Here is a 57,671-nt window from a genome sequence, read left to right as displayed (position 1 = left end):
ATCAACAGTTAAATCTTCACCATCTTTTAACTCACTGTAAAGAACGATATTTAATTCTTTACCATTATTAATAGATTTAACTTCTTCTATTGAATAGTCTCCATCATTAACTTCAAAAGCATCTTTTAATTCTTCATTTTTTTCAGCAACTACTGGCTCAGTTAATTTAAGTTTTATAGTTTTTATACCAACAACATCTACTGATTCAACTTCTGGCATATTAAAATCTTTAACTTCAAAATCTTTTGTTGTTTCTGTACCAGTAACATTTTCGTCAACTTTTAATTTATATTTAGCTTGGTTTTCATAATCTCCATCATCATCGCCAACTTTACTGTGATCTACTGTTAAAATCACTGTTTTACCATCTTCTTCAAGATCAGCTGATTTTATTAAATCATCTATTTCATCTTCATCAGCATCTTCTACTGTATAGTTTTCTTCATCTGTTGCTTCGTCTTTAGCATCTCCAGTTAAAACTTTGTTGAAAGTAACTTTGATTTGAGCAGCATTTAAAGCTTCTACTTCTTTAACTACTAAATCACCAGTTTCAGTTTCTTGACCTTCTTCGTTGTATGCAACTTCTCCGTCTTTAACAACAGCTTTTTTAACTGTTGGAACTTCTACAACTCCAGCATCTTCTGATTCTGTAAATGCGTTCATATCGAATGCACCTTCAGCGTTCATGAATGCATCTGAAACTGAAGCAAAGCTTACATATCCATTTTTATCATCGTGGTATGAATGAACTCCTTTTCCTTCAGCTAATTTAGCTGAGAAATCTTCATATAATGGAGCTTCTAATCCTTCGCTGTTGTCTAAGAAAGATTGTACTAATTCTGATTTACTATATTCGTATACATTTTCACCAACTTTTACTGTGTAAGCATCTACTGCTGCGAAAGCTTGAGATGTTAACATTGCTGATGCAACCATTCCTGCTAATGCTGCCTTTGAAAGAACATTAACAACTTTTCTTTGTTTTGCCATAATAGTGTTACCTCCTCATACTTTTATGTTAAAATATTTTATTTTTTATTTAAAATGTAAAGTCGCTCTTGGCTAATTTACTTATTTTACAGTGAATGTGTAATTGTTAGCATCTTTTAATGCTTCTTCATCAGTTGAATAGATTACAGCTTTAAATGTTTTGCTGTTTTCATAATATTTTAATTTTGTTCCATCATTATATTCAACTTCGAATTTTTCTCCATCTACTCCAGTTACTTTAACCATTCTGCTCATTGCATCTAATCCAGCTGCAACTTCTACAGTAGCTTCTGGTGTTTCAACCTTTGTGCAAACTACTTTGTAGCTTTCAGCATTCTTTAATGCTTCTTCATCAGTTGAGTAGATTACAGCTTTGAATGTTTTGCTTGATGAATAGTATTTTAATTCTGTTCCATCACTATAAGTTACTTTATAGTTTTCAGCATCATCAACATTTAATGTTACTTTAACCATTCTGCTCATTGCATCTAATCCAGCTGCAACTTCTACAGTTGGTGTAACTTCTCCAGTTCCTTCAGTTACTGTTACAACTTTAAGAACCCAACCATCATATTTGTTTTGACTATCAGCTTTTTTACCCCATACATCTACAAGGTAAGTTCCTGGTTTTTCAAAAGTATATGAAGTAGCTTCTGCTGTTTCATAATCTTCATCTATCATCCATCCTTCTTTTCTTGTTGCTGCTGATGGATTAAATATGTGTAATTTATATTCATCTGATCCAGTTATAGCTATTTTTTCTCCTGCTTTGTAAGTATCTTTAAGTCCAAGTTCATCCATGTTTGCTCTTTCAGCAAAATATCCATCTTTTTGAACTTTGAAGTTTTTCACAGCATAGCTGTCATATTTAGCTTCTGAACCAGCTTTTTTAATCCAGATTGAAGCTTTATATGCTCCTTCTTCTAAATTCTTAACTGCTGTTGGAATAAATGGTTCTGTACCTTTTACAGCATCTGAATAACCATCAGTTATTTCAAACCATTTTCCTGTTTTAATGTTTTGAGCCCATACTCTGTATTGAACTTCTTCTTCTGTGTTTGCTTGAAGTACAAATGAGAAATTGTCACCTGCTTCAACCATTGTATGATTTGGTGCTATATAAGTTACTGCTGGTACTTTTGCTGTGTTAACTTCAGCAAATGCTGGTTTAACCATTCCTACTCCTGAAGCTACTAGCACAGCTGCTAAAAGCATGCTTATCTTCTTTTTAACCACTTTTGTTCCCTCCCATTTTGTTTGTATTTTATTATTTTTTAAATTATTAACTTTGGGTTGAATAATTTATGTAAGTTAGGGAAACATAATACTATAAAAATTATATCTCCTTACAATTACCATACTTAAACTTTTTACGTATTAACTCAATATTCTACATAAATTTAATAAATCCTTCTTTTCATAGAAGTATTACATGTTTTAATCGGTAATTCATGCTGATGAAGTAATAAACTTAATTGCCAAGTTTTATTACAATATTAATTATATAGGTTTTTGTCCCACTTATCAACAACAATTAAACAAATTATGCGTGGTAATTTCAAAACATTGATGATATATTTACCATCATTTCATTAAGATTCTATAAATTTTAAAAAAGTTTTTATAACTTATTTCTATCTTTAACACATATCACCACATAGTTACTCAATTCTTACATAAAATTACCTTATCGAATTGATTTTATAATATTTTACCATAAAATGCAATAGAAGATGGTATATTTTTTATAAACTCCATAATATATATTTCGAAATCACACTAAATATTCTTTACTGTTTTATTTTGGTAATTTTTTTTCATAATATTATTACATATAGAACTACGTAGACTTTTTTCTAAAAGTTATACCTTTTTATTATTTTTTATATTGAATTTGCATATTAACCATACAATTAACATAATATACTTTTAACTATAAAAAGTTACCCATTTTTCAACTATTAACTATTAATTATTAACTATTAACTATTAATTGAAGTTTATGGGGGAATAAAATTGAAAAAACAAAATAAATATCTTCTTCTTAGATTGATATATAAAACAAAAGAAGATGATATTTTTGCTTTAGGTTCTCAACTTGCTTACAGCTTATTGTTATCTTTTTTTCCTTTTTTGATATTTTTAATGACTATGATTGGATTTAGTTCTGTTACGAGCAACGATGTTTTATTAAGTTTAAGAAGAATTATGCCTTCCAATGCATTTGAATTGATTTATGCTACCGTAATAGAAATTTTTGATTCCAGAAAAAGTGACTTACTTTCTTTCAGTTTGATCATAACAATTTTTATAGCTTCTAACGGTTTTACTGCCGTTATAAACGCTTTAAACAAAGCCTACGATATGAACGAAAATCGTTCATTTTGGGAAGTATATCTTACTGCTATTTTATGTACTTTTATACTTGCATTTATGATTATGTTTTCACTTTTTTTACTTGTATTAGGTAATCTAATAGGTATAACTATAAGCACCACCTTCAATCTACCTTCAACCTTTGATTTTGTATGGGATTTATTAAGATATTTCATTACATTAATGTCAATGATATTTATTTTTGCTATCATATATAAGCTTACTCCAGCTAGAAAACTTAAATTTGTAGAAGTCCTCCCTGGCTCAATTTTTGCAACCATAGGTTGGTTAATAGCCTCTATGTGCTTTGCCTTTTATGTAGATAACTTTAATAATTATTCAAAACTCTACGGAGGAATAGGCGCAGTTATAGTATTGTTGATATGGTTGTTTTTGACTTCAGTAATTATATTAATAGGAGGAGAAATTAATTCATTGCTCATTGAAAGTTGACGTTCTGTGTTAGCAAGCTAACAGGCGAAGTTGACATGAAATGTCTACTTAAAGACATTTTAGTTGACATGCGGTATCAGCAAGCTGATACTAGCAGTTGAGAGTTGAAAAACAGACAAAGATTGGTATGCTGTGTCAGCTAGCTGACAAACGCAATAAAATCGAGTATAGATTATCCATACTCGATTTTTTAATTAGTATTTGTTTGATAGTTTATTTTTTGTTTTGTAGTTTTTACTATAGAGTTTAACATTCTAATTATTTCATGTAAATCATTTATTAATGATTTACCTTTAAATTGGGTTAAAAATTTAGTTTCTACCAAAAGTTCTATCCAATAATCTGTTTCAACAGCTTCTTTTAGTGCTATGTTAAATTTAGAAAGAAAATCTTTATCACTTTGTGCATCTAACCCTTCTCTTATATTTGCACCAATACTAGTTCCTGAACGTACAATTTGCTTAGATAATATATATTCTTTTTTTTCAGCACATAAATATTTATATAATTCAATCATTCTAATTGAAAAATTAAATGCATTTTTATATACTATACTATTATTTAAGTTTCTCATTGATAACACTCCTTAAATTTATTGTAAATAAGTATTATCAATTATCACCTTGGTAAGAAAAAATATTCATATTAATCTAAAAGATTTTTCTTCTTCAACTCTCAACTGTACCTGTTAGCTTGCTAACACAACATGTCAACTAAAATGGCAGTTTTATGGCATTTTCACGTCAACTTCGCCTATCAGCTTGCTGATACAGAACGTCAGCTGCTTTTTAGACTTCCATAAACGCGACCCCAACAAGTCCTGGTCCACTGTGCACTCCTGAAACGGGACTTATTTGTCCTCCTATTTGTACTGATTCAACTTCATCTATTTCCTTGATTTTTTCATAAACATCTATTGATTCTTCATAAGCATTTCCATTCATAATATAAGCTCTAATTTTTTTACCTTGAAATTCCTTCTTTAAAATATTGACTAATCTACTTAAAGATTGTTTTCTTCCTCTTACTTTATCGTATGTAAAATATTTTCCTTCCAAATCTATACTTATTATAGGTTTAATATTTAAAAGACTACCTATTGCACCTGAAATTTTTCCTATTCTTCCACCTCTTTTAAGGTATTCTAATGTCTTAACTACGAAAAACACTTTAACCTTTTTCATTAATAATGGAATTTTATTTACTATTTCTTCAAAGTTCTTACCAGCTTTAATCATTTTACCACATTCTTCTACTAATATACCTTCACCTAAAGAAATTGATTTAGAATCACATACATAAGTTATTATATTTTTGTAATTTTCAGCAACTAGTTTTAAAGCATTTGTGATTCCTGATAATCCTGACGATAGAGTTACAGCTATAACGTGCGTATAACCTTCTTCTTCTAATCTTTTAAATAAATTCTCCATATCCTTCATAGAAGGTAATGATGAAGTTGGAACTTCTTTATCCAAATTATTATAAACTTCCTCTGGTGTAATATCTATTTTATCCTTATATTCCTTATCCTTATATATAATTCTAAAAGGTAAAACATTTATATTATATTTTTTTATTATTTCATCTGTTAAGTCTGCTGTAGTATCTGTTATCAAAGCAATTTTGTTCATTGATACTATTCCTCCTTATAACATATCATTTTAAACTTTTGTTTATAGGTTTATTTTGCTTCTTTTTTTATGAAATATTATGCCTCTGAAAAAAATAACAATTCAAAGCTACAACGGATATTTTTTTGAATATATCTTAACTTCAAATTAATATTTTATGAATTTTTTATTAACATTACTTTAATTTTATTATTTAACAGCTATGTTGTAAAGAATTTTCTACATTTTTATGGTAATAAATGAATTTTTGTCGTTATATGCTATTAAAAAGTGTAAAGCACTTTTTTAAATTAAGAATTAAAGTTTTGTTTTTAATTCCTTAACACTTTTGTCATCAAACTGTAACAAAAGAGGAATAATATATACTTAGAGTTAATCGATACACAAAAACAAGGAGGAATCCATATGAGAAAATTAGGACACAGCAATAATACTTTTGAAGATCAACCTTTTATTGATGGAGAAATTATTCAGGATAGTTATATAAAATCCGATTCTACCAAAAAAAATAATAAAAACAAAGGTTCGGGTAAAAAAATTATTTCTTACATTATAATAGGTTTAGTTTGCGCATCACTTGGAGGAGGTATATCTTCTTTTGCTACTATTAAATATTATAATAACTTAGCTGCTGAACAAAAAATCGAAAATAATATACCTAATAATAACAATAACATAGTTAAAACAACAAATAATACCGTACCATTATCTGTTGCTAATATTGCAAGGCAAGTAGGTCCTGCTGTAGTAGGTGTTGCTACAAAGAGCATGACTTCATATGATGTATTTGGATTTCCAGAACAACAGGAAGGTATGGGTTCTGGTATTATCTTCAACGAAGATGGATATATTCTTACAAATTATCATGTAGTAAAAGGAGCAAGACAAATAAATGTCATTCTTAACGAAGGTAAAGGAAAACCTGGAAAAGAAATTCCTGCAAAATTAATTAATTACGATGCTACTTTAGATGTAGCTGTTATAAAGCTAACAGAAAAAGTTCAACTTCCTGGTGTAGCTGAATTTGGAGATTCAGATAATATTGAAATTGGAGAACCTGCTGTTGCTATTGGAAACCCACTTGGAAAAGAATTTTTAGGTACAGTAACTGCTGGTGTTGTAAGTGCTGTTGATAGAGAAATACAAATAGAAGGTGAAAAACATAAATACATCCAAACTGATGCTGCAATTAACCCTGGTAACAGTGGAGGAGCTCTTGTGAATGTATATGGACAAATAATAGGCATTAATAGTGCTAAAATAGGTGGTAGTCAGGTAGAGGGTATTGGTTTTGCTATTCCTATTAATGAAATAAAACCTAAAATAGAACATTTATTAAAACCGATTTTAAAAATTGGTATTGTAGCAAGCGACATTGATTCAGCTCGTTCTAAACGATATAATGTCCCAGTTGGAATATATATTCACCAAATTGAAGAATTCAGCCCTGCAGAAAAAAGTGGCTTATTAGCAGGAGATGTTATTGTTAAATTTGACGGTAAAAAAGTTAAACAAGTAACTGAATTAAATAAGCTAAAACAATCTCATAATGTAGGAGATGTTGTTAAAGTAGAGCTCGTAAGAAACGGGAAAACTAAGACCCTCGATTTAAAATTAACAAATTAATTAAATAGCTAATTATCATTAATTTAATATAGTAGTTATAATTTCCCCCTAAAAAATTATAACTAAAAAAGTAGTATAGATTAATTCTCATCTATACTACTTTTGCTTTTCATAAAATATCTACCATATCCCTAGTATCTATAAATAAACTTTGTCAATTTTTCTTCATAGAAAAATAAAATTTAACTCCAATTTTGGTATTTTCTGCTCCATATTCGCTGTGGTGAAGTTCTAAAATATTTTTTACTATAGCAAGTCCTAGCCCTGTTCCACCAAGCATTCTATTTCTTGATTTATCTATTCTATAAAACTTATCCCATATTTTTTCTATTTGACCTTCCGGTATATTATTTCCTTCATTCTCTACTTCAACCCAAACCTTATCCTGTTTAATGAATGCTCTCACTATAATTTTACCTTGATTTTTTGTATGTCTTATAGCATTTGTTAGAAAATTGGTTATAGCTTCTTCGATTTTATTTTCATCACCTAAAACTTTTAAATTATCTTGTACATCCATTATTATTTCTATATTATTTTCTTCATCATTTTGATAATTTAAATTCTTTAGTCTTTTTATAGTTTTTATTATTGTTTCATCTAAAATAAATTCATTCATGTTCATTTTAAAAGTACCAGATTCCATTCTTGATAGCTCAAGCATATCTGCAACAAGTCTACCCATCTTTTGGGCTTCATCAATTATTACATCTAAATAGTATTCTCTTTCTTCTCCTTGAACTATATTATCTTTTACTCCTTCAGCATATCCTTCAATTAAACTGATAGGAGTCTTTAATTCATGAGAAACCGATGCTACAAATTCCTTTCTCATTTTTTCTAATTTCTTTTCCTTTTCAATATCCTTTTTTAATTTTTTATTGGAACTCCTAAGGGAATTTAAAGCTTTATTCAAATTCTCCGATAAAAAATTCAATGTTGCTGCAAGATTTCCAATTTCATCTTCTCTATTCGCATCACATTTTTCTGTGAAATCAAACTTAGACATTTTTGTAGCTTTCTTGTTTAGATTAACAAGTGGTCTTGATATCATTTCAGAATAAACAAATGATAATATCAGTATTAAAACTACTGCGGCTATATATATGTATATATAATATTCTTTTATTACATCTGCAGCTTCATTTACTGGCTGAAGAGAAGAAACTGCAAAAATCACTTTAACAGGGATATTGTTGATAACTACTGGAGACACACAAACGATATTCTTAATATTATAAAATTTACTATCAAATATATATGTAATAGCTTCTCCTTTGTTTTGCAAATCAATAAACGCTTTTGGATCAGATGTCCACTCTTGTATTATCCCTTTTATTACATTAACTCTAGTGGAATCCTTAAGTTCATCCTCATAATTAGTTATATAATTAAGTAATCCATTACTTTCTAAAATAACTATCTTTGCATTATTGCTTTGTTCAAATTTTTCAATGATTCTTATGGTTTGTGTGCTCCTTTTTAAATTTTTAATATAATCCTTTTGAAAGCTTTCTAATTCTATTTTAAGCTTATTAGTTTTTTTATTTATATAAAATTTTTCAAAAAATAATGATTGAAAAATAAGCTGAATACTTATGAATGATATAAAAAACACTGTTGTTACAATAAACAATTTAAAAGTTATACTTTTTTTATTTATTCTCTTCAAATTTATACCCACACCCTCTTACAGTAACTATGTATTTAGCTTTATTCTTTAGTTTTTCTCTAAGCCTTTTTATATTTGTGTCTACTGTTCTAGCTCCTCCATAATAATCAAATCCCCATACCTTATCTAAAATTTTATCTCTTGTTAAAACTATACCTTTGTTTTTAACAAATAATAATAACAAGTCATATTCTTTAGGTGACAACAAAATATCTTCCTCATCTATTTTCACTTCATGAGACAACTCATTTATTTCTAGTCCATTAAAATTCATAACTCCTTTTTTATTTTTAGAATTAATTCTCTTTAACAATGCTTTTCCTTTTGCCACTAGAACCTTAGGACTAAAGGGCTTGGTAACATAGTCATCTGCTCCAAACTCATACCCTAAGAGCTTGTCATCTTCCTCTGACTTTGCCGTCAAAATAACTATAGGCACATCTGAATTTCTTCTTATATTCTTACAAACTGTATATCCATCCATATAAGGCATCATTATGTCTAGTATGATTAAATCTACTTTATTAGCATTAAATATTTCTAATGCTTTTATACCATTTTCAGCTTCCAAAATATTAAATCCACTACTCACAAAATAATCTCTTATAAGTTTCCTCATTCTATCTTCATCTTCTACTATTAAAATAGTAGTATCCATTTTTAATCACCACCCTTAATATAATTCACGGTTAAAAGTATTAATGCAATTAAGAATTAACAATGAACAAAATTAGTTTTTTTGCATATATATAAAATTGTTCTTAAATTTATTTTAACACAAATATTAAAACATCTAACAAGAGCAAATTATATAATTAATTCTTAAATTTTAATTCTTAATTGTTATTTAAAAAAGTTTCCATTGAATTTCCTTTTATTTCCTGTTATAATTTTTCATGTAACTATTTTTAATAATCATAAAAAGTATACACTTTTTCATAAATATGCTGTACTTTTTCATGGTTTTTATTAATATGTGTGATAGTATATGATATAATATCTTTGTTATTAACATATTATGCACATTAACATATTATTTATATAAATAGGATTTGAAAGTGCAACACACTTTTCTTATAAACTGTTTAAAAGGAGGAGACCACATGACCTTTTGTGACGAAAATAATATAGAACTGATAAAAAGCGAGCTTCGTTATTTAAAGCTTCTTGCTAACCAATATCCTAATATATCTGCTGCAAGTACAGAGATTATTAATTTACAAGCTATTTTAAATTTACCTAAGAGTACTGAACATTTCATCAGTGATATCCACGGAGAATATGAATCATTTACACATATGTTAAAAAACGCTTCTGGAGTTATAAAGCGTAAAATAGATGATGTTTTTGGAACTTCACTAAGAGAAAACGAAAAAACAAGTTTAGCTACATTAGTTTATTACCCTGAACAAAAATTAGAATTAATTAAGCACTCTGAAAGAGATTTAGAGGATTGGTATAGGATAACACTTTACAGAATTATTGAATTATGCAAGGCAGTTTCTTCAAAATATACTCGTTCCAAGGTTAGAAAAGCTCTTCCTCAAGATTTCTCATATATAATTGAAGAAATGCTTCATGAACAGGGAGAAAAAATAAATAAACATGAATACTATAATGGAATAATCAAAACTATAATAGATATTGACCGTGCTTGCGAATTTATTATTGCAATTGCCAATGTTATTCAAAAGCTTGTTGTAGATAGACTTCATATTATTGGAGATATTTACGATAGAGGTCCTGGTGCTGAAATTATAATGGAAGCTTTAATGAATCATCATTCAGTGGATATTCAATGGGGAAATCATGATATTTTGTGGATGGCTGCTGCTGCCGGATGTGAAGCTTGCATATGTAATGTTCTTAGAATTTCACTAAGGTATGCCAACTTAAATACTATAGAGGATGGTTACGGAATAAACTTACTTCCACTTGCTACTTTTGCTATGGATATTTACGAAGATGATCCATGCAGCAACTTTATACCAAAAACAATAAATAAAGAATTAAGTGAAAAGGAACTTAGATTAATTTCTAAGATGCATAAAGCTATTTCAATTATCCAATTTAAGCTTGAAGGACAAATCATAGAACAGCATGCTGAATTTTCAATGGATGATAGATTGCTTTTAGATAAAATTGATTACCCTAACGGTACAATTCAACTTGAAGAAAAAATTTATGAACTAAGTGATACGTGTTTTCCAACAATAGCTCCTAATGATCCTTATAAACTTACTGATAGAGAAGAAGCTTTAATTGCAAAATTAAGACGTTCCTTTGTGAAAAGTGAAAAACTTCAAAGACATATTCGTTTTATGTATACCAAAGGAAGCATGTACTTAAGATGCAACTCCAATTTACTATATCACGGCTGTATCCCATTAAATGAGGACGGTTCATTCAAAGAATTAATAATAAATGATAAAAAATATAAAGGTAAAGCTGTTTTAGATAAATTTGATACTCTAGCAAGAGAAGCTTATTTCTTTAAAGATGGAACACCACAAAAAAAATATGCACTTGATATGATATGGTATTTGTGGTGTGGTTCTGATTCACCTGAATTTGGTAAATTAAAAATGACTACATTTGAACGCTACTTTATTAATGATAGTGACACTCATCATGAAGAACGAAATAACTATTATAAATATAGAGATAATGAAGATGTATGCTGCAATATTCTTAAAGAATTTAACTTACCTCCAAATTGTTCTCATATAATCAATGGGCATATTCCTGTGAAAACCAAAGAAGGTGAAAGTCCGATTAAAGCAAACGGCAAACTACTTGTAATAGATGGTGGTTTCTGCAAAGCTTACCAACCTCAAACAGGAATTGCTGGCTATACTCTAATATATAATTCTTATGGGCTTTTATTAACTTCTCACGAACCTTTTGGTTCTATCAAAAAGGCTATTGAAGAGGAAAGAGATATTTTGTCTTCTACTATTATTTTAGAACATGCTGTAACTAGAAAAAGAGTAGCTGACACCGACATTGGTGAAGATCTTAGAAAACAAATTAGAGAACTGGAAATGCTTCTTATTGCATATAGAAAAGGTCTTATTAAGGAAGCTTAAAAACAGTTGACGTTCTGTGTTAGCAATCTAATACAGAACGTCAACTGTTTTTATATCATTATTTTTATCTTATTGTGTACTAAGTATGACTCATATTCAAATTCATACCATCTATTAACTTTTACTTTATCACCTAAAAATTCGAATTTTGGTGAAAAATCTTTTGTAAAGTCTACATCATTAAGTGTATTGAATAAGAAAATACCTTTAGCACCAGCTTCATAAGCTTGGTGAGCTCTGATTAAATATTCTTCTACTGTTAAATATTGATTATCAGGTATATATAACCCTTTTTTCAACAATGCTTCTGTTTCTGGAGTTAAATCTTTTCCTTTTAGATTAGCAGTAATTCCAACATATAATTCTACTTTTGTTCCTTTTACCATTTCTACATATTTGTTTATATCATAAAAATCTTCATGAGTTATAGATGATGGTATCAATCTATTGATTAAACCTTCTTGTACCCATGTTTCTATGTCAAAACCATAAGAATCTGGATTTAAATATGGAACTCTTACAGATATTTTTATGTATGAAGGAATTTTTTTTCTAACTTCTCTCATGAATCTATTCATAATATCAATTTTTCGTTTATCTGAAACTTCATTTCCCATAACCTTTGGATATCTACAAAAATCAAGAGTTATAGCATCAACATTATCTACTTGTGAAACTTCTTTAAGTACATTCATTATATAGTTTCTATATCTTGAATAATAATAACTTAAAAAGAAACTGTCATTCTGCATATTTTGCTTATATTTATCATATATAGTTCCATTTAAAAAATATCTTGCCTTATCATTATAAAATGTATTCATACGCATAGATACATTAACTCTTAATCCCTGCTCTTTCGCTCTTTTTGCTACAATTTCCAAAGGAGATTTTCCTGATTCTAATATATTACGGATTTGAGTTCTTGCTAATTTATCTCCCTCTCTTGTATAAGCATCATACTTTTCTGAGCCTTCAAAAGATTTACCTGCATAATAACTGTCATAATTCAACCATCCTGTTGTTCCTATTTCCCAATTTATTTCTCCTGCGTCTACACTTTTAAGAGAATCAACAGCCACTTTTTTTAATTCTTCTGTGCTTGGACACTTTCCCCAGAAGAAATCAGAAAAACCATCATTATCATAAACCACTCTTTTATATTTTATATATTCATTATAGCTGTTGTGTAGTTTTACCTGTTTTTCATTTAACCCAACTACTTTTATATAAGTAAGTTTAGCTTTTTTATCCTTTAGAGGTTCTATAATTATATTATTATTATCAAAATTCTCTATAAAAGCAAAAGCTTCTTCAACATATTGATTTCTTCCTTTTAGCCTTGTATTATTAAAAATGTTTATTACCTCTTCTTTTTCTTTTCCTTTAACCTTAAATCCTTCAGTACCTGTGGCATAACCTATGTATACAGCAAACCATCCTTTAAGCTGGAATGGCAATTTCAATTTAGAAGCATTTTCTTTGTTTTCAATTACTGCTCCACCGCCATCTAAATATTGATATTTATATGCAAACAAATCCCAGTTTGCTTCTTTTAAATCTCTATCTTCTATATCTTTAACCTTATCTAATCTGTTCAATAGATATTCTTTTCCTGGCTCTGAGATTATAATATCTCCCTCTTTTATTTTTTGCATAGATGCATATGTATCTACTTTTTCTATTTTAAATTTTATCTCTTCTGTTTTTGATAATTTATTATTATGTAAAGAATAAATGTTTTTATCTACATTTAAAGTATAGGTTTCTCCCATGTTATAATGTTTTATTGGCGGTTTTACTATAATAGATTTTGAATCACGCCCCAATTCAACTGTTGTATAAATTTTATTCCCAGCTTCATCTAATACACTAACAGCTTTTTTAGTATCTTCATCAAACTTTATCTTTTGATTAAATTTAATAGTCCAAACCTTATCTTTAGAAACAGTTTGAACATTTTCCATACTAGCTTGTACACAGCCTGGAATACACCCAATCAACATTATCATAATGATTAATGCACCCACAACTCTTTTGTAAATTATTTTACACACCATCAGTCTCCCCCTATTGCTCTAGCAAACTTTAATCCCTAAACATTATAACCTTATTTAAATAAAAAAACTACCTACATGAAATTGATTTTCATTTTTTTACTTATTTTCCACTCCAATAATTGTAACGTTTCTAAAATTCCAATCTTGTGTTAAATTATACGTTTTTTCAGTTTCAATAATCTTTACTGTAGGACGCATTGAACATTCTTCATTATTTTCTACAACAATAGCAGTTTGTCCATTACTTAATTTTACTATCGTACCTAGTGGATAAGGGGCAATTTTTCTTAAAAACAATCTTACTAATTTAGGATCGAAAGTAGTTCCATTATGTGCCATTATATATTCTATCGCCTCAGATGGAATACTTGCCTTTTTGTTAGGCTTTTCAGAAATCAAATTATCATAAGCATCACAAATAGATATTATTCTTCCAAAAAGAGATATGTTTTCTCCTACCTTTTTATCTGGATATCCTTTCCCATCATATCTCTCATGATGCTGCAAAATCCCTACATAAGATGTAACAGCTATATTGTAATACTGTTTTATGTACTTATACCCTTTTTCAGGATGAGTTTTTATGATTTTTTGTTCTTTTTCTGATAGTTCTTCAGTTTTATTAATGATATTTTTAGGAATAAAAACCTTTCCTATATCATGTAATAAAGCTGAGGTAATTAATTTTTCCAATTTAATCTCATCTAAATTCAAACCTATTCCTAGCACCGCTGCTAATACACCAACATTTACTGAATGGCTGTACACATAATCATCAAAGGTTTTTATGTCAATCATATTTACCATTATGCTTTTATTATGTAATATTTGATCCATAACATTTTTAGCTATAATTTCTACAGTATCTAAAGATTTTACTATGCTTTTAGGATTATTATAAATCTGTTTGATTGTCTTAACTGCGCCCACTCTTAATTCTTCTGATATTATATTTTCAACTCTTATATCTTTTGAAAGATCATCATCAACATAAACTCCATTAATAACTAAGTTCTTAAGGCTCTCTATATATTCTTTAGTTAGTGAAACCTCTTTTGCAAGTAACACAGTTCCACCTGGTGAATATACATTTCTACCTAATTTCATTCCTTCATTTAAACAATTAACTGGTACATACCTCATTAAAACACCCCACTCTTTAAGTTAACAATTATCATCTGATACGTTCAACTGTCTCTATTGTATTATCGTATAAAACCCTACTATATGTAGTATTTCACTATAGAAACATTTACCAATTACCAGATGATCCGCCGCCTCCAGTGTCTCCCCCACCAAATCCACCGAATCCTCCTCCTGAAGGTCCACCTCTACCACCACGACCTCCTCCAAAGAAAGAATTCCAAAACAGCATTTTAAGAATAAACTTTATAATTCTTCCTCTATTAAATATTAAATCCAAAAATACTAATCCTAATACAAAATAAATAGGAATAGGATTTCTTTTTGTATCTGTAGTTCCTTTATAATCAAAATATATATTTTCACTTTTATTTAAAGTTACATTATATTCTTCAGCTATGTGATCTACAAAAATAGAATAAGCATTTTTTAATCCTTTTCCATAATTATCAGTTTTAAACTTAGGAACAGCTATATCTTTCATTACTCTATTACTTAAAATATCCGGAATTACTCCTTCAAGTCCTCTTCCAACTTCCACTGACCACGTTCTCTCTTTCATGGAAAGTAAAATCAAAAGACCATTGTTATCTTCTTTTTGCCCAATTTTCCATTCTCTAAAAAGCTTATATCCATAATCTCTAATTTCTATTCCTTCTAATGAATTTATTATAACGACTACAGCCTGTGCCCCTGTTTTATCCTCTAACTCTTTTCCAACTGACACTATATACTCTTTTGTTTCATTATCTAATATTCCAATATAATCATTTACATATTTTAAATTTGTAGGCTCAGGATATGATTCTTTTGCATTTACCTGTTTAAAAGGAACTAATATTAACAATAGTATAAATAACCCTGTTAAAAATCTATTTAAACTTGATTTTTTCATTTATTATCACCTACTAAACTCAACCTTTGGAACTTCTTTTACACCTTCAGCAGCTTTGTAATACTCCTTGTCTTCAAATCTAAAAATCCCTGCAATTATAAAATTAGGGAATTTTTTTATTGTAGCATTATAAGTATCTACAGTTCTATTATAATCCTGTCTTGCAATATTGATTCTATTTTCTGTTCCTTCTAGTGCCACAGTCAAGTCTCTAAAATTAGCACTTGATTTTAAATCTGGATATCTTTCCACCACTACTAAAAGTCTAGATAATGCTGTTGACAATTCATTATCTGCATTAGCTTTTTCACCAACAGTTTTTGCTCCTCCAATCTTAGCTCTAGCATTAGCAATTTCTATAAATATATCTTTTTCTTGGGCTGCATACCCTTTTACCGTATTTACAAGATTAGGAATCAAATCGTTTCTTCTTTGAAGTTGAGTATCTATATCTGATTGAGCTCTTTTCACTTTTTGATCTAAACTAACCATTTTATTATAAGTTCCTATAAATAGCACTGATATCAACAATAAAAATGCTACTCCTATTAATATTGATTTTAGAGTTTTATTCATTTTTTTACCTCCGCACCAATTTTATCTTTATATTAATATATTATTTTCTCTATACTATAATTAATACCCCTTTTTCAAAAAATTTAATCGCAGCAAAAAAACAGTTGAAAATTGACAGAGGACAATTCTCAACTGTTTTTTAAACGTAGTTTACCTTAACGGTTTTACCTAATTTTTTCATAACATCACACAGCTCGTCTATTAAATTTAACTTTATATTTAGATCCATAGGGAAATCTGGATTTTGATGTGCTAAATTTACTGTCTTCCCAACCCATAAATTCAAATGAGTGCAATCTTCTACAAGCATTCTACTGAGCAACGATGCACCATCATTTCCATCTAAGTTATATATATTATCATTTTTCAAATAAGCCTGAGTACATTTTTTTAATTTATCCAGCGCCTTACTTAATGTTAAAACACCTTCTGTTATTAAATCTATTCCTATCATAGTTGATGTAGGCGGAACATCTTTATAAAGAATATCCATATTTACTTTAACTTTTCTTCTTAATTCTCTTGATGCAATATTAGCAGCAGTTCCTCCACAAATAATTTTTTTTCCTTTCCCCTGCATAAGCTGTTTGATAACAAAGGTATCATTTCCCTTATTTACTGGTGGCCCTGTAAATAAATCAATATACTCCGGACCTCTGATTTTCACACTCACAACCGTAGTGTCATCACCAGGTTTTTTACCATATAAATCCCAGCAAATTCCTATTAAATCCGTTGAAACATTTTTAGCTGATTTTTTAGTATTACAGCTTCTTTCTAAATAATCTCTTACATTGTCCCATGTCCAACCTAAATTAAGTATTTCTCCTATTCCTGCATGAATAACTCCATCACTAACTGCTGTAAGCACATCCCCTTTTCTTGTTGTGAATTCACTTACATAAACCTTTTTGCCATTTATATCAAGCTCTTTTTTGGATATATCTATATGTTTATTGTCTCTTATTATAAAAAGAGGCGGATTATCATATTCAGCAGCATAAACTCTTCCATCATTATATATCTTAAGAATGGTAAAAGTAGAATAAGCTATATTTCTCACCTTGCATACTGGTAAGGTGTTTACTATTGTATCTACCGTTTCGTAAATATCTTCTCCTTCTCTTAACATTGTAGCTGCAATTTTAGTGGTAAGGGTTGATAAAATATTTGCTTTTACTCCACTTCCAAGACCATCTGCCATAACTATGATAGTGCTATCTTCAAGCTTAACTATTTCAACATTATCACCACAAAGCTCTTCTTCATGCTTTATCAAGCTATTATAAGCAATATCTATAAACAGATTCAATTAATATCACCCTCTTCCCCTGCAATCACCTTTCTTAATTTATTTAATATTACTTTTGTTTCTGCAGTAGTTTCACCTAAAACTCCTGCTATTTCTTGCGCAACTCTCATTTGTCTTTCTATTACCTTTTGAGCAGCATCTAAAGTATTCTCTTTAACTCTCATTAATTCTTTTTTATTTTTTTCTTCTTCCATAATATCAGTCATAGCAACCAAAACAAGGTTTTGCTTTGGTAAGTATATTATATTCACCATAAACATAACATTATACTGAGGATAATATACCTTCTTACCAATTATGTTTTCTTCCGTTTCTTTTACTCTACGAAAATCTTCATCATCTATTAACATTCCTACTGGTTTTCCTAAAATTTTTTCACGATTTACTGTGAAAACTCTTTGCGCCGCCGGGTTGATTTCTACAATATTCATGTCTCCATCTACCATAATAAGACTATTAGCTGTATTTTCACAAATTACATTACTCAACCGCTCTGCTCTACTTCTCATAAAGTGAAGACACATTTCTGGTTCAGCCATTTTTTCAAATATAGCTTGTGCTTTTTCTCTACATGTGTCATATCCACAAACACCACAATTAAGCTTGTCTTCTTTTGTGTATTTACCCATGTGCTTCATAATTTTCTGTATTTCCTTTTCATTTGCAATAGGTTTTTTAAAGCTTTTATTTTCATACTTTGTGAAAAAATTTATATTATTCAAATCAAGTTCTCTATACTTATGCTTATCTTCCTTTTCTCGTTCTTCTTTTCTTTTTAAATATTTTTTTGTTTTTTGCAGTCTCTTATAATATTCTTTTTTATTTTTCATCATGTTGTGTCCGCCAATGCATCCACCTCTGCAAATATTAAGTTCTGCAAAAATTCCTTTAACAGCTCCTACTTGAATACTGTCCAATATATCAATACAATCTTGTGTACCACTTACATTCATATGGTGTAACAATTTATTATCTATAGTATCTTGTATAGATTTAAGCACATCATCTTTTGACAAAAAGCTTCCTCCATTTTTTAATACCTTTTTATCAAATTCTTTACTTTCAAGTTCTTCTAAATTAATTCCTGAACTGTATATCCATTTATTAACCTCATTAAAATTTAAAACTGCATCAACAACTTTTTCCTCTTTAAATTCATCAGCTTCAATTTTTTTTGCAATACAAGGGTCCATAAATACTATAAAGCTATCCTGTCCATAAATACTTTTTAAAATTTTCGCCTTAGCAATCATTGGTGAAACCACTGGAATCATATATTTGATTAAATCTGGGTAATATTTTTCTATTAATTGGTTTGATGAAGGACAAAAAGTGGTTATATAATTTTCCATATTATTTGTCTTCATATATTGTTCATAATAATATGATAAAACCTTCATTCCCAAATCATTTTCTTCAACAAAAGAAAATCCAATTTTTTTAAGTGCTGCTACCAACTTACCTTCATCCATTTTAAAATAACCTGCAAAAGAAGGAGATATACTTATAATAACTTTTCTATTAGAATCTATTGCATTTTTAACTTTATCTAACTCACTGACAACCTTTGTTGCATTTTGAGGACAAATTTCTAAGCATTGTCCACACGCTATGCATCTCTCTTGAACAATTTTTGCTTGTCCGTCTTTAAATTTTATAGCTTTAACATGGCATGCACGGAGACATTTATAACAATTTTTACAACTAGCCTTTGAAAAATTTATATAGTTCACTGCTTTCCCCTCTCCCTAAGTTCTCAACTTTTTCAAAATTTCTTCTTCAAAAAATGTTTTTATGTTGCTTTCGTTAACGGACAAAACAGAACCATCATTTACTTTAATGGAAACTGGTTTACCACAATTTCCAAGACAGCAAGCTCCTTTTACTACAACTTCATTTTCAAGATTGTTATCTTCAACCATTTTTATTAATTGATTTATTATATTGTAGGAACCCTTAAGATAGCATGTACTTCCTACACAAACTGTAATGCTTATCACTCTAATCACCTACTTCTAAAACTTTCATATTATACTACATTTTATATTATAAATTAAGTTGAGTAGATTTTCACTCAATTATGATAATTTTTTTTAATATTAGAGTTTATTTCAAATTTTTCTATATTTTTATTACTCTCCTGCAACAACTTTTCTGAGCTTATTTAATATAACTTTTGTTTCAGCTGTAGTTTCACCTAATAATCCTGCTATTTCTTGAGCTACCCTCATTTGCTTTTCTATAACTTCTTGAGCAACATTTAGAGTATTTTCTTTAACTTTGATAAGCTCTTTTCTTTGCATCTCACTTTCTACAACATTTATCATTGAAACTAAAACAACATTTTGTTTAGGTAAATAAACTATATTTTTTATGAAAACAGCATTGTATTGCGGATATGCATCTTTCTTACCAATTATACTTTTTCCTGTTTCCTTAACTCTTCTAATATCTTCGTCTCTCATTAGTAAAGATACAGGTTTTCCTTTAATATTTTCACTTTTCACCATAAATACTTCTTGTGCTGCTGGATTGATTTCTTTAATCTTCATATCTCTATCTACCAAAATAATACTACTTTCAGTACTTTCAACTATTACATTAGATAAGCTTTCAGCTTTACTTCTCATAAAGTGCAGACACATATCAGTTTCTGCCATGCCCTTAAAAATAGCCTCTGCCTTTTTTCTACAAGTATTATACCCACAGACTCCACAATTCAACTCATCTTCTGATTCAAATTTACCCATTTCATTCATTATTCTTCTTATGTCTTCCTCACTTGGAATTCTGTCTTTAAATGTTTTATCCCTAAAACTTGTAGAAAAATCAATTTCTAATTCCAAAGTATTTAATTCTTCATTAGAACATTCTTGCAAATTTATTGATTTCTTTTTTCTTTTAATATATTCTTTAACTTTATGCAATCTTGTATAATAATCATCCTCATATTTTGTACTATTAGGTCCTCCTACACAACTTCCTTCACATACATTGATTTCTATAAAAGCTCCTTTGATATTTCCTTTTTTCATACTTTCGAAAATTTTAATACAATTATTAGTCCCACTTACAGAAATAGTTTCTAATGACTTTTCATCAATTACATCTTCTAATGCTTTAATAATTCCTCCCTTAACAGGAAAACCGGCTCCTTGTTTAAATGAATTCTTGTTAAATTTTTCACTTTTTATACTGTTTAAATCTATATTTTTCTCTTGTAACCACATTTTTATCTCATCAAAAGTTAAAACTGCATCAATAACATCTTTAATATTTTCTCTATATTCATCTGCTTCAATCTTTTTAGCAGCACAAGGACCAATAAATACAATAAAACAATCACTTCCATAAATACTTTTTAGTATCTTTCCATGAGCAATCATAGGTGAATCTATTGGAATCATATATTTTATTAGTCCAGGATAATATTTTTCTATCATATAATTTGCTGAAGGACATGCTGTAGTTATATAATTCTCAATGTTATTTTTTTGTAGGTATTCTTTATAATAACGTGTTACAGCATCAGCTCCTATTGCCGTTTCTTCAATAGTAGTAAATCCTATTTTTTTTAATCCAGCTACTACCTTACCTTCCTCTACATTCATATACCCCATAAAAGAAGGTGCTATACTTACAATAACCTTTTTACCAGAAATTAAAGCTCCCTTAACTATATCCAAATCATTTATTATTTCTCTTGCATTTTGAGGACATACTTCTAAACAATGACCACATGCAATGCATCTTTCTTCTACTATTTCTGCTTGTTGATTTTTAAATCTTATAGCTTTAACAGGACATGATCGTAAACATTTATAGCAATTTTTACAACTTGCCTTAGAAAAATTTATATAATTCATTAATGCTCACCCCCAATATTATTATAAATCAACTTGTTATTTTTTTCACTAACAAACATTGTTAAAAATTTTTTCTTTTTTATTTTCAGAATATTGACAATTTTGAATTATTGGTGTATTATAATAATATAAATTATTATATTTTATAATTTAAATATACCAAATTGGAGGTGCTTTTATCCATAAAATTCTAAAAAAAATTTAAAAAGATTGGAGTGATACCACCACAAAATTAAATTAAAGGGAGCTACAATTTTGGAAAAAGAAATTTGTCAATTTGATAGCTAGGGTACATTTATATAACTTATTATAAATGTACCCTAGCTATTTTTACATAGAAATAGTAATTTTGTTATAACTTAACTGTATTTATAGTTTGTATTATTTTTAATTTATAGTATAATATAATTGAAAGTAAGTATTCATTTGTATATTAACGTACTAAATGATACATAGTATCATAAACCATACTTACAAAAACGGGGGGTTTAAATGACAAAATTAAAAGAAAAAACCTATAATTGTGGAATGGAACTTACCATGGATGTTTTAGGTGGTAAATGGAAGACTGTTATTTTATGGCATTTAAGAAAAAAAACTCTTAGATTTAGTCAATTAAAGAGAAGATTAGATGGTATAACACAAAAAATGTTAACTCAACAATTACGTGAACTAGAACACTGTGGACTTGTAAATAGAAAAATATACCCTGAAGTTCCGCCAAAAGTAGAATATAGCCTATCCAATTACGGAAAAAGCGTAGTCCCTGTTCTTTATTCTATTTACAAATGGGGAATCAATTATTCTAAGACCTTTGATTTATCTCTCAATTTAGAAGATAGCATAATAGAAAAAATTATGAATGAAGAGATTTAAAATGCTTATGTAAAACCATAAGCATTTTCATTTTTATTTTTATTTTTATTCTTATATCTTAAATCTGTTTACCTTTTCTGCAAATTCATCTGCCATACTTGTAAGCTCTTCTGCTGAAGCTGTAAATTCTTCAATAGAAGATGATTGAGTTTGAATTGAAGCTGATATTTCTTGAGTTGCTGCTGCAAATTCTTGTGAAATATTGTTAACATTTTCTATTTTATCTACTATCTTATTTTTTTCTTTAATAGAATTATCTACTGCCTCATATACATTTTTTATATATGGTAGAATTTCTTCTACTTGTCCAACTATATGTTTAAATGAAATTACGGTCTTATCTACTACTGTTATTTCTGTTGTCATTTTTTCTGAAACCAGTTCAGTAGTTTCAGAAACTTCTTTAGTATTATCCACTATTGTCTCCACTAATTCAGTAATACTTTTTGATGATTCTAAAACTTGTTCTGCAAGCTTCCTTATTTCTTCTGCTACTACTGAGAAACCTTTTCCAGCTTCACCAGCACGTGCAGCTTCTATAGCTGCATTTAACGCTAATAGATTTGTTTGTTTAGCTACTGCATTTATTACATCCATAACTTCTGTAATTTTACTAACATTACTATTCAAAAAGCTAATTTTTTCTGTTGATTTTTGAAAGTTTTTCTTCATATCATTTACAACATCAACTAAAACTTTAAGTTGATCTGATCCTGTATCTGCTGAATTCTTAATTTTATTACTATTGTTTGAAACCTTATCTACTCTATCATATATAACATCTAAATGCTTTGAAAAGTTTTCAACATAATCAGTTATCTCATCAATATCTTGAGCTTGTCCTGTTGAATTATTTGCTACTTCTTCAGTGCTTGTTGCTATTTCTTCTCCTGATTGAGCAATTTCTTCACTTGAAGCAGTAAGATTTTGTGAAACACTATCTAAATTTTCAGCAGCTCCTTGAACTCTTGATATAACATCTCTTAAAGTACCCATTACATAATTTAGTGATTTCATAAGTTTTCCAATTTCATCATCTGCTTTAGCATGAAATTCTACAGTAAAATCGCCTTCAGCTACTTTTTCCATCCTCTTACTTATTAACTTTAATGGTTTTGTAATATCTCTTGCTAAAAATACTGCTGCTATTGCCGCTGCTAATATAACTATTAAAGTAATCCATACAGACTCTATAAATCCTTGTCTTGATATTTTATTAAGGGAATCAAGTGAAATTCCAACTATAAGAATTCCCTCAATACTATTCCCATCATAAAAAGGCATTAAAACCTCATATACCTCTTCATCATTATTTCTTGTATAAAAATCTCCAATAGTTTTACCATTTAATACTTTTTCAACCTTTTCAAATTCTTCATTGTCTTTATTTCCTATCAAATTAGACTCAGTATGTGCTATTATATTATTATTTTTATCATCTAATGCTATGTATTTAATTCCATTATTACTTTCCTCTTTAATTTTTCTTAATACATTACTTATATCTTCTGAATCAGATATTTTATATTTATCTATACTTTTTCTTGCTATGGTACCTACTAAAGCTCCTGAATCATTCATTTGTTTCTTAAGCATTCCAGTAGACCTATGTATAAACAGACTAGTTACTAATACTACTGCTACTGTGGTCACCAAAATAAAAGCTACTACTATTTTTTTACCAATAGTATTTAACATATATATCTCCCCTTTTATTTACCTTTTACTTTTCTTGCATTTAACTTACTTGTACACCATAATTTACTAAACCACTCCACATTATAGCACAACAAATTAATAAATCAATGTATTTTAATATATGTTTACATATCTTTAAATAAATCCTCCATCTACCGTTATAACTTGAGAGGTTATGTAACTTGCAGCATTACTTGCTAAAAACACTGCAGCCTTTGCTATATCTTTTCCTTCTCCAAACCTCATCATAGGAATCTCATTAACTAATTCTTGTTTTTCATCTTTCGATAACCACTTATTCATCTCAGTATCTATAACTCCCGGTTGTATAGCATTCACAGTGATTCCAGATGGAGCTAGTTCTTTTCCTAATGCTTTGGTAAATGAATTCATTCCACCCTTTGAAGCTGAGTATGCAACTTCACACGATGCTCCAACTTCCCCCCATATAGATGATATATTAATTATGCGTCCTCTTTTCACCTTAAGCATATGCTCTACAGCATTATGACAAATATTAAAAACACCTTTTAAATTAGTATTAATAATACTATCAAAGTCATTTTCATCCATATCTATAAAAAGTCCAATTTTAGATATTCCAGCATTATTTACAAGTATATCTAGTTTTCCAAATTTCTTTATTATTTCTTCTATAATATTTTTTGCAGTGTTATAATCACTTATATCTCCCTTAATTGCTATAGCATATATACCTTTTTTCTTTAGCATTTGTAAAGTATCTTCAGCTGCCTTATCATTTTCTCTATAATTAATAACTATAGCTGCTCCACAATCTCCAAATTCCTCTGCTATACTTCTACCAATTCCTCGACTTCCACCTGTAACCAATACTACTTTCCCTTGAAAATTCATATATCCACCTACTTTAATTTAACTTATTTCCAAGGTAATTATATCACTTCCATTATTTTTGTAAAGAAAACACATACATATAACTTTAAGATTTAAAGTTATATGTAATTAAAAATTAACAATTAACAGTTAATGAAGAAATTTAGCTAAAGCTAAATTCTAAAATAAAAAAAAGATGATAAAAAACATCATCTGTTTTTAAATTTAGTTTTACAATAGTAAAGCAATCTTAATTATTAATTGAGGAAATTACATAATTTAAAATTTAAAATACTAAATTTATGCTATTTCCTCAATTAATACTATACTCAAATCCTAATATACTAGTAGTTTTTTTCTGCTTTCTATTACCATTATTTTTAACTATCTGTTCAAATATAGGTTCTATAACATCAACTAAAAAAGGATCAAACTGTATACCTCTATTTATTAATATTTCTTTTTTACATTCTTCTAAACTTAACGCTTTTCTATATGTTCTATCACTCATCATAGCATCTATTGAATCACATACTGCTATTATTCTGGCTCCCCTAGGTATCTGTAACTGTTCAATTCCTGCTGGATATCCTTTTCCATCCCATCTTTCATGGTGATGAACAACTATTTTTGCTATTTTTTTTAATCTTTTTGATTTACTCAGTATTTTGTATCCAATAACAGGATGCATTTTTATCTGTTCCCATTCATGAGGTAAAAGTTTTCCTGCCTTATTTAATATTCTATCTTCTATTCCAATTTTTCCTATATCATGAAGATGTCCAGCTATATGAATATCTTCTAGTTCACGTCCTTTTATACCAGCAGCTTTTGCTAATTTATAGCTCATATCTCCAACTCTTGTGGAATGACCGCTTGTATAAACATCTTTTGCTTCTAACGCTAAAACCAAACATTCTATTACATCATGAAATATATGTTTATATTTTAGCCTAGTAAATAAAAACATACGTTCCTCCTTATTATGTCTTATCCCCTATATTCCTTTAATGTTTTCTCTATATGTACCCATGACCTTTTGGCAAATAAAACTTTTGTATCACTGCTTTTTATTTGCTTTTTTATTGTTTTTGCCATTTGATGGTTTACAAAATCCGTTAAAACAAGAACCACATCAGTTTTTTCAGGTATCTTATAAAATTTTTGGCTTTTCTTACGTCCTGATAAATGATTTATATTATCAAATCCACTTCCCTTTAAATTGTCTTTTATGTTTCCTAATTTATCCCCACCTATAACTAATAAACTCATAATAACTCCCCTTCCTAAAAAAACAGTTAAGAATTAATAGTTAAGAGTGGAGAGTTAATGATGTTTTGCTTACGCAAAACTAACTTCGCCAATAATTCTCAAAATAATGCTTAACCCCTTTAGTCATTTTTTATTATATGATATTCATTATGATTGTTTGTTTTTATATAAGGATGGCTTTTAAGCCATCCTATATTTTTCATTTAAGAATTCAGCCAATCTGAATTCTTTCCTTCACTCTTAATTTTTCACTTTCAACTGAACTTTTAGTTGAACCCTAACGCGCTTCCTATTTGGAACACAAGCACTGCTGCAACCCAACCTACTGCAAATGTATAAGCTGCTGCAAATATAGTCCATTTATAAGAGTTTGTTTCTCTTTTTATTGCTCCTAATGCAGCTGCACATGGAGTGTAAAGCAATGACATTATCATAAACGCAAATGCTGTAAGTGGTGTAAAAGATGATTGTATCGCTGCTGTAAGTTTAGCACCTTCTTCAACCCCTGCATATACCATTCCAAGTGTTGCTACAACTGCTTCTTTAGCAATAATACCAGAGAATAATCCTACACCTGCTTGCCATGTTCCAAACCCTGCTGGTTTAAATATTGGTGCTATGAAAGCTCCAATCTTACCCAAAGCAGATGCTTCACTGTACTGTTCAACTCCAAATGGAAGCACAGATAATATCCAAAGTAAAGTTACAACTGCAAAAATAATTGTTCCTGCTTTTTTTAAGAAAGCTCCTGCTTTTTCCCACATATGAAGCATTACACTTTTAAATGAAGGTAAACGATAAGGCGGTAATTCCATTATAAAATAAGAAGTTTCTCCTTTAAACAATGTTTTACTAAAAATTTTTCCTATAATTAAAGCCATAAGTATTCCTACTACGTATAAAATGAATAAAATCAATCCAGCTTTTTTTTGGAAAAATGCTCCTATAAATACCATATATATAGGTAATCTAGCTCCACATGAAACAAATGGATTTATAAGTATTGCTATCATTCTATCTTTTTTACTTTCAAGAGTTCTTGTTGACATTATTCCTGGTACATTACATCCACTACCAACTATCATTGATACAAAGGTTTTTCCATGAAGTCCCAATAGTCTCATCAATCTATCCATAACATATGCAGCTCTAGCCATATAACCACTGTCTTCTAAAATTCCTATAAAGAAGTACATTACCATTATTATAGGAAGAAATACAACAACAGCTCCAACGCCTCCAATAATACCATCGCCTATAAATGAAGTTAAAATTTCTGAAGCCCCTGCATTTGTAAGCGAAGTATTTACTGCTTCTCCTAAAGCTCCCATTCCTTCATCTAATAAATCGGAAAAGTATTGTCCTACTACAAATGTTAACTGGTAAAGAATATACATCATAGCTGCAAATATAGGAATTCCTAGCCATTTATTAGTAACAACCCTATCAATCTTATCTGATGTTGTCTGATTATAATTCTGCTCCTTTTTAACAGAATCAGCTACTACATCACCTATAAACTGATATCTTTTATCTACAATTGCCATTTCTGGCTCATATCCTATTAATTTAGTGACTTTTTTAATACTTTCATTCAAATGTTCCAGTGTTCTTTTAAAGCCACTTTTTTCATTTACTATATCTAACATATATTTATCATTTTCAAGCAATTTTATAGCTGTCCATTCTGATGGGTATTCAATTGTAGCAGCACTTTCTTCAATAGAACTTTTCAAACTTAAAATTTCATTTGTAAGTTCTTCACCATAAGATATGTTAGCTCTTTTCTGCTTCACTTTACCAGCATATTCTACAACTTTAGAAACCAATTTCTTTATTCCTTCTTTTTTAGGTGCAATTGTAGGTATAACTGGAACTCCAAGTTCATTTGATAATTTATCTATATCTATCTTTATATTTCTAGCTTTTGCTTCATCCATCATGTTTAATGCAATAACTACATTTGCATCCATTTCAAGCAACTGAGTTGTTAAATATAAATTTCTTTCAATATTAGTAGCATCAACTACATTTATAACAACATCAGGTTTATCTTTTATTATAAAATTTCTTGCAACTACTTCATCTTCTGAATATGCTCCAAGGCTATAAGTACCTGGTAAATCTACTATTTCATGGTTCTGTCCATCGTGTTTTAATTTACCTACTTTTTTTTCTACTGTAACCCCTGGCCAGTTTCCTACATGCTGTCTTGCTCCTGTTAATACATTAAACAAACTAGTCTTTCCGCAATTGGGATTACCCACTAAAGCTATTGTGCTCATTATTTTCCCCCCTGATAATATCATTTAACATTTATGAATTTGATATTCATTCTCATTATAAATTCAAAAAATAATCTTCTATTATTCCTAATAACTAATAACATTCTACTATAATTAAACTAACTCGCTTGAACCATAATTCTCTGAGCCATACCTCTTCCTAGTGCTATTCGACTTTCTCCTACAGCTACTATAAGCGGTCCTCTATCATTATTTACTATTTCAATTTCCGTACCTTTATTAAATCCCATTTCTATCATTTTTTTACTAAATGTATCTCCACCATTTATTTCTTGAATTTTAGCTTTTTCTCCTCTATTTATAAAAGCTAAAGGAATTACAGACATACAATCTCCTCCTTTAATCTTACTCTACCATAACAGCCAAAGCTTCATTTTTTCTAAGTGTCAATTTATATCCTCTTAATAATATTTCAATTGGATCTCCAAGTGGCGCCTTACCAGTTACTTCAACCTGTATTCCAGGAATTATTCCCATATCCATCAATCTTCTTCTAACAGCACTATCTCTCGCTAGTGTCTTAACTCTAGTTTTTGCTCCAACATCAATATCATTTAAAGTTCCCACCATATTTTCTACCTCCTATTAATCATATACTCGATAGTGATTATCTATTCCATTTGTTATTGATAATTATTTTCACTGTATGTTAATTGTATATCTCTTTTTTTTTATTGTCAATAACAATTTGTATGCTTTTTCTATTTTATTCTGTTTTGTCTTAAGTGGCATTCATGATTCTGTAAGGTTTAATTCCCTGAATAGCAAGATTCATTATTTTATACTTAGCCTTATCATATCTTTCGAAGATATCCTTTGCTCTTTCTGTATCATGGTAAACTTTCCAATATCCTCTTAACAAACATTGCTTATTGGGACAATCCACAAATTCTATAACATCTTCAACAGGGTACCCTAGAAAAATACCCATTTCATGTGGGCATACATGTTCATATCTAGTATGTAATAATTCTAAGCATTCTTGTAAATTCATTTTTTCTGCATATCCAAATCTTTTTAAAAAATTTATATTTCTTTTTTCTTTTAAAATTTTTTCTAATTTTTCTTTATTATAAAATAGTACTGCTGTAATTTTTTCTGTTTTCTTAAGTTCATGAAATTTAATGCTAAAATCTTCTTTTATTTCCTCTTTATATTTTTCCCAGTATTTATATAAATTTCTATTATTTCTATTATTAAAAACAACTAGAGAAGATGACTTTTCTTTTGTGATAGTAGGAGCTGCACTATATGCTATTGTAGAAATTAAATAATTTTTATCATCTTGTTCACTTATTTTTTTCATAAAGTTCCTCACCATCATTTCATTCATAAAAAACCATCCTCTCTTAAATAAAATAATTTCATTTTATAAGAATATTGGAAAGCAACATTCTTATATTAAGCTTTTGCTAATTTTTCTCCTAATTCTTTGCAATTAGTAATTGCTTCATCATCTGGTTCATTATTAGCCATTAATCCTTCATCGTCTATTAATTGTGCTCCACAGTTTTCCATTCTTTCAACCCAATTTCTCATCCACTCGCCATCACCCCATCCGTATGAACCAAATAGAGCTAATTTTTTTCCTTTAACTACTGATTCTATTGATTCTACAAATGGTTCCATTTCAGCTTCTTCTAGCACTTCTTGACCCATTGATGGACATCCTAATGCAAGCACATCTGAATTAACCACATGATCAGCAGAAGCTTGATTAACTGCAAGTAATGAAACCTCTACTTCATCTATTTTTGCTCCTTCAGCAATTGCATTTGCCATTGCCTCTGTGTTACCTGTTCCACTCCAATAAATGATATTTACTTTTTTCATATTGTTACCCCCTCTATGTAATTGATAATGAATTTCAATATCATTATATGTCGAAAACTTATTTTTGTAAACAGTTTTTTATAAAAAATATTGCAAACCAATATTTTTCGGATGTATTCCTTGTAATATAAGCTTCATAACTCTATTTCTACATTCATCATAAATTTTAAAAGTATTCTTAGCATAATTAATATTGTTATAAACTTTCCAATAACCAAACATCAAACATTTTTTGTTAGGATATTCAATAAATTCTACAACATCTTCTAATGGATATCCTAGGAAAATTCCTATTTCATGTGGACATGTAACTTCATATCTCTCTTTTAACACTTTTAAAATCTGATTAATTGACATTTTTGAATTATATCCAAATTTTTTTAGAAATTTTATGTATTTTTTTTCTTTTAATATTTCTTTTATTTGATTTTGATCATAGAATAGAACTACTATACTATCTTTTAAATTTTTCAGTTCATAAAATTCTATATTAATTTGTTCTTTTATATCTTTTTTATATTTTATCCATAAATCACATAGATTTCGTTTTCCTTTGTCGTGAAATATTATAAGATAAGATGCTTTCTGTTTTGCTATAACTGGAGCTGCATTAAAGATTATAATTGACATTAGATACTGCTTATCATCAAATTCGTCTATTACTTCTAATATATTTCTACTTAAAATTTCACACATTAAAAATTCTCCCTATAAGAATATTATGCCTCCGCACTTTTCTTATAGTATTTGTGTTATTAGATTTTATATTAGAAGTTTTACTATATTGGTTTTTAGTTTTTTACAATGAATAATAAGTATATAATAAACTCTAAAAGCACATCATAATTAGTGTAATAATAACTATAAGGAGGTTGTTTTATGGCTTTTAAAATTAATGATTCCTGCATAAGCTGTGGTGCTTGTGAACCTGAGTGTCCTGTTAATGCAATAAGTCAAGGTGATCAATATTATGTAATAGATCCAAATACATGCATAGATTGTGGTGCATGTGCAAATGTGTGCCCAGTTGCTGCACCAGTACCTGAAGACTAAAACTAGTTAAAAATTTATAATTAATAATTAGAACAAAAAATAATTAAGCAAAGCTGTGATATAACCAAACAGCTTTGCTATTAAAATTAAAGTTTTGCATAACAAAACTTTCTTCATTCTCAACTTTTAATTTTCAATTCTTAACTAAAGAAACATGTTCTTCTTGACATCTAAACTCTAAACTATTTCTTAAATCTTTCTATAGCTATTTTGCCTTTTTTTGTTACATCCCATATTTTAACAATTTCTTTGAATTCACATGAACATCCACAACTAGAACATGCTCCTGAGCATTTGCAAGGTTTATACTCCTCTATATATCCCATATTAACAAGTTGTTCTTTCATTTGTATTATCATTTGTTCACTTGTATGAAGTTTTTTTGCAACTTTAGCATCAGAATATGCACCACCTTTTGATATCTCATAAAGCAAATTCATTAACATAAAACCCCTCCTATATAGGTTCGATAAAATTTATTTTATCCGCAACTACTTTTATCTTTTTTATTTCATCAAAAGCTACAGATTTAATAATTTCTTGATTTTTATATAAATAGCTAATTAACCACATATCCTTAATCATAACATTCCCCTTTGTTGATAATGATTATCATTTTAACTTATATTTTTATTATAATTACTATTGTAGAAAATATCAAGCAAAAAATAAAAAGCTTTTAATTTTTTAAATAAAAACTAAAAGCTTTATTGTCTATCATTTTTTCTTCTTTAGGAATAACTCCACCTGCTTGATGGTACCTTGCATAAAACTCTTGCAAAAATTGATTAGCAATATTTGCATTATGAATAAATAACATATTTTCATCGTTTACCTTGTTACCATTATTACTCCAATTGGTAGAACCTATTACTACTACAGGATCACTACTAGTATTGGCATCAATAATCATGGTCTTACTATGTAGTTTTCTTTTTTCTTTATCTTTAAATATTGGTGGTTTGTTTTTATATTGCTTTATCATCTTTTGAGATGCAGACCAATTTTTATAAAAAAAACTGGAATCAAAAACACCTTTTAATTGAAAATTTGTACGTTCACCATTTGTACGTTCCCATTTATTTTTTAATAGAGAAACTATATTTTCATCTGACCAACTGAAAATATCAAAATATACTCTAAAATTAGCTTCTTTCTTAACTAATTGTTGCAATTTGCCTACTGCATTATCACCAGGTGAAAAATATACTTCTACTAATGTACCATTTACATCAACTTTATGTATAGTATTGTCTTTTTTTCTAGAATGAAAATCAGCTTTTTCAGGGTTAGGATTTATGCCACTGCCTCCCCACATTTCATTAAATTCATCTTTATATACCTGTGCAAGCTTAGATGAATTAATTTCTACTGAATTTTGAGTATTTCCATCAAGTATTCCCTTATTCATATTTTCTTCTGAACCATATAAACCCGTTTCTGTGAAATTCCAACTTCCTGTCCACACCCACTTATTATCAATTATTACAAATTTATTATGCATCTGGTCATTAGGACTATAATATATACTTCCAGACTTTTTTTCTCCTTCAGTAATCATTAATCCTGTTATTAAATTTTTGCCTATTTTAATTGATTTTTTAGAAATATCATTTAGATCTGGTAAGTTAAACTGTTTTCTCAAAGTTTTATTAGTAACTGCAAACATGGGTGAATCACAAATCACATGAATATCATCCTTAGTTCCTATAATATGATCTTTCCCTCTTATCATTTTTTCAATATTCAACTTCATTATGTCATATCTTTCTTCATATTCTCCATTTACATTTTTTGCATCTGCAACAACTCTAATAGTTAATCCATCTGCTGCTTTGTCAATTAATGCTTCTACAATTTTAGAAAGATTAATTTCATAAGTTGCCATATCAATACTTTTCTTGGCATTATTTATTCTCATAAGCAATCGTTCTTCTAAATTTACATTGTAATTTGCTTCATTTCCTTGTAAAGCATATTTTGTTAAAGCACTTTTATTAAAATAAACGTTTATAGCCCCTTCCTCTTCAGAAACATTCTTAATATGCTGTCGTGATGGTATATTATCAATGATATCCTTTGTATTATTAACTATCTTTTTCGCATTACATCCATAAAATAAAATTGAAAACATAATTACAAATAATATGGTGCTTATTTTTTTAAATTTAACTTTATTCATTTAATAATTACACCCTCTTTTAATAATACTAAATTTAAGAATATTGTGTAACAATATTCTTAGTTAACAATTGACAGAGGACAATGGACAGTTAATGATATTTTGCTAATGCAAAACTACAATCTGAAATTGCAGCTACCTGCAATTTCAGATTCAGAATTAAGCTCAGCTTAATCCTTTCCTACACTGTCAATTGTCCTCTGTCATCTGTCAACTAAAAAGTGCCTTGCACTTTTCTTATATGGTATTTCGAACATTAGTTTGGTTGAAAGATAAAAATATAAGCTGCTAAAAGCAACTTATATTTTTATAACTTATTAAATTATTCTTGAACAATAGCACCTGTTGGGCAAGCATTAGCGCAAGCTCCACAATCTATGCAAGATCCTGCATTTATTTCGAATTGAGCATCTCCTTGTTGAATAGCTCCTACTGGACATTCTGAAGCACAAGCTCCACAACTAACACATGCATCTGTAATTTTATATGCCATTTTAAAACCCTCCATCACCGAAATTTAATTTTTATGTAATAGTTTTTACTCATATATAATAGCATATTTTTTATAGTAAATAAAGTTTTATTGCATATTTTTTGATATTATTTTTATTTTTTGCCACGTGAATAATTATCATTACCAACTTATCTATTGCTATTTTCAACTGCATTCTATAAATAGTTTCATTTTTCTTTACCATACTATATTTATATAGTTGTAAAAAAATTTTAAAAAATCACAGTACCAATATAATACTAGTACTGCAATTATAATTATTAATCTTTATATTTTAAAACTCTCATTGAATTTAAAACCGCTAGTAATGCAACACCTACATCTGCAAATACACCTTCCATCATAGTCGCTAACCCAAAAGCGCCTAGAGATAAAACAACTAATTTAACACCTAAAGCAAAAACTATATTTTGCATTACAATTTTTCTAGTATATTTAGCAATTCCAACAGCAGTTATTAACTTAGAAGGCTCATCTGTCATTAATACAATATCTGCAGCTTCTATTGCAGCATCTGAGCCTAGCCCACCCATAGCAATCCCTATATCAGCTCTAGTAAGTACAGGAGCATCATTTACTCCATCTCCAACAAAAGCAATTCTCTTGTTTTTCCTATTACCTTGCTTCTTTAAATTTTCTATTTTTTCAAATATCTCAACCTTGTTTTCTGGCAATAATTCAGTATAAACATTATCAATTCCTAACTCACTTGCAACAGTATTTCCTACTATTTTATTATCACCAGTCAACATTATAGTTTCTTTAACCCCTAACTTTTTAAGTTCTTTAATTGCTAAGACAGAATCTTCTTTTATTTCATCAGCTATAAGGATGTATCCATAAAATTGATTATCTACAGCTACATATACAACAGTCCCTATAGAATTACATTTTTGAAAAGATATTTGATATCTGCCCATTAATTTATCATTTCCAGCAAGCACTTGTTTCCCTTTTATTAAAGCTTTAATTCCGTGACCTGCTATTTCTTCATAATCCTCTATGATAGATTTATCAATTGCTTTGCTATAAGCTTTTAAAATTGAATTAGCAATTGGATGATTAGAATATGATTCTGCAAAAGCAGCATATCGAAGTAATTCTTCTTTTTTCACTTCATTAAATGTATTTAATTCTGTAACATTAAATACACCCTTAGTCAAAGTTCCTGTTTTATCAAATACAATAGTATCAAGTTCATTCAATGCTTCTAAATAGTTGCCACCTTTTATAAGTATGCCTTTTCTAGACGCCGCTCCTATACCTCCAAAAAATCCAATTGGTACTGAAATTACTAAAGCACACGGACACGAAACCACTAAGAAAATTAATGCTCTTCGCAACCAATCCGAGAAGATTGCTCCTTTAATAAAAATAGAAGGCACTATTGCTAGTACAATTGCACAAACCACTACAATTGGAGTATAATATCTAGCAAATTTTGTTATAAAATTTTCAATTTTAGCCTTTTTAGAACCAGCATTTTCAACTAGTTCTAATATTCTAGATACTGCTGATTCAGAAAATATTTTAGTAACCTTTACGTTTAAAACTCCATTCTTATTTATGAACCCACTTAATATTTCATCTCCCTTTTTAATCTTTCTTGGAACAGATTCTCCTGTTAAAGCAGATGTATCTATCATAGATTCTCCTTCTAAAACAGCTCCATCTATTGGAACTTTTTCTCCTGGTTTTACAATAATAACATCTCCTATATTCAACTCTTCTGGTAATACTTTTTTTACTGTTGAACCAATTTTTAAATTTGCTATATCTGGACAAATATTCATCAAATCTGCAATAGATTTTCTAGAACTATTAACTGCTTTTTGTTGAAATGCTTCACCTATCTTATAAAAAATCATAACTGCAACTGCTTCTGTAAAATCTTTAATCGAAAAAGCTCCTATTGTAGCTATTACCATTAAAAAATTCTCATCTAGTGCATTACCCTTAATTATATTTTTCAAAGCTAGTACCACAACATCTCCACCTATAAGCAGATAACTAATTATAAACATAGCTAATTCAGTATTAAAAGAAAACTTTCCAATAGCAGCTATAGAAAAAATCACTATCCCTACACCAAAACTAATAAACTTTCTTTTGCTTAATACACCTTTATCTGCTTGTACATTATTTGTTATTGCTCTTTTATTTTCTTTTTCAATAACAGTTACATCTGGTTCAAGAGAAGTTACTATTTTATTTATTTTAGAAATTATATCATTAAAGGAACTGTTGTTTTTTAATTCAACATTTAACGTTGATGTAGCAAAATTCAATACAGATGAAGCTACTTCTGGCAACTGTCCAACTTGATGTTCTATCTTTGCTGAACATCCTGCACATCCTAACCCATCCAATATAAATTGTTTTTTATTTATATCATTTGTGTTAGAATAGTTTTTTTCAGTTTTTTCATAATTATGCTTGTCTATATCACATCCACAAGCACATTCTTCATGTCCATGTTGATGATTGTGTTCATGCTTATTTTCATGATTATGTCCTTCACATCCACACATACACCTATGATTATCTTGTTTATGATTTTCTTCCTTTATAGTTTTCATTTTTATTTCCCATCCCTTCGTTAAGTTTAGCCTTGTTAATCTATTTTTGTTAGATAATTATAAAACCCTTCCTCATATTAATATATGAGCATAAATTCATATGTTGAATAAAAAAAATAAAAACTTCATAGTATAATAATACTGCGAAGCAATATTATTATACTATGCATGTTGAATATGTTCTAATCCCTTACTAAATACACTTTCTACATGTTCATCATCAAGCGAATAGTAAACAATTTTTCCTTCTTTTCTATACTTTACAAGTCTAGCTGTCCTTAATACTCTTAATTGATGAGAAACAGCTGATTGTTTCATATTAAGAAGATTACTTATGTCACATACACACATTTCATTAATAGATAATGCATATAGTATCTTTATTCTTGTAGTATCTCCTAATACCTTGAAAAATTCTGCTAAACCAACACTTGTCTCTTGTGATATCATATTCTCTTTTACTTTATTAACTACATCATCATGTATTTGATTACATGAGCATACTTCTATTTGATTTTTTTTATTATCCATATAATCATCCCTTTATTTTAATATATGAACACTTCTTCATATGTTCTGATATTAATTTATCATTTTTAAAACTTTATTGCAATACTTATTTTAATTTATTTTCAATAAATTCGAACATAATTACTTATTTTAGTTTCTGGAATATTTTTTTACTTTCAAACTTTTCTATAATTTCAATGCAAAAAAATTACATTCTTTCTTAAATCAATCAAAAAACACAAAAGACTGTTGATCAACCATTCAACAGCCTCTTAATCATACAACAAATTAATAGTTTCTATCTCTATTTTTTTGTTGTTTTCTTTCTCTTCTGCATTCTAAACATCTCTTTGGCTCATTGTCAAATCCTTTTTCTTTGTAGAATTCTTGTTCACCTTCAGTAAATATGAATTCTTTTCCGCAGTCTTTACAGATTAATGTTTTATCAGCCATTGTTACCCCTCCTTATTCTTCGGATTTAAACATTCTAATACAAATTCTTCCGAGAATAGGGAGAAATTTTGCTTTCGACATGCTAAATCACATTCAACACCATGAGTATATCACTATCCATATGCATAGTCAATATCTTTTAAATATTTATACTAAATCTTCTATATATACATTTTTTTGTTGTTTTAAATCTATAAATTCCGAATTTACCATTATTAAAGGTTTGCATATATTATAAGGATCTATCTTTATAATTTTACCTATTTCTCCTGTATTTAGTCTAACCATTTCACCTATATAGTAATTAATCATATTATTAAAAAATACTGTCCAACAATTTAAATCTAATTTATTTATAGCTTCTTGTTTCATCAATTCAAGTGCCTTAAGAGGTGATTCTTTTTTTCTATAAGCTGTATTAGAAGTCATAGCATCAAATATATCTGCAATAGCTATTATTTTGCCAAAAATATGTATTTTATCATTGCTTAATTTCAAAGGATATCCAGATCCATCAACTTTTTCATGATGCATAAGCACTCCAAAAGCTACAGCTTCATTTAAATATGGCATTTGCTTTACAACTTCATACCCAATAACAGTATGTTTTTTCATAGCTTCAAATTCTGCTGGAGTTAATTCAAATGGCTTGTTTAATATATTAATATTTATCTTAACCTTTCCTATATCATGAAGTATTCCAGAATAAGACAATAACGTTAAATCTCTTTCATTGAATCCCATCCATCGTCCTAGCATATAACTTAAAATAGATACATTAATAGAGTGTCTGCAAAAATATTCATCCACTTCTCTTGCATTTACAATACTTTTTATAATAATACCGTAGTCTTTAGATTCTTCTAATATATTTTTTTGCAACTCTCTTAATTCTTTCATATTGGGTTTTGTGTCATTTTCAATGCTTTTAAAAACCGTACTTAATTTATTAGAAAACGTTTTAAGCACCTGCTCTTTTTTCTTAAGTTCTATTGCAGATTTACTAATAAAATCTTGTATTTCTTCTTCCTCTTGCTCATCATCATATACACATACTTGCATAAATGAATCTAGATTTTGTATTTTTTTTATATAGTTACTGGTTATAACCATTTCTTTTTCTAGTAATTTAATATTATTTTGTATTACTTCTTTTGCTAAAATCATCCCAGGTACTAATTCTTTAACTCCTATTTTCTTTGTTTTTTTACTCATTCCTACTTCTCCTCTTTGCCTAAACTAAATTGAAAAATCACATTAAATACTATTAATTTTTATTAGAACTTTATAAAAATTTTATTCTAATACTATCAACCTAATTAATTACTGCTAACTTATCATAAGGCATAAAATAAATTTTCTTACAAATATATTATAGCATACATTAAAATGCAAATAATAATAATAATTGTAATTTTTAACTTTATATATTTTTTATAATCTACTTTAGATATCTAAGAAAATAACAAATCAAAATACACATAAAAAAATCAAAAACACCCCCAAAGGAGTGTTTGAATCAGATTAACTTATTTAAATATTTCTAAGGTTCTATTAAGAATTCCCGTTAAATAAGCTAGTAAAACGCCATAATTTGTTATATTAACATTTTTTTCTCTACACATATCAATTCTTGTAAGCATTGTCTTTCTATTTAACATACACGAAGCACAATGTATAACAAGATCATACTCACCTAGATTTTCTGCAAAATCATGCCCCATTTTAAATTCAAAATTCAAATCCTTACCTGTATGTTTTCTTAACATTCTTGGAATTTTTACTCTTCCTATATCCTCATGAGAATGGTTATGAGTACAACTTTCAGATATCAATATTCTTGAATTCTCATCTAATTCTTTTATTTTAGAAATTCCATCTACAAATATATTTAAATCTCCCTTATTTCTAGCCAACAACATAGAAAAACTAGTTAACTTTATATTTTGTGGAACAATTTTACTTACTCTCTTAAAAGCTTGTGAGTCTGTTACTACTAAATCCACATCCTTAATATCTTCAAGTGCTGATTCTAATTCTGTATCCCTTACTACATAGCTTTTTATTCCATGGTCTAAACAATCTCTAATTAATTGTACCTGTGGAAGTATTATTCTTCCTTTTGGAGCTTCAGAATCTATTGGTACTACTAAGACAACCTTACCATTATAAGGAATCAAATCTCCAACAATAGGTATTTCTTTATCATCTTCTTGAATTCTTCTAATAAGTTCATCTTTTAAAAATAAAATGTTCTCTTCTTTACTTGCTGATACAAAAATAATATCCTTAAATTTATTCTTTATTTCTTCTAGTTTTTCTTCTAAAACAGTATCTATCTTATTTATGACTGTCATATAAGGTATATTATATTTTTTGAAATTTTTTATAGTATTTTTATAAGCTTTTTCATCTATATCGTTTATATCCATAACATAAATTGCAAAATCTGTTCTTTGAAGTATTTTAAGACTTCTTTTGACCCTAAGTTCACCTAATTCTCCTGTATCATCCAGTCCTGCTGTATCTATAAAAACTACTGGCCCCAATGGGATAAGTTCCATAGCTTTATTTACAGGATCTGTTGTAGTTCCTTTTACAGAAGATACCAAAGATATTTCTTGTCCAATAATAGCATTTAGTAAAGAAGACTTTCCCACATTTCTTTTTCCATAAATAGCTATATGTTTTCTGTTTCCATTAGGTGTATTATTCATTTTACTTTCTCCTCCACTTTATATTATCCCCTCTTGACATTTCCAGTGAAAAACCTGCTCTATTAATTCTTCCTTCTATACATTTTCTACACTCCGCTGCTTCATCCCCTGTGCATATTTTTCCATCATACAATGAATATTTTTCTCTCACCTTCATTGGCGATAAATTAGGCATAACAACATTCGCACCAGCTTTTAACCCTTTTTCTCTTCCTAGTGGATCTATAGTACCTAAAGCTGTAGTTGCAGGAAGTAACACATCTGGTAAAAATAATCTAATAAGAGCCAACAAAACTATAGTTTTCTCAACTGTACCATTTTGTTCATTTGCTAAAGGTGTGTCTTTATGAGAGATGAAAGGTCCTATCCCTACCATATGAGGCTCAAGTTCTTTTAAGAAATGTAAATCCTTAACGTAATCTTCATTAGTCTGCCCTGGTACTCCAATCATAAAGCCAGCTCCCACTTGATACCCTATTTTTTTTAAGTTCCACAAACATTCTATTCTGTTTTCAAAACTCATCTTTGGGTGAAGCTTATTATACAATTCTTTTGATGCTGTTTCATGTCTTAAAAGATATCTATCTGCTCCAGCATCATAGTACTTTTTATAAGAATTATAAGATTTTTCTCCTATAGAAAGGGTAACTGCATGTTCTGGAAATTTTCTTTTAATTTCCTTAATTATTTCTACAATTTTATCATCTGTATAAAAATCATCTTCTCCACCTTGAAGTACAAAGGTTTTATATTCCAATCTATCTCCTTGTGTGCAAACATCTAAAATTTCTTCTAGAGATAGTCTATATCTATCAGCTTTTTTGTTAGCTGCCCTAATACCACAGTAAACGCAATTATTCTTACAATAATTAGTAAATTCTATTAACCCTCTTAGATAAATTTTATTATCATAAACTTTCATTGTTGTTTCGTGAGCCCTACTTATTAAATAAGCTTTATCCTTGTCTGTTATGTTATTAATTAAATCTAACAGTTCATTTTTATCTAAATAATTTTCCTTATATAATTTATCAATTATTCTTCTCATATTCTAAATCTCTTTCTTTGATATAGATGTTTTTACTAAAACATGTTCAATGTTACCTAACTTACCCGTAAGACTATTTATTTCATTTAAATCACCAATAACAGTAATTGCAATTACTGATATTCCTTCTTCTTCAAAAGGTATTCCCATTCTTCCTCTAATAATCCCTTTAAAACCAGTTACTATATCATTGAATTCCTTCTGACATTTTTTAGGTTCTTCTAAAATGGCACTAATTACAGCAATTTTTTTCATATACTTCTCCTCCTAATAAAACTAAAAATATATCATCTTAGCTTTAGAAATAATCTATATTTTCTATTGGAATTCTATACGATTTCTTCCATTTCTTTTAGCCAAATACAGCAAGCCATCTGTAATTTCCATACATTCTTCTTTACTATATTTTCTATTTTCATATACTCCTATACTAACAGTTACTTTTAATTTATCATATTTCCATACAATAGATTGTATATTTTCATTTATTCTTGTAGCAATATTTTTAGCTACTGTCTTTTGTGTATTAGGAATCACAATCAAAAATTCTTCACCTCCATATCTTCCAACATAACCATCTCCTCTTGTTATTTCTTTAAGCGATTTACTAATTCCAATCAAAACTTTATCTCCAACTGGATGTCCATAAGTATCGTTAATCATTTTAAAATGATCAATATCCATCATTAATACTGAAAATATTGTTCCATTTTCCTTATAATTTTCAATATAGGTTTTTAATATTTCTTCAATATGACTATGATTATATAATTGAGTTAAACTATCTCGAATAGATTTTTCATATATTTTTCGATTTTCTTCTGATAATCTTTCTAAACAATCGAAACCATTAGAAAAATCTAAAGCCAACATATATGCTTCTAAAAACACAAATATAAACATTCCTATTTGATACACATATATAGTACTAACTGTACCATTGTTTAACATAATATCATTAATTCCTGTAATACATAAAATCAAAAATGCAGCTAACGATATCTTAGCATCAATATTGCCATTCTTCACCTCTGATATTAAAAATTTCAATAAATATATTACTATCCCAAGTAAAATTATTTGTCCTAAAATTCCTAGACGGTCATAAAATTCTCCACTAGTTGTTAAGCAAATAATTGTAAATACACTTCCAAATGCCAACGCAACATTTACTATTTTTAAAGATATATTTTTAAAATTTTCTTTTAGAAATAATATAAACACAGGGACCCATAAGTAATATGTAATTGCTGCTATTTTACTTAATACTTCATAAGGCATATTAGGATAAGCTTGTACCAAAATACGTTCATTTAAAATGAGACACCTTAATTCGATTAATAGACATAATAATGCAAAATATAAAAAAGATTTTTTCTTTCTACGTAGAATATATAATACAAAATGATATAATATCATTATAAACAAGTTTCCAGCAATAAATAAATCTATTGCTAAACTTATAAAACCTTGTTTCATAATCTGATTTTTTGTTCCAAATTTTATTGCTCTAATAATTGGATTAACACTTCTATAATTAGAAGTTTGAATAACAATATCGATAATGCCATCTTCTGCTGTAAAATAAGAATAACTCGGTAAGAATATAGCTTTCTCTTCTTTTATATTTCTTCCAATTTTACCATGTCCACCTTGATAAATTCCATTTATCCAAATCTTTGATGAAGTTAACATGCTATCTATTTTTAATCCATAAACTTGTTTGTTTTGTGGAACCAGTACTTTTAAATGTAGTGTCATGTACCCCTTAGTTTCTCCATTTAATTGTTCCTTTAATTTTCCTGGTATAATAAAATATGATTTTGGATTTCTGTTTTTTATTTCTGATGGTTCTAAAAATTCTTGATAATATATCTCCCACTGCCCATTTAGATTTACTCTTCCATCTTTATTAAAAACCCATTTTTTTAAATCAACTATTCCATTTACTGCTTTTATATTATTTTTTCCTAAACTTTTAAAATTCACTAGAATATATACTGCATAAAAAATAATAAAAAGAACTATTGCACCAATTAAAAATTGTTTCAAATTCCTTTTCATTCCCCCCACCCTCTCCTCTATTTGAAAATATATAGCCACTTAATTATAACAAATTCACCACTAGAGCCTATATTATACTGTAATCACAACATGATTTTATTATATATTATTGCATATAAAAAGCCAATGCCATCTAATTAGCAGCATTGGTTTTTACACTGTTTATTACTTTTTATCATATATATTTGATATATATTTGATATATAGCAAAACAAAATAGGCTATTACTAAACTCTTTAGGTAATAACCTCTTTTTAACTTTAATATTATTATATAATCAAAAAATTAATATTTATTTATAATAATTGCTACAAAATATTAACCTTGCTCTAACACATCTAAATTCCATAAATTCACATTAATATCCTCTGTCGATAAGCTTTGTAAATCGCCTGCTCTTTTTTCTAACATTTCTAAAGTAACACCAGCTATAGCTCCTTGTTTAGAAAGTTGAATAGCTTCATATTTTGATATTACTGTTCCATCTTCTAACTTATATCCTATAATTTTTCCTTTATAATTTTCTTCAACATCAGTTATAACATGTTCAAGTTCTAAATTTCCATACATCATTCTTAACACCTCCACTACTATATAATATGCATCCACATGATATATATGACACTGTTTTTAGTAATATTTTTAATATATGCTGTTTTATTTTTCAAAACATTTATATATCATAACACTTTCATTGATTTTCGTTACATTTTTAACAATATTTTATATTTTAGCAGCAGTATGTGTTATATTATTAACAAACTCTTTAAATTAAAAAGTCACCAATAAATCTTACAAACCGAGTAAAATTTATTGATGACTTTTTATGTATCATTATTTAAGTTTTGCAATTAAAAATTTACTTTGTATTCCGTTTTCTTTAAATTTGCTTTCATATTCTGTCATCATATTTTCTTCCGCATTATCACTATTATGTAAATCATAAGTTTTATACAGAATTTCAAATCCACTTTCTTCAAAATACTCAAAAGATTCTTCAAATAATTCTAAATCATCTGTTTTAAAATGGATTTCAGTTCCATGCTTTATGAACTTTTTATACTCTGTTAAAAATTTAGTATGAGTAAGTCTTCTTTTTTTATGTCTATCTTTTGGCCAAGGATTACAAAAATTTATAAATATTCTACTTATTTCATTTTTGTCAAAAATCTCACAAATACCTGTTATATTCATAGCAATAAGTCTTGCATTCTCAACTTCCACTTCATTTAATTTTCTAAGTGCAAAAACTAGTATCTCATCCTTAAGATCAATTGATACTAAGTTCTTATCAGGATATCTTTGTGCTACCTGTGCAGCAAATCCTCCTCTTCCACATCCTAGTTCTAAATATATATCATTATTATTTTTGAATTCCTCATTCCATTTTCCTTTTAGTTCTTTTGATTCATCTAATGATTTAAATACTGGACTTGCCTCTAACTCTGGTCTTGCCCACCATTTTTTTCTTAATCTCATTTATTCTCCTCCTTGGTAGTAACCATTTTAACTATCTTTAATCATCATTTTTATCCCATCCATCACTAATTTCTGAATAATTTCAACTAATCTCTAACCCTTACAGCTATATCGTAATAAGTATTCCTATACTATTAACGCTATTATCTTGTAGAAAAATTCAAAAAGTAAATTAGTTGGTGGATAAATAACCCACTTTGCAACAGGACTCATTATAAATATAAGCAATATTAACATTTGATATCTATAAATAGTTCCTGCAATATTATAAAAAAATTTAGGAAATAAGTCTCTGAGTACATGAAACCCATCTAATCCTGGAAGTGGTATTAAATTAAACACAACCAATAAACAATTTATATAAATAGCTTGTAAACATATTTGTTTTAATATATAAGATAAACTACCATTTACAATTGGATATTTAATAATTATTGCAAATATAATAGAAAATACTAATGCAACAAATAAATTTCCTACTACTCCTACAATAGATACTTTCAAATCATCTTTATAATAATTTTTAAAAGCACTTGGATTAGTTTGTACGGGCTTTGCCCATCCAAATCCCACAAATAAAATCATCAAAAAACCTATTGGATCTATATGTGTAATTGGGTTTAAAGTAAGCCTCCCTTGAAACTTAGGAGTTTTATCTCCCAGTCTATCTGCCACCCATGCATGGGCATATTCATGGAAAGTAAATCCCATCAATATTCCTGGAATAACAAAAATAGTCTGTAATATATCGAAATTTCTAAACATTGTCTTCCTCCTAAATAATTAATATCTACATTATACCAAACTGTAATACATTAAAAAAGTTTGCACGATAAAATCGTGTAAACTTTTATTTTAGTGTTGTTTTTACAAGTTTTCCATTGCTAACAGATGCTATACCCCCATCATACATTTGCATAAATAATCCTTTATACTCTGTTTCCTTTTTAGAATTAACTTCTGTTACAATGCCTTTCAAATTATCATTAACATAAATTTTTCCTTCTGTAGATATACAAATATCTTTTTTATTTATCGGTTCAGATAAATGTATTTTTTCCCATTCAGCTGTATCTTGTTCTGCTTTACCATAGTATATACTTTTTATTTTGGCAACCTTATTTACCTTGTCATCTTCAAGCTCTCCTAAATAAATCCTATCTTCTCCATCTGCTGATATAAGACTTAAATGATTAACTCCATCTATTGTAATAGGTTTATTTTTACGTGTTATGTATATTTCATTTCTAGCATATGACCCATAAGCAATTCTATCATCATTAGGTAATATTACCATATCATCTATAAAATAAGCCTTCGAATCAACCTTATTTATTCGCTTCATAACATTAATACTATATATACCACTTCTTCCACCTTTCAAAGAAACCTTAACATAAATCATATTCGTAAAAGGTGTTAATTCTATATCATCAACTTCTGATTTCTTTTCTGTACGTATTGAAGTTTCATTACCTTCCTTTGTTTGAAGCTTAGTATTTTTATTTCTTTCTGCATCATAAGAATAAAATACGTATTTTGCACTACTATTATATTCTTTTTTTACTGCCATAAGCATTATATCTCTATCTGGTGCCCATTTATAATAAGATACTTTTAGCTTGTCCTCAAGCTCGATACTTCTCTCTTCTCCTGTATTAGTATCTACTACTTTTAACATATCATCTTTATAATATGAAATGTATCCACCATCAAAGGATAATGCTGTGTGTTCAACATCTTCAGGAACAAATATCATTACATTACTATCTTCTTCTTTATTTTTTTCAGTAACCTTCTTAGAAACTATAGCAGTTACATCTTCTGCAGCAAACAGATACTTATCAACATAAGTTAAAACAGATACTTGCATAATTAACGATATAAATATCCATATTACTATTCTTTTCAAAACTCTCATTTGTTTCTCTCCTTTAAGGTTCAACATATATGGTTGTAGGTATTGATCTTTCTCCTAATGCATCACATGGATTATTAATAACCTTACCTTCATAATACATAGTAGATGATGATCCACCATCTAAATTAGCAGCATTATATGCACCATATTCATACATTATGTCTTGTACCTCTCTATATGTTGCACCTATACTACTAGCTTGTCTACCATCAATAACTAGAAGTATTATACTACCATCTTTTTTTTGACCAATAGCAGTTCTTGCAGATACTCCACCACCGCCATCTCCGCTTCTAATAAGTTTTCTTCCATTTACTATCATTGTATGATTAAAAGAAATTGCTTCCATAACATTTTTTTCTTTTAATTCCTTTACACTATGATATCCTACTAATAAAATTCCATCCTTAGTAATTGCTCTTACTTCATGTTTTTTATTTTCATTCTTATAATCATTATGAATAACTTTACCATTTGATATTATTATGCCTTGTGCATAACCACCATTTCCTGCCCATATCTTTCCACTAGGAGATCTATCTGTAAAGGCTCCTCCATTCACAGCTGCAACAGCATTATTTCGCTTAGCTATTTGACTTGTAGTTTCTCCTCTTACTCCTAGCTTATTACTATATCCTACCTTCACTCTAGTAGGATCATGTATTATTAACATATAGCCTTTAAATTTTCTACCTTCTATGTCAAATCTCTCAATGCTGTTATCATTCTTTTTATTAATTTTCACTACCTCTTCAGTACCTTCTTGAATAACAGTATCTACTTTATTTTTATTTTGAATTTCAGCTATACGTTCATCAGATAAAAATGCAGTAGCAATCCATTGGTGACTCATAGTTGTCATTGCTGCTCCTACTATAGTATCTCTAGCATTTTGGAAAGGTCCATAATAAAGCATAAATGGTCCTGTAATTCCTGTAAATACTATTTCAAATACTATAAAAGCTACAAATGTTTTAAAAGAAAGCTTCTTTTTTCTTGTTTTCTTCTTTTTCATCATATAATTATCATCCTTCTATATACCTATCTTTATAGTAAAACATACTCCAAATTATATTTTACAACAAAGATAACTTTTTTTAAATAGAATTTATATGCAAAAATGAAAAACATTCATAATTTAAGAAAAGTGCTACGCACTTTTCTTAAAGTCTCTTAGACGCATCATATGCAAGAGCAGATCTTTCACATTCATCATATTTAAGTGTTACTTGATAGCACAGCTTACTTCCCTTCATCCTTTCAGAGGCATAGCATAATCCATTAGATCTATAATCCAAGAAAGGCTGATCTATTTGTTCTGGGTCACCGACTAATACCAATTTAGTTCCTTCACCTACTCTTGTTATAATTGCTTTTACTTGTTTTGGCGATAAATTTTGTGCCTCATCAATTATAACCCAATTTTTCACAATGGATCTTCCTCTTAAAAATCCTACTGCTTCTGTAGTAATAATTCTTCTATCAAACAATTCTCTTATTTTGTCATTAAGTTCCTTTTCGTTTTTATATCTTTCCTTTTCATCAGAATCAATTAATATTTCTAAATTATCAAAAATAGGTCTCATATAAGGAGCTATTTTTTCTTGTTCAGTACCTGGTAAATATCCTATTTCTTCATCCATACACACATTAGGTCTGCACACTAAAATTCTTCTATATTCACTACTGCCTTCTTCTAAAATTTTATGAAGTCCCACAGCTAAAGAATATAATGTTTTTGCAGTACCTGCTGGTCCTTTTATAATAGCAAGTGGTGCCTTTGATGCACTTGTAAACAACGATTCCATAATAAATCTTTGTCCTACATTTCTTGGAGAAATTCCAAGAGGTATCATATCTTTATATAAAAGTGAAACTATTTTTTCACCATCAACTCTTCCCAAAGCAGTTTTTCTCGGATTATCTGAGGAATGGATTATAAGAAATTGATTTGTATATAACTTTGGATTTGAATATTCTTGAGTATCTTGATTATATATATTCACTTCATTAATATCTATGGATTTATTTTTATAAAATTCATCTATTTTTTCTGAAAATGTGTATACATCTGCTCTTCCTGTATATTGATCATCATATTCTGGAACAACCTTTTCATAGTAGTCATCGACCTTTATATCCATGGTGTCAGCCTTGATTCTTTCAAAGATATCTTTTGTAATTAAATATACATCTTCGCCTCGCGCTTTTAATGCTTTACACACTTGAATTATTCTGTTATCAGGCTTAGTTTTATCCCAATATGGCGGTATTTCTGTGTCATAATGATTCATTTCTACTCTAAGCATACTGCCATTTTGAAGTTGTACTCCTTTATTAAGTTTTCCTTTTTTTCTTAAATCATCCATAAGACGAGCAGCAAGTCTAGCATTAGCCCCTAATTCACCTTTATTTTTTTTAAATGTATCCAATTCTTCTAATACTACTTCTGGTATAACTACATTTCCATCATCAAAACATAGTATAGAACGTGGAGAATATAAAATTACATTAGTATCTAAGACATATGTTTTTTTCAAAATATAATTCCCCCTCTCTATACATTATATTATGCTGTGAATATTATATGTGTATTAAAAGAAGTAAAAAATAATAAACTTTCAAATCGGCATATGCTAATTATTGACTATTAATAATTTTTATTATATAATATTTATAATCTTTTAAACAAGGTGGTGCCTAATGGATAATATAAAAACTATCTTCAAGGAGAAGAAGTTAAAATTAACCCCTCAACGAATAGCAGTTTATAAATATCTATGTTCTACTAAAGAACATCCCTCAGCTGAAATTATTTATAAAGCACTTCATTCTGATTATCCAACAATGAGTTTAGCGACAGTATACAAAGCCTTAAAAACTCTATTATCAGTAAATTTAGTTCAAGAATTAAATGTTGGTGAAGGTAATTTTAGATATGATGCAAATATCTTAACCCATCCACACATTCAATGTATATCTTGTGGTAGAGTTGACGATATAGAAGAAATTTCTTTTGAAAATTTGAATGAAAAAGTTAAAAGTTATACAGATTATAAGGTATTATCCCATAAAATATATTTTTATGGAATATGCAACAAGTGTAAGAAAGAATAGGTTTTTTAACCTATTCTTCTTTTTTATATATTTTTATAAATATTTTTATAAGCCTTTTCATACATATTAATAAGCGGAGGTGAGTATTTTGAGATTCAATGTTTTATTTTTTAAAAGGAAACATCTATATTATGCTGGTTTAATTACACTAGTATTAATATTTTTTATATTTTATATTTCATCTAAAAACAACATAGTTTCTTCTACTTTTACAGTTAATTTAAATAACAAATCCTATAAAGCTGATTTTACAGGAGATGGGAAAGAGGATATCCTTTATATAACAACGAACAAAGATAAATATCATTTACAAGTAAATACTGAAAAAGATAGTATTTACCTTGAACCTAGTAAAAAATTGCCTATAGTTGGTAATTTTTATCCTTATTGGACTATGAGAGTTAAATTGATAGATATATCTCGTGATAAAGTTCCAGAAATATTTATTCAGTCATCTTATAAAAATAAACCTATTCAACATATGTTTGTATACAATAATAATACTTTTAAAGATATTTTTTGCAGTTATAATAATATCTTAGGTTTTGTAGATTGCACCAATAATGCTACTCCTAAAATTATTTCTGGTAAAATTTCAAATGGTAATTTGGAATTTTGTAGATATATTTTTCTTCAGAATAAATTAGAACAATACAGTGAGCAAACTTCTAATATATTCATGGGAAAAGATACAATTATGTTTTTCATAAATCTTATAACTACACTCTCTAAAGATTATAAGCCTACTTCAGAAAATCTTTTTGTTCCTCATATATCCTCTAATTCACTAGCTCTAATAGAAGCATTAGCTAATACTGATAGCACATATATTTTTCAAGATGCTACCTTTATGGATACCAAATCATATAAAAATGGAACTCCTTCGCAAGTTGAATGGATTCTTAATTTTAGAGGTATTTCAAAGCAACCACAAAATACAGTTAAAAATTATACTTTAAAACTTAATTTAAAAGCATTTAATAATTCAAAAGAAAAATTTCATTTTAAAATTAATTCGATTTCTTTGATAAAATAAATAATATAATTCAAAAATAATATAGTCACTTATTTAGAAAATTTTTTTAACAATAAAAACGGACCGCTATTCGCGGTCCTAAATCAAAAGGGGGATGGGGGGTTTTAGCACTAGTGGGAGAGTAATCAAAACATTTTAATATATATGACTATCTCTCCAATGTACATTATTTATAATAACCTTTGTTAAATTTTTTATTCATTTTTGCTATAATTTTTTATACATTTTTACAAATTGATAATTTCTAATTAATCACTATATTACATGAATTACCACCGTGCTAAACTATCTTGGTTTTCTTGTGCCATTTTATAAGCTCTTAAACGGTATCTTTAAACTCATCCTTATTATTTACTACTGTATTCTTTATCTTCATTACTGCACTTTGAAGTTCATCAGCATAAAAAAATCCTTTTTCCCTAGTAAGCATTTTAGCTGCCATCAATAAAGCTTCTAGTTCTTTTGAATCTAATTTAGGATATTTTATATAAAAATCTTTATTTATAGAAAAACCTCCATATCTTCCTTTCTTTGATTCTACTGGTATATTTGCTGCCTTTAACGCCTCTACATATCTATAGATAGTTTTTTTATCTACATTAAATATTTCAGCAATCTCTGAGGCTGTTGTTAACTCTTTACGTTGAAGCATGATAATTAATTCTAATAAATGCGAAAGTTTAGACATAAATACCACCCCTAACCTATACTTATTAATGTTATCGTATAATTTTCTATAAGATTTAATAAATTTATTATTTAGTATTTTTATTTAATATAATGTTTTATAATAGTTATATACAAATATCAGAACTATAAGGGGGGAAAATCATATGTTAAATGAAAAATATTCTAATAGAATTGAAAACCTTGTTGGGAAAGATTGTAAAATAACAGGCAATTTAACTGGGAAGGGCCTTTTGCAGATAGATGGAAGAATTAAAGGCGATATTATTTGGGAAGATGATATAATTTTTGATACTACTTCTTCATGTATAGGAAACATTTCATGTAAAAATGCATTTGTAAATGGAGAGATATTGGGTAATATTCTTTGCGAAAATAATTTAACCATAGAAAACAATGGTAAAATACATGGCGATATTACTACAAAATACTTAATAATAAATGAAGGTGGATGCTTTAACGGTAACTGCAACACCCTTCCAGATGAAGATCCTGATGTAACTTCATAAAAATAAACTTCCATTTGGGAAGTTTATTCTGTATCTATATATTTCTTTTTGTATATGTTTGTATTATTTTTTCTAATATCTCTGCCTTTTCATCATTAACCATAGATTTTATCGCACCTAATAACTTTACTACAGAATCGCTATCTTCATCATAATTTTTTATAGAATGTTTTTTCTTTTTTGTCTTTTGTTTAACTACTCTATCTTCATATTCATTATCTTGGTAATTATATTCCTTATTCATTTCTTCATTATTCACATTAATTGTATCGTCATCATAAGTATTAGTATCTTTTATTAATTTATTTATATCAACATCTTTTAATTTATCCGCTAAAATTTTACTTTGTTCATAAAGTTCTTCTGTGTTAACTGAATTATCTCCACTTTGATTATTTAATCCACCTAATCCACCTAAAAGTGCACTAAGTTTCCCTATATCTATATTTCCTAATATAGATGCTATACTATTTATATCAAAATTACCTAATCCACTTAATCCTTTTGATTCCTGGTAATCATTATAGTCTCTATAATCATTTTTTTGTTTTTTTTGTTTTTTATGCTTTCCCATTTTATCACCCTTTTATAAATAGGAGGGCTAAAAGCCCTCCTTATTATTTTTAACGACCACAACAGCATATTCCTGACTTGCATAATCCGCCGCAGCAAAGCAAGAATAAGAAGATTAATAATGTTCCTGTTTCAGCATCAATTATACATGATTTTCTTAATACTATTAAGAACAATGCTAATTTACAAGGATCAAATCCTCCACATGAACATCTTCTGCTACTACATCTTTTTGACATAATCGAACCCCCCTTTCTTGGGCCATGGTTTCAATGTATTCTATTCTTCTTCTTCGGTTTCTGTAGTTTCTACATTATCATTTTTACCGAAATTCAAAATACTGTTAAGAAAATCCGGTTTTTGATCTTGATTTTCCATAGATTCTCCATCACCTGTTTTTCCAAAATTCAAGATACTGCTAAACAAATCTGATTTCTTACCTCCAACTTTGCATTTGCGTTGACTAACAAGAAGTACTACTACTATTATTATCAATATTGAACTGTTTCCGCCTCCAAAGCCTCCGCATCCACCAAAGTTACTGAAACCTCCATAATTACAGCAGTCACAACAATCTTTTTTCTTACAGTGTTTTCGATGTTTTTTTCTAGAACAGCTACAAGTGCATTGCTGACAATTATTGGATTTAGTGCAATTACAAGCTATCAATATTACAATTATGAATATTAGTAGGGGGAATCTACGTCCTATTCCTAATCCTTTTGTTACATTCAAAACTTGACTTATTTTTCCAATATTGTCCAGGCTACCATCAACGTCACTTCCACCCATCATATTGTTTATCATCGAACCTATTCCTTCTAAATTGTTTAAATCCACTTTACCTCCCCCTTTCTGCCCCTCCTACTTCTTCTTTTGTTTTCTAATACATACTATTCACTTCTTTGTTAATTTGACACAAAAAAAATAGACATGCAGTATATAAAATACTGCATGTCCTTATATATCTTCTAATAAAAGATTTATAAGTTCTTCCTTTCCATCCTTTTTTACTGATGAAAAGAAAATAAATTTGTCTTCATCTTTAATATTTAAAACATCTTTAATAACCTTTTTACTTTTTTGAAATTCACTTTTCTTTAATTTATCACTTTTAGTTGCTACTATAATTGCCTCATATCCATAATATTTAATCCATTCATACATATATACATCTTCATTTGTAGGCTTATGTCTTGAATCTACAAGCAACACAATCTTTTTCAATTGAGGTCTATCTACTAAATACATTTCTATCATATGACCCCATTTTTCCTTTTCTTTCTTGGAAACTTTGGCAAAACCATATCCAGGCAAATCTACAAAATAAAATTCATCATTTATTAAGAAAAAATTTATAAGTCTAGTTTTACCTGGAGTAGAACTAATTTTAGCAAGTTTTTTTCTATTAGTCAAAGCATTTATCAATGAAGATTTCCCTGCATTTGATCTTCCAACAAAAGCAACTTCTAATTTATTATCTACTGGATATTGAGAAGGCTTAACTGCTGATATTATGAATTCCGATTTTTTAATTATCATTATTTTTCTCCTCTATAAAAGCATTTTGTAAAACATCATCAATTTTCTCTGCTAATATAACATCTATTTTATTTAATACTGATTTAGGTATTTTTCTTATGTCTTTCTCATTTGCTTTCGGAATTATTATAGTATCAATTCCCGCTCTAAAAGCTGCGAGTGTTTTTTCTTTTAAACCTCCAATAGGTAAAACTCTTCCAGTTAATGTTACTTCACCAGTCATAGCTAAATTATGTTTTACTTTTCTATTTCCTAAAGCTGATACCATAGCAGTAATCATCGTCACTCCAGCAGAAGGACCATCTTTAGGTACCGCTCCTTCTGGAGCATGGATATGAATATCCTTATCTTTATAGAATTCTGGATTTATTTCATATTTTTGAGCATTTGCTCTAACATAACTATAACCGGCTTGTGCAGACTCTTTCATAACATCTCCTAGCTGCCCAGTAAGCTGAAGTTTTCCTTTCCCATGCATTACACTTACTTCTACTGGTAATGTATCTCCTCCGTATCCTGTCCATGCCATTCCCATAACTACTCCGACCTTATCTTGTTTATCTGCTTTATCATAAGAAAATATTTCAGGTCCTAAATATTTTTTTACATGATTTACAGTTATAGAAATTTTATCTCTATCTTTTTGTAACATATCAGCTATTGCTTTTCTAATAACTGCAGCTATTCTTCTTTCTAAACTTCTTACACCTGATTCTCTTGTATAATTCTCTATTATTTTGTATATAGCAGAATCTGAAAAATTCACTTTTTCTTCTTCTAAATCATGTTCTTTAAACTGTTTTGATATTAGATACCTTTTAGCTATATGGAATTTTTCTTCATAAGTATATCCCGATACTTCTATTATTTCCATTCTATCAAGAAGTGGTCTTGGTATAGTATCTAATGAATTAGCCGTTGTTATAAACATAACCTCAGATAAATCTAAGTCTAATTCTAAATAATGATCTCTAAAACTACTATTTTGCTCACTATCCAACACTTCAAGTAGTGCACTAGCAGGATCTCCTCTAAAGTCTGAGTTCATCTTATCAATTTCATCTAACAAAAATAGTGGATTTTTAGATTTAGCTTTTTTCATTCCATTTACTATTCTTCCTGGAATTGCTCCTACATATGTTTTTCTATGTCCTCTTATTTCAGCTTCATCTCTTACTCCGCCTAGAGACATTCTGACAAAGTTCCTATTTAAAGCATTAGCTATAGACCTAGCAATAGACGTTTTACCTACACCTGGTGGTCCTACTAAACATAGTATAGGTCCCTTTAAAGATTTACTCATAGATTTAACCGCTAAGTATTCAACTATTCTATCCTTAACATCATGTAACCCATAATGCTCATCTTCTAAAGTTTCTCTAGCTTTTTTTACATCTAAATTATCTTTTGTTCTTTTGTTCCATGGAATATCAAGTATACAATCTAAATAGGTTCTAATAACCCCGCCTTCTGATGAATAACTCCCAGTATTCTTTAATCTATTTAATTCGTATAAAACTTTTTCCTTTACTTCTTTAGGAAGTTTAGCTTTTTTTATTTTTTTAGAGTATTCTTGTATCTCTTTTTTATTCTCATCATCTTCACCAAGTTCTTCTTGTATCGCCTTTATTTGTTCTCTTAAAAAATAATCTTTTTGAGATTTATCTATTTTTGTTTTTACCTTAAGTCCAATTTTCTTTTCAATATTTAAAATTTCATTTTCATTTTTTAATATTAAAAGAAGTTTTTCTAATCTTTCATATACATCAAATGCTTCTAGTAATTCTTGTTTTTTCTCTTCTTTTAATATTAAATATGAACTTATTATATCAGCAAATCTCCCTGGATCATCTACTTCATCTAAATTTACTAATATTTCAGCTGAAACATTATTTGAGAGTCTTATATATTCCTCAAAATCTTCTTTAACTGAGCGTATTAATGCTTCACATCTAGTTTCATCATCTAATATTTCATCTTGTAACATTTCAACTTCTGCTTTTAAAAATGGTTCCTTTTGAGAGTAATTAACTATCTTTGCTCTATTTTCACCTTCTACTAGTACTCTGATAGTATCTCCTGGTAATTTTAATATTTGTTTTATATTACATATAGTTCCTATATTAAAAATTTCATTTTCCTCTGGTTCCTCAATTTTTGCTTCTTTTTGTGAAGCTAAAAAAATCTTCTGTCCATTTAGCATAGCCTCTTCAACTGCAAGAAGAGATTTTTTTCTACCAACATCAAAATGTAATACCATATAAGGAAATATTGTTATACCTCTTAATGGTATTAACGGAAGAAGTATTAATTCTTTTTCCATATTATACCCTCATTTCTAGCTTACTTTGTTTTTTATGGTATATTATATATTAAAATATTTATACTATGCTATTATACATATAAACTATCTTTTTTTCAATTCCCCTTTAATATTTTAATATCTTATATAGATTTACAAACTCAAAGTTTAGTTTATATTTATTAGTTAAATTTTACTTAATAGCTAATATATATATTTTCGTATTTTCATTAAACTTTATACCGATTCAGCAGTAAGAATATCTATATTAGAATTAACATCTAAAACAACATCCTTTTTATTTTCTTTTATTAACGCAATTTTTATAACTTCTTTTATATCAGTAACAGATATTATCTTAATATCTTCTTCATTTTTAAATCGTTCTTGCCAATTTTCTTTAGGTATTATTACAATTTTTGCACCCGCTTTTTTTGCAGCTGCAATTTTAGCATTAACACCACCTATAGGTTTTACTTTACCATGCAGCGAAATTTCTCCTGTCATAGCAACTTCATTATTTACTGGCATTCCAACTATAGCACTATAAATAGCCGTAACCATACTTATTCCAGCAGAAGGTCCATCTACAGGCATGCCCCCTGGGAAGTTAACATGTATATCATACTCATCACAATTTTTATCAAAAACTTTTTCTAATACTGTCAATGCATTTTCAATTGATGCTCTTGCTGTACTTTTCCTCTTTATCTTTCTATTCATGCTAGTTATTTCTTCTTCCTCAACTATTCCAGTTATTTTTAATTTTCCTTTTCTTGATGATGTATTTACAGCCGTTGCTTCAATTTCCATAATTATTCCCATGTTTGCTCCATATACTGCAAGACCATTT

Annotated in this window: 57 protein-coding genes (2 of these 57 cut by a window edge); 8 read left to right on the top strand and 49 right to left on the bottom strand. The window is 28.4% G+C overall.

The window, feature by feature from the left end:
* Window positions 1-990, bottom strand: partial view of an Ig-like domain-containing domain gene (locus tag OW763_RS09130; protein ID WP_268040802.1) — the beginning only. Its footprint begins 1,983 nt before the window's first position; 990 of the gene's 2,973 nt are visible here — the first part of the coding sequence; the start codon lies at window positions 988-990; its stop codon lies off the left edge, out of view.
* Between the two features lie 81 nt (window positions 991-1,071).
* Window positions 1,072-2,226 (bottom strand): hypothetical protein, encoded by a 1,155-nt coding sequence (locus tag OW763_RS09125; RefSeq protein WP_268040799.1) that lies wholly within the window; start codon window positions 2,224-2,226, stop codon window positions 1,072-1,074.
* A gap of 780 nt (window positions 2,227-3,006) precedes the next feature.
* On the opposite strand from OW763_RS09125, the gene OW763_RS09120 reads away from it, so the two are divergent.
* Window positions 3,007-3,819, top strand: coding sequence for a YihY/virulence factor BrkB family protein (locus OW763_RS09120; RefSeq protein ID WP_268040798.1), 813 nt, complete (start codon window positions 3,007-3,009; stop codon window positions 3,817-3,819).
* 190 nt (window positions 3,820-4,009) lie between these two features.
* Here the strand turns inward: OW763_RS09120 and OW763_RS09115 are convergent, their stop codons facing one another.
* Both OW763_RS09115 and OW763_RS09110 read right to left on the bottom strand, forming a co-directional pair.
* Complete coding sequence (locus OW763_RS09115; protein WP_268040797.1) at window positions 4,010-4,393, bottom strand: four helix bundle protein; 384 nt, start codon at window positions 4,391-4,393, stop codon at window positions 4,010-4,012.
* A gap of 214 nt (window positions 4,394-4,607) precedes the next feature.
* Window positions 4,608-5,453, bottom strand: coding sequence for a DegV family protein (locus tag OW763_RS09110; RefSeq protein WP_268040796.1), 846 nt, complete (start codon window positions 5,451-5,453; stop codon window positions 4,608-4,610).
* A 405-nt stretch (window positions 5,454-5,858) separates the two neighbouring features.
* On the opposite strand from OW763_RS09110, the gene OW763_RS09105 reads away from it, so the two are divergent.
* Window positions 5,859-7,079, top strand: a complete 1,221-nt coding sequence (locus OW763_RS09105; RefSeq protein WP_268040795.1) for a S1C family serine protease — start codon at window positions 5,859-5,861, stop codon at window positions 7,077-7,079.
* Between the two features lie 154 nt (window positions 7,080-7,233).
* On the opposite strand, the gene OW763_RS09100 is transcribed toward OW763_RS09105, so the two are convergent.
* On the bottom strand, window positions 7,234-8,751 hold the full coding sequence (locus tag OW763_RS09100) for a sensor histidine kinase (RefSeq protein WP_268040794.1): 1,518 nt from the start codon (window positions 8,749-8,751) through the stop codon (window positions 7,234-7,236).
* Window positions 8,735-9,409, bottom strand: coding sequence for a response regulator transcription factor (locus tag OW763_RS09095; RefSeq protein WP_268040793.1), 675 nt, complete (start codon window positions 9,407-9,409; stop codon window positions 8,735-8,737). The genes OW763_RS09100 and OW763_RS09095 overlap by 17 nt, the downstream gene beginning before the upstream one ends.
* 445 nt (window positions 9,410-9,854) lie before the next feature.
* On the opposite strand from OW763_RS09095, the gene OW763_RS09090 reads away from it, so the two are divergent.
* Window positions 9,855-11,840, top strand: coding sequence for a fructose-1,6-bisphosphatase (locus tag OW763_RS09090; RefSeq protein ID WP_268040792.1), 1,986 nt, complete (start codon window positions 9,855-9,857; stop codon window positions 11,838-11,840).
* A gap of 50 nt (window positions 11,841-11,890) precedes the next feature.
* Here the strand turns inward: OW763_RS09090 and OW763_RS09085 are convergent, their stop codons facing one another.
* The 8 genes from OW763_RS09085 to OW763_RS09050 all read right to left on the bottom strand — a co-directional run bounded on the left by OW763_RS09085 (window position 11,891) and on the right by OW763_RS09050 (window position 21,692).
* Window positions 11,891-13,900, bottom strand: a complete 2,010-nt coding sequence (locus OW763_RS09085) for a glycoside hydrolase family protein (RefSeq protein WP_268040791.1) — start codon at window positions 13,898-13,900, stop codon at window positions 11,891-11,893.
* Between the two features lie 96 nt (window positions 13,901-13,996).
* Window positions 13,997-15,043 (bottom strand): HD-GYP domain-containing protein, encoded by a 1,047-nt coding sequence (locus tag OW763_RS09080; RefSeq protein WP_268040790.1) that lies wholly within the window; start codon window positions 15,041-15,043, stop codon window positions 13,997-13,999.
* A 109-nt stretch (window positions 15,044-15,152) separates the two neighbouring features.
* Window positions 15,153-15,938: a TPM domain-containing protein gene (locus tag OW763_RS09075; protein WP_268040789.1), complete on the bottom strand. Its 786-nt coding sequence runs from the start codon at window positions 15,936-15,938 to the stop codon at window positions 15,153-15,155.
* Window positions 15,939-15,944: 6 nt separating this feature from the next.
* Complete coding sequence (locus tag OW763_RS09070; RefSeq protein WP_268040788.1) at window positions 15,945-16,514, bottom strand: LemA family protein; 570 nt, start codon at window positions 16,512-16,514, stop codon at window positions 15,945-15,947.
* Between the two features lie 139 nt (window positions 16,515-16,653).
* A complete protein-coding gene (locus OW763_RS09065) occupies window positions 16,654-17,826 on the bottom strand; it encodes a SpoIIE family protein phosphatase (RefSeq protein ID WP_268040787.1) in 1,173 nt (390 codons plus the stop codon).
* Window positions 17,823-19,559, bottom strand: coding sequence for a [Fe-Fe] hydrogenase large subunit C-terminal domain-containing protein (locus OW763_RS16910; RefSeq protein ID WP_268040786.1), 1,737 nt, complete (start codon window positions 19,557-19,559; stop codon window positions 17,823-17,825). Before OW763_RS16910 ends, OW763_RS09065 begins: the two co-directional genes overlap by 4 nt.
* Before the next feature lie 15 nt (window positions 19,560-19,574).
* Window positions 19,575-19,826, bottom strand: a complete 252-nt coding sequence (locus OW763_RS09055) for a (2Fe-2S) ferredoxin domain-containing protein (RefSeq protein WP_268040785.1) — start codon at window positions 19,824-19,826, stop codon at window positions 19,575-19,577.
* Window positions 19,827-19,958: 132 nt separating this feature from the next.
* Window positions 19,959-21,692: a [Fe-Fe] hydrogenase large subunit C-terminal domain-containing protein gene (locus tag OW763_RS09050; protein ID WP_268040784.1), complete on the bottom strand. Its 1,734-nt coding sequence runs from the start codon at window positions 21,690-21,692 to the stop codon at window positions 19,959-19,961.
* Window positions 21,693-22,184: 492 nt separating this feature from the next.
* On the opposite strand from OW763_RS09050, the gene OW763_RS09045 reads away from it, so the two are divergent.
* Entirely contained in the window at window positions 22,185-22,568 is a 384-nt protein-coding gene (locus tag OW763_RS09045) for a winged helix-turn-helix transcriptional regulator (protein ID WP_268040783.1), read from the top strand.
* A 51-nt stretch (window positions 22,569-22,619) separates the two neighbouring features.
* Here OW763_RS09045 and OW763_RS09040 read toward each other — a convergent pair whose 3' ends face one another.
* From OW763_RS09040 to OW763_RS08995, 10 genes are all read right to left on the bottom strand, one after another.
* The gene (locus tag OW763_RS09040) at window positions 22,620-24,266 is read right to left on the bottom strand and encodes a methyl-accepting chemotaxis protein (protein WP_268040782.1); all 1,647 of its coding nucleotides are present in this window, start codon (window positions 24,264-24,266) and stop codon (window positions 22,620-22,622) included.
* Between the two features lie 135 nt (window positions 24,267-24,401).
* Complete coding sequence (gene ymfI, locus OW763_RS09035; protein WP_268040781.1) at window positions 24,402-25,142, bottom strand: elongation factor P 5-aminopentanone reductase; 741 nt, start codon at window positions 25,140-25,142, stop codon at window positions 24,402-24,404.
* Between the two features lie 292 nt (window positions 25,143-25,434).
* Entirely contained in the window at window positions 25,435-26,091 is a 657-nt protein-coding gene (locus OW763_RS09030) for an HD-GYP domain-containing protein (protein ID WP_268040780.1), read from the bottom strand.
* Between the two features lie 20 nt (window positions 26,092-26,111).
* Window positions 26,112-26,393, bottom strand: coding sequence for a DUF2325 domain-containing protein (locus OW763_RS09025; RefSeq protein ID WP_268040779.1), 282 nt, complete (start codon window positions 26,391-26,393; stop codon window positions 26,112-26,114).
* A 266-nt stretch (window positions 26,394-26,659) separates the two neighbouring features.
* Window positions 26,660-28,678 (bottom strand): ferrous iron transport protein B, encoded by a 2,019-nt coding sequence (gene feoB / locus OW763_RS09020; protein WP_268040778.1) that lies wholly within the window; start codon window positions 28,676-28,678, stop codon window positions 26,660-26,662.
* A gap of 119 nt (window positions 28,679-28,797) precedes the next feature.
* Complete coding sequence (locus tag OW763_RS09015; protein WP_268040777.1) at window positions 28,798-29,025, bottom strand: FeoA family protein; 228 nt, start codon at window positions 29,023-29,025, stop codon at window positions 28,798-28,800.
* Between the two features lie 19 nt (window positions 29,026-29,044).
* Entirely contained in the window at window positions 29,045-29,269 is a 225-nt protein-coding gene (locus OW763_RS09010; RefSeq protein WP_268040776.1) for a FeoA family protein, read from the bottom strand.
* A gap of 151 nt (window positions 29,270-29,420) precedes the next feature.
* Window positions 29,421-30,005, bottom strand: a complete 585-nt coding sequence (locus OW763_RS09005) for a DUF3793 family protein (protein WP_268040775.1) — start codon at window positions 30,003-30,005, stop codon at window positions 29,421-29,423.
* A gap of 95 nt (window positions 30,006-30,100) precedes the next feature.
* Window positions 30,101-30,532, bottom strand: coding sequence for a flavodoxin (locus tag OW763_RS09000; RefSeq protein ID WP_268040774.1), 432 nt, complete (start codon window positions 30,530-30,532; stop codon window positions 30,101-30,103).
* Between the two features lie 78 nt (window positions 30,533-30,610).
* Complete coding sequence (locus OW763_RS08995) at window positions 30,611-31,228, bottom strand: DUF3793 family protein (RefSeq protein WP_268040773.1); 618 nt, start codon at window positions 31,226-31,228, stop codon at window positions 30,611-30,613.
* Window positions 31,229-31,411: 183 nt separating this feature from the next.
* Here OW763_RS08995 and OW763_RS08990 point away from each other — a divergent pair, with 183 nt between their 5' ends.
* Window positions 31,412-31,585, top strand: coding sequence for a 4Fe-4S binding protein (locus tag OW763_RS08990; protein ID WP_268040772.1), 174 nt, complete (start codon window positions 31,412-31,414; stop codon window positions 31,583-31,585).
* A gap of 182 nt (window positions 31,586-31,767) precedes the next feature.
* On the opposite strand, the gene OW763_RS08985 is transcribed toward OW763_RS08990, so the two are convergent.
* The 18 genes from OW763_RS08985 to OW763_RS08900 all read right to left on the bottom strand — a co-directional run bounded on the left by OW763_RS08985 (window position 31,768) and on the right by OW763_RS08900 (window position 49,592).
* On the bottom strand, window positions 31,768-32,031 hold the full coding sequence (locus tag OW763_RS08985) for a FeoC-like transcriptional regulator (RefSeq protein WP_268040771.1): 264 nt from the start codon (window positions 32,029-32,031) through the stop codon (window positions 31,768-31,770).
* Between the two features lie 10 nt (window positions 32,032-32,041).
* On the bottom strand, window positions 32,042-32,170 hold the full coding sequence (locus tag OW763_RS08980; protein ID WP_268040770.1) for a hypothetical protein: 129 nt from the start codon (window positions 32,168-32,170) through the stop codon (window positions 32,042-32,044).
* 94 nt (window positions 32,171-32,264) lie between these two features.
* Window positions 32,265-33,767, bottom strand: coding sequence for a phospholipase D-like domain-containing protein (locus tag OW763_RS08975; protein WP_268040769.1), 1,503 nt, complete (start codon window positions 33,765-33,767; stop codon window positions 32,265-32,267).
* Window positions 33,768-34,089: 322 nt separating this feature from the next.
* Window positions 34,090-34,260 carry a DUF362 domain-containing protein gene (locus OW763_RS08970; RefSeq protein WP_268040768.1) on the bottom strand — a complete coding sequence of 57 codons (171 nt, stop codon included), beginning with the start codon at window positions 34,258-34,260 and terminating at the stop codon, window positions 34,090-34,092.
* A gap of 281 nt (window positions 34,261-34,541) precedes the next feature.
* Complete coding sequence (locus tag OW763_RS08965) at window positions 34,542-36,860, bottom strand: heavy metal translocating P-type ATPase (RefSeq protein WP_268040767.1); 2,319 nt, start codon at window positions 36,858-36,860, stop codon at window positions 34,542-34,544.
* Between the two features lie 162 nt (window positions 36,861-37,022).
* Window positions 37,023-37,391, bottom strand: a complete 369-nt coding sequence (locus tag OW763_RS08960) for an ArsR/SmtB family transcription factor (protein ID WP_268040766.1) — start codon at window positions 37,389-37,391, stop codon at window positions 37,023-37,025.
* 267 nt (window positions 37,392-37,658) lie between these two features.
* Window positions 37,659-37,823, bottom strand: a complete 165-nt coding sequence (locus OW763_RS08955) for a zinc-ribbon domain-containing protein (RefSeq protein WP_268040765.1) — start codon at window positions 37,821-37,823, stop codon at window positions 37,659-37,661.
* A 147-nt stretch (window positions 37,824-37,970) separates the two neighbouring features.
* A complete protein-coding gene (locus tag OW763_RS08950; RefSeq protein ID WP_268040764.1) occupies window positions 37,971-39,038 on the bottom strand; it encodes an HD-GYP domain-containing protein in 1,068 nt (355 codons plus the stop codon).
* Window positions 39,039-39,352: 314 nt separating this feature from the next.
* Window positions 39,353-40,540 (bottom strand): [FeFe] hydrogenase H-cluster maturation GTPase HydF, encoded by a 1,188-nt coding sequence (gene hydF / locus OW763_RS08945; RefSeq protein WP_268040763.1) that lies wholly within the window; start codon window positions 40,538-40,540, stop codon window positions 39,353-39,355.
* 1 nt (window position 40,541) lies between these two features.
* A complete protein-coding gene (hydE, locus tag OW763_RS08940; protein WP_268040762.1) occupies window positions 40,542-41,588 on the bottom strand; it encodes a [FeFe] hydrogenase H-cluster radical SAM maturase HydE in 1,047 nt (348 codons plus the stop codon).
* Between the two features lie 3 nt (window positions 41,589-41,591).
* A complete protein-coding gene (locus OW763_RS08935) occupies window positions 41,592-41,843 on the bottom strand; it encodes a TM1266 family iron-only hydrogenase system putative regulator (protein WP_268040761.1) in 252 nt (83 codons plus the stop codon).
* Between the two features lie 63 nt (window positions 41,844-41,906).
* Entirely contained in the window at window positions 41,907-43,652 is a 1,746-nt protein-coding gene (locus OW763_RS08930; RefSeq protein ID WP_268040760.1) for a sensor domain-containing diguanylate cyclase, read from the bottom strand.
* 318 nt (window positions 43,653-43,970) lie between these two features.
* Window positions 43,971-44,225 (bottom strand): DUF3892 domain-containing protein, encoded by a 255-nt coding sequence (locus tag OW763_RS08925; RefSeq protein WP_268040759.1) that lies wholly within the window; start codon window positions 44,223-44,225, stop codon window positions 43,971-43,973.
* Window positions 44,226-44,486: 261 nt separating this feature from the next.
* Complete coding sequence (gene trmB, locus OW763_RS08920) at window positions 44,487-45,131, bottom strand: tRNA (guanosine(46)-N7)-methyltransferase TrmB (protein WP_268040758.1); 645 nt, start codon at window positions 45,129-45,131, stop codon at window positions 44,487-44,489.
* 126 nt (window positions 45,132-45,257) lie between these two features.
* Window positions 45,258-45,896, bottom strand: coding sequence for a site-2 protease family protein (locus OW763_RS08915; protein WP_268040757.1), 639 nt, complete (start codon window positions 45,894-45,896; stop codon window positions 45,258-45,260).
* An 85-nt stretch (window positions 45,897-45,981) separates the two neighbouring features.
* Window positions 45,982-47,052, bottom strand: a complete 1,071-nt coding sequence (locus OW763_RS08910) for a hypothetical protein (RefSeq protein WP_268040756.1) — start codon at window positions 47,050-47,052, stop codon at window positions 45,982-45,984.
* Window positions 47,053-47,065: 13 nt separating this feature from the next.
* The gene (locus OW763_RS08905; RefSeq protein WP_268041075.1) at window positions 47,066-48,067 is read right to left on the bottom strand and encodes a phosphodiester glycosidase family protein; all 1,002 of its coding nucleotides are present in this window, start codon (window positions 48,065-48,067) and stop codon (window positions 47,066-47,068) included.
* Between the two features lie 148 nt (window positions 48,068-48,215).
* Window positions 48,216-49,592 (bottom strand): PhoH family protein, encoded by a 1,377-nt coding sequence (locus tag OW763_RS08900; RefSeq protein WP_268040755.1) that lies wholly within the window; start codon window positions 49,590-49,592, stop codon window positions 48,216-48,218.
* A gap of 163 nt (window positions 49,593-49,755) precedes the next feature.
* Here OW763_RS08900 and perR point away from each other — a divergent pair, with 163 nt between their 5' ends.
* Both perR and OW763_RS08890 read left to right on the top strand, forming a co-directional pair.
* Window positions 49,756-50,169, top strand: a complete 414-nt coding sequence (perR, locus tag OW763_RS08895; protein WP_268040754.1) for a transcriptional regulator PerR — start codon at window positions 49,756-49,758, stop codon at window positions 50,167-50,169.
* 79 nt (window positions 50,170-50,248) lie between these two features.
* Complete coding sequence (locus tag OW763_RS08890) at window positions 50,249-51,205, top strand: FG-GAP repeat domain-containing protein (RefSeq protein ID WP_268040753.1); 957 nt, start codon at window positions 50,249-50,251, stop codon at window positions 51,203-51,205.
* A 319-nt stretch (window positions 51,206-51,524) separates the two neighbouring features.
* Here the strand turns inward: OW763_RS08890 and OW763_RS08885 are convergent, their stop codons facing one another.
* Window positions 51,525-51,893, bottom strand: a complete 369-nt coding sequence (locus OW763_RS08885; RefSeq protein WP_268040752.1) for a helix-turn-helix transcriptional regulator — start codon at window positions 51,891-51,893, stop codon at window positions 51,525-51,527.
* A gap of 145 nt (window positions 51,894-52,038) precedes the next feature.
* Here OW763_RS08885 and OW763_RS08880 point away from each other — a divergent pair, with 145 nt between their 5' ends.
* Complete coding sequence (locus tag OW763_RS08880; RefSeq protein ID WP_268040751.1) at window positions 52,039-52,401, top strand: bactofilin family protein; 363 nt, start codon at window positions 52,039-52,041, stop codon at window positions 52,399-52,401.
* Window positions 52,402-52,435: 34 nt separating this feature from the next.
* Here OW763_RS08880 and OW763_RS08875 read toward each other — a convergent pair whose 3' ends face one another.
* The 6 genes from OW763_RS08875 to lonB all read right to left on the bottom strand — a co-directional run.
* Window positions 52,436-52,975 carry a hypothetical protein gene (locus tag OW763_RS08875; protein ID WP_268040750.1) on the bottom strand — a complete coding sequence of 180 codons (540 nt, stop codon included), beginning with the start codon at window positions 52,973-52,975 and terminating at the stop codon, window positions 52,436-52,438.
* A 49-nt stretch (window positions 52,976-53,024) separates the two neighbouring features.
* Entirely contained in the window at window positions 53,025-53,213 is a 189-nt protein-coding gene (locus OW763_RS08870; protein WP_268040749.1) for a hypothetical protein, read from the bottom strand.
* A 40-nt stretch (window positions 53,214-53,253) separates the two neighbouring features.
* Window positions 53,254-53,814 (bottom strand): hypothetical protein, encoded by a 561-nt coding sequence (locus OW763_RS08865; protein WP_268040748.1) that lies wholly within the window; start codon window positions 53,812-53,814, stop codon window positions 53,254-53,256.
* A 120-nt stretch (window positions 53,815-53,934) separates the two neighbouring features.
* The gene (yihA, locus tag OW763_RS08860; protein ID WP_268040747.1) at window positions 53,935-54,516 is read right to left on the bottom strand and encodes a ribosome biogenesis GTP-binding protein YihA/YsxC; all 582 of its coding nucleotides are present in this window, start codon (window positions 54,514-54,516) and stop codon (window positions 53,935-53,937) included.
* Window positions 54,506-56,839 (bottom strand): endopeptidase La, encoded by a 2,334-nt coding sequence (gene lon, locus OW763_RS08855; protein WP_268040746.1) that lies wholly within the window; start codon window positions 56,837-56,839, stop codon window positions 54,506-54,508. Before lon ends, yihA begins: the two co-directional genes overlap by 11 nt.
* A gap of 216 nt (window positions 56,840-57,055) precedes the next feature.
* Window positions 57,056-57,671, bottom strand: the 3' portion of a protein-coding gene (gene lonB, locus OW763_RS08850) for an ATP-dependent protease LonB (protein WP_268040745.1). 1,064 nt of this gene lie beyond the right edge of the window; the window shows 616 of its 1,680 coding nt (coding positions 1,065-1,680); its start codon lies off the right edge, out of view; it ends in the stop codon at window positions 57,056-57,058.

It is taken from the genome of Clostridium aestuarii, from assembly GCF_026735135.1.
Taxonomy (GTDB): domain Bacteria; phylum Bacillota; class Clostridia; order Clostridiales; family Clostridiaceae; genus Clostridium_H; species Clostridium_H aestuarii.
Note: the sequence above shows the minus strand (reverse complement) of the source record. Positions and strands in the feature narration are given on the sequence as shown.

What these genes read in the sequence shown, in the direction of transcription:
- OW763_RS08975 (WP_268040769.1), bottom strand. Translation starts at nt 33,767, where the DNA reads ATGAATAAAGTTAAATTTAAAAAAATAAGCACCATATTATTTGTAATT.
- OW763_RS08930 (WP_268040760.1), bottom strand. Translation starts at nt 43,652, where the DNA reads ATGAAAAGGAATTTGAAACAATTTTTAATTGGTGCAATAGTTCTTTTT.
- OW763_RS09095 (WP_268040793.1), bottom strand. Translation starts at nt 9,409, where the DNA reads ATGGATACTACTATTTTAATAGTAGAAGATGAAGATAGAATGAGGAAA.
- OW763_RS09010 (WP_268040776.1), bottom strand. Translation starts at nt 29,269, where the DNA reads ATGGTGGGAACTTTAAATGATATTGATGTTGGAGCAAAAACTAGAGTT.
- OW763_RS09040 (WP_268040782.1), bottom strand. Translation starts at nt 24,266, where the DNA reads ATGTTAAATACTATTGGTAAAAAAATAGTAGTAGCTTTTATTTTGGTG.
- OW763_RS09045 (WP_268040783.1), top strand. Translation starts at nt 22,185, where the DNA reads ATGACAAAATTAAAAGAAAAAACCTATAATTGTGGAATGGAACTTACC.
- OW763_RS08955 (WP_268040765.1), bottom strand. Translation starts at nt 37,823, where the DNA reads ATGGCTGATAAAACATTAATCTGTAAAGACTGCGGAAAAGAATTCATA.
- OW763_RS09030 (WP_268040780.1), bottom strand. Translation starts at nt 26,091, where the DNA reads ATGTTTTTATTTACTAGGCTAAAATATAAACATATATTTCATGATGTA.
- OW763_RS09005 (WP_268040775.1), bottom strand. Translation starts at nt 30,005, where the DNA reads ATGAAAAAAATAAGTGAACAAGATGATAAAAATTATTTAATTTCTACA.
- OW763_RS08880 (WP_268040751.1), top strand. Translation starts at nt 52,039, where the DNA reads ATGTTAAATGAAAAATATTCTAATAGAATTGAAAACCTTGTTGGGAAA.
- OW763_RS08995 (WP_268040773.1), bottom strand. Translation starts at nt 31,228, where the DNA reads ATGTGTGAAATTTTAAGTAGAAATATATTAGAAGTAATAGACGAATTT.
- OW763_RS09050 (WP_268040784.1), bottom strand. Translation starts at nt 21,692, where the DNA reads ATGAATTATATAAATTTTTCTAAGGCAAGTTGTAAAAATTGCTATAAA.
- hydF (WP_268040763.1), bottom strand. Translation starts at nt 40,540, where the DNA reads ATGAATAATACACCTAATGGAAACAGAAAACATATAGCTATTTATGGA.
- OW763_RS08935 (WP_268040761.1), bottom strand. Translation starts at nt 41,843, where the DNA reads ATGAAAAAAATTGCTGTAATTAGTGCCATTTTAGAAGAACCTAAAAAA.
- yihA (WP_268040747.1), bottom strand. Translation starts at nt 54,516, where the DNA reads ATGATAATTAAAAAATCGGAATTCATAATATCAGCAGTTAAGCCTTCT.
- OW763_RS09115 (WP_268040797.1), bottom strand. Translation starts at nt 4,393, where the DNA reads ATGAGAAACTTAAATAATAGTATAGTATATAAAAATGCATTTAATTTT.
- lon (WP_268040746.1), bottom strand. Translation starts at nt 56,839, where the DNA reads ATGGAAAAAGAATTAATACTTCTTCCGTTAATACCATTAAGAGGTATA.
- OW763_RS09025 (WP_268040779.1), bottom strand. Translation starts at nt 26,393, where the DNA reads ATGAGTTTATTAGTTATAGGTGGGGATAAATTAGGAAACATAAAAGAC.
- OW763_RS08905 (WP_268041075.1), bottom strand. Translation starts at nt 48,067, where the DNA reads ATGAAAAAGAAGAAAACAAGAAAAAAGAAGCTTTCTTTTAAAACATTT.
- OW763_RS09110 (WP_268040796.1), bottom strand. Translation starts at nt 5,453, where the DNA reads ATGAACAAAATTGCTTTGATAACAGATACTACAGCAGACTTAACAGAT.
- ymfI (WP_268040781.1), bottom strand. Translation starts at nt 25,142, where the DNA reads ATGAATTTTCAAGGGAAAGTAGTATTGGTTACAGGTGGAAGTCGAGGA.
- OW763_RS09105 (WP_268040795.1), top strand. Translation starts at nt 5,859, where the DNA reads ATGAGAAAATTAGGACACAGCAATAATACTTTTGAAGATCAACCTTTT.
- OW763_RS08910 (WP_268040756.1), bottom strand. Translation starts at nt 47,052, where the DNA reads ATGAGAGTTTTGAAAAGAATAGTAATATGGATATTTATATCGTTAATT.
- hydE (WP_268040762.1), bottom strand. Translation starts at nt 41,588, where the DNA reads ATGAGAAGAATAATTGATAAATTATATAAGGAAAATTATTTAGATAAA.
- OW763_RS09075 (WP_268040789.1), bottom strand. Translation starts at nt 15,938, where the DNA reads ATGAAAAAATCAAGTTTAAATAGATTTTTAACAGGGTTATTTATACTA.
- OW763_RS09080 (WP_268040790.1), bottom strand. Translation starts at nt 15,043, where the DNA reads ATGAGGTATGTACCAGTTAATTGTTTAAATGAAGGAATGAAATTAGGT.
- OW763_RS08875 (WP_268040750.1), bottom strand. Translation starts at nt 52,975, where the DNA reads ATGGGAAAGCATAAAAAACAAAAAAAACAAAAAAATGATTATAGAGAC.
- OW763_RS08950 (WP_268040764.1), bottom strand. Translation starts at nt 39,038, where the DNA reads ATGAGTAAAAAAACAAAGAAAATAGGAGTTAAAGAATTAGTACCTGGG.
- OW763_RS08915 (WP_268040757.1), bottom strand. Translation starts at nt 45,896, where the DNA reads ATGTTTAGAAATTTCGATATATTACAGACTATTTTTGTTATTCCAGGA.
- OW763_RS08990 (WP_268040772.1), top strand. Translation starts at nt 31,412, where the DNA reads ATGGCTTTTAAAATTAATGATTCCTGCATAAGCTGTGGTGCTTGTGAA.
- OW763_RS08980 (WP_268040770.1), bottom strand. Translation starts at nt 32,170, where the DNA reads ATGATTAAGGATATGTGGTTAATTAGCTATTTATATAAAAATCAAGAA.
- OW763_RS08960 (WP_268040766.1), bottom strand. Translation starts at nt 37,391, where the DNA reads ATGGATAATAAAAAAAATCAAATAGAAGTATGCTCATGTAATCAAATA.
- OW763_RS08985 (WP_268040771.1), bottom strand. Translation starts at nt 32,031, where the DNA reads ATGTTAATGAATTTGCTTTATGAGATATCAAAAGGTGGTGCATATTCT.
- OW763_RS09015 (WP_268040777.1), bottom strand. Translation starts at nt 29,025, where the DNA reads ATGTCTGTAATTCCTTTAGCTTTTATAAATAGAGGAGAAAAAGCTAAA.
- OW763_RS08870 (WP_268040749.1), bottom strand. Translation starts at nt 53,213, where the DNA reads ATGTCAAAAAGATGTAGTAGCAGAAGATGTTCATGTGGAGGATTTGAT.
- OW763_RS09085 (WP_268040791.1), bottom strand. Translation starts at nt 13,900, where the DNA reads ATGGTGTGTAAAATAATTTACAAAAGAGTTGTGGGTGCATTAATCATT.
- feoB (WP_268040778.1), bottom strand. Translation starts at nt 28,678, where the DNA reads ATGAGCACAATAGCTTTAGTGGGTAATCCCAATTGCGGAAAGACTAGT.
- perR (WP_268040754.1), top strand. Translation starts at nt 49,756, where the DNA reads ATGGATAATATAAAAACTATCTTCAAGGAGAAGAAGTTAAAATTAACC.
- OW763_RS08925 (WP_268040759.1), bottom strand. Translation starts at nt 44,225, where the DNA reads ATGATGTATGGAAATTTAGAACTTGAACATGTTATAACTGATGTTGAA.
- OW763_RS08965 (WP_268040767.1), bottom strand. Translation starts at nt 36,860, where the DNA reads ATGAAAACTATAAAGGAAGAAAATCATAAACAAGATAATCATAGGTGT.
- OW763_RS09090 (WP_268040792.1), top strand. Translation starts at nt 9,855, where the DNA reads ATGACCTTTTGTGACGAAAATAATATAGAACTGATAAAAAGCGAGCTT.
- OW763_RS08970 (WP_268040768.1), bottom strand. Translation starts at nt 34,260, where the DNA reads ATGGCATATAAAATTACAGATGCATGTGTTAGTTGTGGAGCTTGTGCT.
- OW763_RS08885 (WP_268040752.1), bottom strand. Translation starts at nt 51,893, where the DNA reads ATGTCTAAACTTTCGCATTTATTAGAATTAATTATCATGCTTCAACGT.
- OW763_RS09000 (WP_268040774.1), bottom strand. Translation starts at nt 30,532, where the DNA reads ATGAAAAAAGTAAATATCATTTATTGGAGTGGAACAGGTAACACAGAG.
- OW763_RS09070 (WP_268040788.1), bottom strand. Translation starts at nt 16,514, where the DNA reads ATGAATAAAACTCTAAAATCAATATTAATAGGAGTAGCATTTTTATTG.
- trmB (WP_268040758.1), bottom strand. Translation starts at nt 45,131, where the DNA reads ATGAGATTAAGAAAAAAATGGTGGGCAAGACCAGAGTTAGAGGCAAGT.